The organism is Paenibacillus ehimensis NBRC 15659 (assembly GCF_004000785.1).
Lineage (GTDB): Bacteria > Bacillota > Bacilli > Paenibacillales > NBRC-103111 > Paenibacillus_G > Paenibacillus_G ehimensis.
This window is the reverse complement of the sequence record NZ_BILX01000063.1, coordinates 1-40,525: the sequence shown is the minus strand read 5'-3', so window position 1 is coordinate 40,525 and position 40,525 is coordinate 1. Positions and strand designations below refer to the sequence as shown.

Below are 40,525 nucleotides of genomic sequence, written 5' to 3'. Positions count from 1 at the left end.
AAGCCGCTCATCCTGAACGGGATGAGCGGCTTTTTCGTTATTTGCTTGTGCGCGCACGCAAAAAAACGCCCCCTCGGCAGGGGCGTCAGACTATTCCGGATGAGCTGTCGGCCCGGGAATCGGGCTGAGCGGATAGAACGTATGTCCTTTGCACTTCGTACAGGTGGACGTGTAACAATCGGCCATTTCCTCCAGCGGTTCGCCGCACGTATCGCAGCATTTGGAGGGCAAGGTTTCATAAAACTCGGTCGTTCGCATCAACAATGAGCATCACTCCCTGTGTTCATGATACTTTCACTATACAGGAAACCGATGCAAAATGTAAGCGTTTCTTCGAGGGTTCCCTACCCTTCCTTCGTCCGGTCGTTACACGGCTGCCGGGCTCAGGCCCCTCTGCCTTTGGCGATGCTCTTGGGCAAGCCTTTGCCCGTACCGCGCGTTGGGCTCAACAACGGGCTCATACCTTCCCGATACGTGCAGAACCGGTTTCTTCCCAACAATTTGGCGCGATACATGGCGGCATCCGCATCTTTCAGCATGCTGGTACAGCTGGATCCGGGAGCGGAGCCGAGGCAGATGCCGATGCTGCCTGACACATGAAGCACCTTTCCCGCCAGACGGTAAGGCGCCTTGATCGTTTCGAGGATGTCGCATGCCGTTTTTTTGGCGGACGCCTCGCTGCTCTGGAGAGCGACCAGCAGAAATTCATCCCCGCCGAGCCGGAAGATTTGCCGATGCTTGTTCCGGAACGCTTTTAAACGTTGTCCCACTTCCCAAATGAGCAAATCTCCGGTGTCGTGTCCGAGCGTATCGTTGACGGACTTGAACTCGTCCAAATCCAAAAACAAGAACGCCGTGTTCCGGTTTGCGGCGTTTTTCTCGGCATAGCGCTCCCAAGCGTTCCGGTTGAGCAAACCGGTCAGAGGATCGGTATACGCCAGCTTCTCGAGCGCTTGCCGCTGGAGGCGCATAGCCCGCCAAGCGACGACGTACACGAGACACATCGCGGCCAGAACGCCGAACAGCAAAAACAAATCTACCGGGCGCAGAACGGAATGGACGAGATAAGCTCTGTCGTCATCCGGAGCGATGGCGGCTTCGCTGCCCGTTATATACATCGTTGCCATCCCGATCATCGTGAGCAAGCCGCCGCCCGCCAGCTGAATGCGGCTTTTGTTTCCGAACAGAGCCAGATGAAAGATAAGGAACGTCGTCATGATGCCAGCAAGTAGAGAAATCAAGGTTAAGGTTGTATCATAGCGCACATTATCGTCCCAATGAAATACGAGCACGGCCAAATGCGCGGACCACACGCTCCCCGTGACGAACGACGCCGCCGCGAACCAGCGGTTTCTCATTCGTCCAAGGACGTGGGACAAATGAAACACGATGCAACAACTCCTTTTTTAATCGTTTATCCGTCCTATGGTAACAAATAAATCTGAACAAAATCTATACAAGCTGCTTGACCGGCTCCTCCCGATGCATAAAACATGGCCGATCCGGAGGACGAGATGCCATTTTCCAAGCTGACAAAGCTGCTGGCCGGCCGCTTGACGCTGTGAAGCGAGGGAAGGAAAAGGAAGCATCTTCACGCTGTATTTGTCCGTTTCAAGGTAAAAACTATACGCGTTGCAGTACAAACCGGCGTGCATAATTTTTCGTATGGTACTTTACAAAAGTAAGTTAATTGCGTTATGATACTAAATAGAGTTATACAATTAAAGGAGTGGAAATCATGAGCCAAGTAGAACAGCAACAAACCGCCGAGCAAGTCATCTTGTCCCGCCATTCCGTCCGTCAATATCAACGGGACGTCGTTATCCCGGATGCCGAGCTGAATGAAATTCTGGAGCTGGCCGTAAGCGCACCGTCGTCCTGGAACTTGCAGCACTGGCGTTTTCTGGTCATCCGCGAGCAGGCAAATAAAGACCGTCTGCTTCCGATCGCCTCCAACCAACAGCAAGTATCCGACGCATCCGCGGTTGTCGTCGTACTCGGCGACCTGCAAGCGAATTTGACGGCGCCGATCGTCTTTGAAAAGGCGACGCCGGAAGTCCGCGACACGATGCTTGGCCAAATTAACGGCGCCTACGCGAACAATCCGACGGTAGCCCGCGACGAAGCGATCCGCAACGCTTCGCTGGCCGCTATGCAGCTCATGCTGGCTGCACGGGCCAAAGGCTACGACACCGTTCCGATGGGCGGGTACAACCCGGCTGCTTTGATTCAAGAGTTCAACATTCCGGAACGCTATATCCCGGTTATGCTTCTCCCGATCGGCAAAGCGGCCAGCCCGGCACGCGCGACCGAACGTCTGCCGCTTAGCGACGTGGTCATTCACGAATCGTTCTAATCGGAAACGCCGATACCGACAAAATACCCCCGAAGCCGCTCCCTTTAAACTGGGCGAAACGGCTCCGGGGGTTTTCATGTTATGCATCGGTCAAATCACTTCTCCCCATACCAGCGGTCATACTGTTCGTACAGGTTGTCGCGGGACAAACGGCTGCGGTGCAGGGACAGGCTCGGGGCTTGGCGGTTCAGCTCCGCGATCTGCTTGTTTGCATCCTCGATCAGCGCGTCGATTTCCGGGTCGGCGGAGCTTTTGGCCATCCGATGCATCGCTTTCTCCATAAGCGAGCCGATCTCCTTCCGCAGCATGACCCAAGGATGCTCGACCTTGGCTTGCTTGAGCAAGGACGACCATGCGTCTCCGGCCGGCACCGTCAGCGGCTTTCCGAAGCCGGGCAAATGCTCCAGCCCGCCGTTTTTTACAAAATCCTCATAAGCCTCGTCGATCCAGCTTTGCCGCTCCTTCTGCGCTGCGAGCATGGCGTCCTGGTCTTCAAGCGTTTCTTTCGGCAAAGGAATGATAGGGCGGTCTGTCGGTTCTTTTCCGACACCGTACGTCTGATCCCGTTTTGGCGGCCGTTCGGACATCGTCATTCTCCTCCCGCATTTACGTTTCTTTCAGACTAGCGGAAGCGCAGGCCGGGGTCAAGAAGGGCGGTTATCAGCATTTTGCGGTTGATCGAATCGAAGGTCGTCCACAGCTCCTCAAGCTTCCTTGAACGAACAGTCTCCGATATATACGCGTCTTTTTGCTTCAGATTGCCCGCAATCTCTTGCGGCCGGACCGTATCACCGAACCGTCCCGCGTAATTGTACAGATCCAGGTAGTACAGCTTTTTTTGAAAAATATTCCCTCGCGGTCTGCTGACGTGATGCATATGCCTGTTCCAAAAGGCGCGCAGCGCACATACAATACCATGGCTTAGACGGGAGGTGATCGATTTGGTTTATGCCAACTCCAAATGGGGGAAATACTGTTATTTGAAAACCGCCGAACGTTGGAAGCCGTACCTTCCGCAGACACAAAGGGTGAGCCGGGCTAATGTCCGGGCTATGCTGAAGCGCTGGGGGGCGGTTTACCTGAAGCCGAACAACGGCACGGGCGGGCACGGGATCATGAAAATAACCCGCATAGGCGAGGGGCGTTACACGCTCCGGAGCGGCTTTGCTACCCGGACGTTTCGATCGTTCGGCAGCTTGTACTCGGCGGTCTCCGGAAAGACGGCCGGGCGAAGCTATCTCGCGCAAAAAGCGATTCCGCTGCTTCATTACAAGAAACGCCCGTTCGATCTGCGCATCATGGTCCAACGCAACCGGCAGCAAGGCTGGGACGTAACGGGAATCGTCGGCCGGCTGGCCAGACCGAGAAAAATCGTCACCAACTATCACAGCGGAGGAACCCCGATGCCCGCCGGCAAGCTCCTGTCCCCTCATATTCACGGGACACGCAGAAGCGGATTCATTCAAGAGCTGAAAAACTTGGGTAGAGGCGTCAGTGAATATATGAGCGTACAGTATCCGAAATTCCCCGCTTTCGGTGTCGATGTCGCGATCGATGCCACGCTGAAGCCTTGGATTCTCGAAGTCAATACGAAGCCGGACAAATCGATTTTTAACGCCCTTAAAAACAAAACGATGTACAAACGCATTTTGTCCTACGCCCGGATGCAGAAGAGGTCTTAAAGCCGACTTAGCCCCTGCCGCTTGCAAGGCAAGGGTTTTTTGTCGTTTTCCGGCGTATGGTTTTTAGAGGGACAAGCTGTATTGGTTTGATCGATTATATCATTTATGTATAAAATAGTTTATATCAAAAATATAAGGATGGGATGGTATGGTATGCAATCGACGGCTTTCCCCGTGATATTGGTTATTGTCATCATTGCGCTTGTGCTTTGGCGGAGAATGCGCGCGGCGGCCAAGCCGGTGAAAGGCAGCGGATATCGGCTGTTGCTGCCGCTGCTTTTTTTGGGCTTCGGCATCTTCGGTCTGCTCAATCCGGAGCTTCATTTGACCGTGAAGGAAGTAACGCTGTCCCTGCTGTTCGGACTTATTTTATCCGTGCCGATGATTATGACGACGAATTACGAGCTTCGCGAAGACGGGCAGATTTATCCGAAAAAGAGCAAGGCATTTATTTTCGCCGTGGTAGGACTTATTGTCATCAGGCTGGCGCTGCGCAGCTACTTGTCCGGGCTTGATCCGGCCGAGCTGGGGATGCTGTTCTACTTGATCGCAGTCGCTTATGTCGTTCCTTGGCGTATCGTCAGCTTCGTGAAATACCGCAAGCTCTTGGCACAGCAAGGGAATGCCTTGCCGCAGTGAAACGAATTGCGGGCAATTCCGTAACACGTTAAGTAAGCAAAAACGCGTCAAAGGAGGTGAACGGATATGGAGTGGTCTCTGGATCTGGCGCTGCTGCTGGCGATCGGGCTGGCTTCGCTGTTCGTCGTGCCATGGTTCGGATGGGCGGGGAAGCGGTTGGCCCTTGCATTCGAGCCGGCCGCCGAGCTAGCCAAGCTTCCGCTCAAACGTCATGACCGGGCCAGAAAAAGTCCGCGCACCGTCTTCGTTCGCCGAAAATGCCCGCCGCGGTCCTCGGCGTTATCTGAAGAAGCAAACGCTCCTTTCCGTTGGAATGAGATGGTCGGTTAGCCGAAAATTTCAATGGTTGACGATTGAGAGAAGAGCGAGGCTCAATCGCAAGAAGTGTTGACGATTGATCCTCGAAATGACTCGGCTCAATCGCAAGAAGTGTTGACGATTGATTCTCGATGACTCGGCTCAATCGCAACGGAAGGAGTTCCCTCATGTATACATGGTTTCAACCTATTATTGATCTGTTAGCTTATGTCCTGTCCTGGACGTTCGAATGGACCCGCGACTGGGGCGCTGCAGTCATTGTGCTCACGCTGCTTGTGAAGGGCGCGCTGTACCGCTTCAATCTGCTGGCCGCCCGGCAGCAGGTCCGTTCCGCCGCCGCCTTCCCCGAGCTTAGCAAGCTGCGGGAAACCTGCGGGAACGACCCGGCCAAGCTAGTGCAAGAAACAACCAAAGTTTACGGCAAGTACGGGATCAATCCATTAAGCTCGCCGCTGTCGGCCATTATTCAAATGCCGGTGCTTATGGCCATGTACGGCCTGTTCTTGACGCACGGCAGTACGATGACATCGATTTTGATCCCTTGGGTCGCGCATTTGGCCGAGGCCGATCCGTTCCATTTGATCCCGATCGCTACGGGTCTGCTGTCGTTCGCCGTAGGCATGATTCCGCTGGCCGATGCCGCCGCCGTCTCCATGAGCGGAAGCAAGCGGCTGTTATTCGGGACAATCCTCCTGCTGATCCCGCTCGTCATTACGTGGCGGGCGCCGGTGGCGCTGGGGCTGTACTGGCTGTCGGGCAGCGTTTTCAGCCTGCTGGAGCGGCTGTTCTACCGGACGAGCGCCGGCAAGCGGTTGCTGCGACGCGGATTGCCGGAAGCTGCCGCAACCTGATATGCATAATAGAAGCAGAGTGCCTCTAGGGGCCTCTGTTTTTTTATTTGATTTTAATAGAGGCCGTTTAGAGACGGGGACTATACTGTAAACGACAACCGGTGGTGTTGCGGAAGAGCAAATGAAACATTCGATTCAGGAAGGGGGTATCACGGTAAAATTGACGGTTGGGCAAAGAAAGTGGCTGCTGTCGGCACACATCCTATTTTCGGCGATCTGGCTCGGCAATTCGGTCGTATTCGTGGTTCACCGTGATGCATTTGCTGTCGACCTCGTCGCTGCGGGCTTCGACGATCGGTACGGTCGTGGCCGGCGTGCTGCTTTCCGCGCTTACGTCTTGGGGACTGTTTCGCTATTAATGGATTATCGCCAAAGAAGGATTGACGCTGCTGTGCATCTTGCTCGGCGCGGTCGGGATGTACGTTTGGACGCTGCGGGCGGTAACGCTGATCCCGGCAAGCGGTATGGATGTCTGGGAGCAGCCGGGCTTCATCGTCAATAACGGGCAGCTGTGGGCCGGAATCGTGCTGCAAGCCCTGTCGCTTGCCGCTATGGTCGTGCTGTCGGTTCGGAAGCCGTGGGGACGTCGAAAGCAAAAGTGACGCTGTGTTGTAGAACCATCCGCCTCCCTATATAATGAAAGCTTAGATGCTTGTTTCAAGCAGAGAAAGCTATCAGGGGAGGGTGAAGTCTGTGCAATACCATCGAATAACCTCTATCGGCGACCCGTATTTTCGCCAAATGCACGAGCTGATGCAGCGCGTGTTCCCGCCGGAAGAAGTGCTGGAATACGAGCTGTGGGCGGAGCCGCTTCAAGATCCGGGCATCCGGGTGTTCGTCGCCGTTCTGGACGGGGAAGTCGTCGGTGCGACCGAATACCGCTATTACGAAGACCTGCAGGTCGCGATGACCGATTTTACGATCATCGGACGGGACGGTCTTGGCGTCGGACCGTTTCTGGCGCGTCGCCGAATGGCCGATTTGCGTTCGGTCGTAGCGGCATGCAGCGGAGCATTCCTTGGCATGTTCGCCGAGATCTACAATCCTCAGCTGACGGGCAAGCTGGAGTTCGGAGGCGTGAATGCGATGAATTCGTTCGTCCGCCGCGAAGTGTTGGCGCATCTCGGCTACCGAAAGCTGGATACGGACTATGTGCATCCGTCCTGGCACAATGACGGAGAAGCGGTGCACGGGCTTGATCTTTGCTTCATGCCGATTGCCGACGAGGAGCAAGACGCGGTTCCGGCAGCGCTGGTCTGGAGCTTTCTGGAGCGCTACTATGCGGTCCTCCCGCAAAAACCGGACGCATGGTACCGGATGGTCGAAAACCTCAAGCAGCGAGACCACATCGCTTTGCTTTCCATTTAAAAACTAAATCCGGCGCACGGCCTGCATGGAAAAGCACACCGGTTCGGAGATTCGGCTGTCAGTTTTTTGGGAAGGCAAGCCGTGAAAAGCAGCTTGGGAAAAGAAGACACCGGCGTTAAGCAAGGCGGGGCGGTTAGCGAAACGAAGCGAGTTCATTCCGGGATCGGGGTGAACTCGCTTCGTCTAAGGCGATCAATCTTCCTGACGCGCCGCTTCCGCTTGCTCCAACTCGTCCAGTGCCTTCTCCAGGCCGTAGTTCAGCAGCAGCGTTTTGAAGCCTTTGCCGCGATTTTCGGCGAGCGCATCCAGACGCAGCTTCAAATCTTTGCGGATAAACACGCGGTCCTTATCGTGCGTCTCGTTGCGTTCCTTCTTTTTGAGACGGGCTCCCAGCCGCTGCAGCACCGGCGCCGTATTTTCCTCCGGCGTATCGGCCGCGGCTGCTTTGACCTCGGCCGTGGCGGCGGGCAAGGCATGCTCGGGTGCCGGTTCCGCTGCGGCGGCAACCGTGAGCGCCGCTTCCTCCGCCAGCGGGGCTGCTTCAGCAGCTTCCTTAGGCTGCGGGTCCGCTGTCTGAACGCCCGCATCGCCCTTGCGCTTGGAAGCGCGTGGCTTCGCCGCCGCGTCCCTGTCTGCGCCGCTCGTCTGTGCCAGCGCCCCTGCTGCGCCCTTGCGCTTGGAAGCGCGCGTCTTCGCCGCTGCGTCGCCCGTCTCCGTCGGCTGTGCGTCCGCCGTCGTCTTGGCGCTCCGCTTGCTCCGGGTGCCCGGCTGCTGCCGTTCGGCTGGGATGGTTGCGGCGGAGGCCGCTTCGGCTCCCTCCAAAAGCTTTCCGTTCACGTCGGTCTTCTCCGCTGCGTCCGAACGGACGGGCGGCTCTTGTTTTCTTGGCGGCATGGCAGGAATCCTCCTTCGTTCAGTCCGGGCTTAGCCGTCTCGGCAGTCTCATCGACGAGTTTTTTCTACCGATCGTTCCATGACTTTCCTCCATTGTACCATAGGGCTGCAGGCGGCAAAATAGGTTTCCATGCTTCCACAAGGAGTTCTTCCGGTCTGCAGCCTGCGGTCCGAACATTCGCGATCAAGCGGATCGCATCTGAAGCTCCTTGATCCACGCCCAGGGCATCGGGCTCTTCCTTTCCGGCAGTTTCCCTTTCGCCGATTTTTCGGTATAGTGTTCAGTAGAAGATACGAGAGCGAGGGGAAGGGGATGAATCGGCAGCCGCTGATATCCGTTATTATTCCAACCTATAACCGGCTGGATGTTTTGGCCGAGCTGATCGAATCGTTATGGCGGCAGACGTACCGTCACTTGCAGATTATTGTGGTCAACGATAACGGGGAACCGGTCGACGAGCTCAAGGAGCTGTATCCGGAGCTGGATCTGACCGTGGTCGATATGGATAGCAATCTCAAGCACGTACATGCGCGCAACCGCGGACTGGAGCTGGCCCGGGGCGATTATATCATGCTGTGCGACGACGACGATTTGCTGCTGCCGCCCCATGTGGAGCGGATGCTGCACGAAATCGAAGACTGCGATCTGGTCTACCCGGATGTGGAAATTTTCGATTATACCGTGGTGAATGGGGTACGCCGGGCAACGAAACGGTTTGTTTTCGCCTACGAGCACGACTTTGCGGCGATGCGGCGGTTCTCGACGTTCTTCTCGTCGGGCTGTATGTACCGGCCGGAGCTGCATGAGCGGCTCGGTCCGTTCGATCCGGAGATGTATCATTACTGGGACTGGGATTTTTACCTGCGGGCGGCGGAGCAGTTCCGGGTCAAACGGGTCCCGGCAGCGAGCGCGCTCTATGCGTTTGCGGACAGCGGGAGCAATATGTCCGGCAATTTGGAGGACATGCGTCCTTATTTGGACAAGCTCTCGGCGAAGCACGGGCTCGGGGAGCTGCCGACCAAAAACTTTTTCCTCCTGCTCGAGGAGCCGGAGGTCAAAGCGCGCCGTGCGGAGACGGAGCTGCTCTGGAACGGGGAGCCGATCGTATCGCGGCGGGCGAAACAAGCGGGAGGGGTAAGTAAGGAAGCATGAAACGACAGGATGATTGGTACGATCCGATGGACCCCGGGCCTATGGACCCGGGTCCGTCGGCTGACGATAATTGGTACGAACCGCCGGCCGATTTCGATTACCGGGACCCGCGGGAGGCGGGCTGGGGAGCCGGAGGAGACACCAGCCAAGCCGGTAAACCGGCGGCAGGAACCACGGAATTCCGCAACCGGCGGCCCGTACAGACGGACTTGTTCGAAGCGCCGGTCCGCCGGCCGCAGGCGGTTAAGCGGCAGCCGGGGCAGCCGATCGGGACGATGGCGGAAGCGCAGGAGCTGCTGCGTAAATATTACGGATACCCGGATTTTCGCGAAGGGCAGAAACAGGTGATCGAAAGTCTGCTCAGCGGGCGGGATACGCTGGGCATTATGCCGACAGGCGGGGGTAAATCGATCTGCTACCAGGTTCCGGCGCTGATGATGAGCGGGACGACGATCGTCGTTTCGCCGCTGATATCGCTGATGAAGGACCAGGTGGACGGGCTCGACAGCATCGGCGTGCCCGCGGCCTATATCAACAGCTCGCTGTCGTATGCACAGGTGGAGATGCGGATCCGCAAGGCCGAGCGGGGCGAGTACAAGCTGCTCTATGTTGCGCCGGAGCGGCTCGAATCGGAGCGCTTTCTGGAGCTGCTGTCCGGGCTCGTCGTGCCGATGGTCGCCGTGGACGAGGCACACTGCGTGTCGCAATGGGGACACGATTTCCGCCCGAGCTACATGCGGATCAGCGAGCTGGTGGCGCATCTGCCGGACCGGCCGCTGCTGGCTGCGTTTACGGCGACGGCGACCGATCAGGTGCGCGAGGATATCGTGAAGCACTTGAAGCTGAGCGAGCCGCAGGTGTTCGTGACCGGCTTCGCGCGCGAGAACCTCTCGTTTTCGGTGATCAAGGGCGAGAACAAGCGCGACGTGCTGATGGGGTACATCCGCGAGCATGCCGGGGAAGCGGGCATCGTCTATGCGGCGACGCGCAAGGAAGTCGACCAGCTGTGCGAATATTTGCTGCGCCAAGGCGTGGCCGCGGGCAAATACCACGCCGGTCTGACGGATAAGGAACGCGCGGACGCGCAGGAGCGGTTTCTGTACGACGAGGTACGCGTTATGGTGGCGAGCAACGCGTTCGGGATGGGCATTGACAAGTCGAACGTGCGGTACGTCGTCCATTTTAATATGCCGAAAAATATGGAAGCCTATTACCAGGAAGCCGGGCGGGCGGGCCGTGACGGCGAGCCGAGCGACTGCATGCTGCTGTTCAGCCCGCAGGACATTCATATTCAGAAGTTTCTGATCGAGCAATCCGTCTCGGACCCGGAGCGGCAGGCGCAGGAATACCGGCGGCTGCAGCAAATGGCCGACTACTGCCATACGCCGCAGTGTCTGCAGCGGTACATCGTCCGCTATTTCGGCGGCGAAGCGGAAGAAGACTGCGGGCAGTGCAGCAACTGCGTCAGCCCGGATATGGAGCTGACGGATATTACGCTCGAAGCGCAGCAGATTTTCTCCTGCGTAAAGCGTATGCGGGAGCGGTTCGGCATGACGCTGGTCGCTTCGGTGCTCAAAGGCTCGCGCAACAAGAAGGTGCTGGATTTCGGCTTCGATAGTCTCAGCACCTATGGGTTGATGCGGAACCGGACGGAAAAAGACATTATCGACCTCATCCAGCTCCTTGTCGCCGAAGGCTACCTGCAGCTTACGGAAGGCAAATACCCGGTCCTCCGGCTGTCGTCGAAGGCGTCCGATGTGCTCAGCGGCAAGGAGCGCGTCGTACAGCGCATCCGGCTGAAGCCGACTGCGCCGGTTGTTCAGGATGTCGAAGCGGAGCTGTTCGACGAACTGCGGAAGCTGCGCACGGAGATTGCGAAGCGGGAAGGCATTCCGCCGTATATCGTGTTTCCGGACAGCACGCTGCGCGAGATGTGCGGCGTACAGCCGACAAACCCGGCGGCGATGCTCAAGATCAAGGGCGTCGGGGAAGCGAAGTTTTTCAAGTACGGGGCCTATTTTATCGAGTTTTTCAAACAGCGTCAGGGGTAGCGGCGATTTCGGACGCCGGCCGAACCAAGGAGGAACACTGTGGCAAAATCGAAGTATTATGTCGTATGGGAAGGGCGTCAGCCCGGCATTTATAAATCGTGGGCCGAATGCCAAGCCCAGACGAACGGATTCCCGCAGGCCAAGTTCAAGGCGTACGAGAGCGAGGCGGAGGCCAAGGCAATGTTCGCCGCCGGCTGGAAGAAGGCGTTCGGAGCCGCGACGCGCGCAGGGGCCGGCACCGGCGGTACGGGCAAGAGCGGCGGACGGACCTCCAAGGCCGCAGGCGCGAAGGCTGCGGGCGAGTACGAGCCCGAGAGCTTGTCCGTCGATGTAGGGTGCAGCGGCAATCCAGGTATCGTCGAGTACAAAGGCGTGTACACGCGCACCGGCGAAATCGTATTTCAGCAGAAGCCGATTTCCAAAGGCACGAATAATATGGGCGAGTTTCTCGCGATCGTCCATGCGCTCGCTTATTTGAAGCGAAAAGGCAGCGACATGACAATCTACAGCGATTCGATGACGGCAATCAGCTGGGTGCGCAATAAAACGGTCGCTTCCACCTTGGTGCGGGACGCTTCGACCCAGGAAATCTGGGCGCTCGTGGACCGCGCGGAAGCTTGGCTGCGCAGCAACACCTACAAGAACAAAATCATCAAGTGGAACACGAAAGCATGGGGCGAGATCAAGGCGGATTACGGCCGGAAATAAATGCATCAAACCCATGCCAAAAAGCGCTTCTCCGCTACGCGGGGAGCGCTCTTTTTTTACACGATAACGCCCGGTTTATTTGTCGCCCCGGTCGATATGCAGCCGCGGTTTCGTGTTGTTTTTCGTATTCTTATGCATTTCTTCCTCTTGGCTTTCGAGCGGAAGGCTGACAAGCTCCCACTCGGTCTGTCCCATCGTTTTGTCGTACGGAAATTCGTCGCCTCGCTTGAGCGTTTCCTCCCGGCCCCATTCGTTCGCGTAAATGCCGTCCGTTTCGACTTCTTCGCCCGATGCCGGAGGCATGCTTTTGTCGTTTGCCATCTTTGCCATAACCCTCCTTAAACGTCGCTTCGCCCGTTAGTATGCCCGGATGGCACGGAAGTATGACGCACGAAAATAGGGACCCTGCTTATCCGTGATAACCAGAATCCCTATGTTGGTATAGGTTGCTTATTCAATTTTCGAAATACACACTCCAATCAAGCGGTCGTTAGAGTACGCGAACGGGTAACAGGTCTGATCGGGTTCCCGCATGCCCTCGGTACAGCCTTCATTCGGTGCGCGTACAGTACGGATTTCAGGTAAGCGCGGCGGGGCATGCTTCGCTTCCTTACTTCAATGGACTATCCCCTTTCCCTTGTTTATTTTTATATCCATTTCAATCCGGCACTACTAAATTTTTAAACCAAATCCGGATTGAAAGATATAAACGATACAAACTTCGGTGTGAATCAGGGCGATATCCGTAGGCTTAATCAGGTGAATCATTTGTCTTGCTTAATGCTAGGATAGCCTATTATTAAATTATTGTAAATATTCAGAATAATTAGTTATTTGTTGATAAGTCCATTCTTTCTCGCGAATTCGTCATTTTTCTTCTTGATTCTTAGAATTTCTACTAAGGGAAATGCTAGATTATTATTGAACTTCCTCGCTTTGCAGCCACAGCAAATGCGTATGGTTCGTAACGTGATGAGGAGAATATTTAAAGAGCAGGATTAGACCCTTCATCCGCTCCAGTTTACTTAAAAAACTTAGTCAAGCCGCGTGCGGTTACGACTAAGCTTTTTTGGCGTGCCCTGATCGGGGGGACTCCCTCTGAGTTTTGTTCACAGGTTCGACATTGAAACTGCCGTTACGTCATTTTCTATAATTCGAATTGTGCAAAAAGAATGGACTTAAAAGGAGGGTGCAGAATGCATCAGTCATCTTCTCAACCTTTACCCCATCGTGACCCGGACCGCCCGGGCGGAATCGCTACGCTTATCGTTATGATTGTTATGTTCCTAACGGGAACGAAAACCGCATTTGAAGCGGTGGGGCTGCTGCTGGAGCCGTTAGGAGCCGCGCGGGCGCTGGCGGATTATATCGGAGCGGTCGTTGTCCATATCCTCGAATTTCTAACCGTCTGGCTGTTGATAGTCCGCGGGGACCGGTTGTCTTGGACCGTCTTGGGCTTCCGTCCTTTGCAACGTCAGGATTGGCTTCGGCTGATTCCATGGAGCATCGTTACTGTGCTGTGCTCGGTCCTGTCCTTTTGGATGACTTCCTTGTTTTGGACCGGAGGGTCCAGTAAAGCGTCGGCAGTCGAATCGGCGGGCCTGCTTCTCTCGGTGCTGATGACGGCCATCGTCGCGCCGGTCGTGGAAGAGACGGCGTACCGCGGAGTCTTGTACCGCTATCTCAGGAACCGCTTGAACACAGGGGTTTCCGTTGCGGTCAGCAGCTTCGTTTTTGGATTGGCCCATGCTCCCTCTTGGGAAGTGGTTCCGAACGCCGTCGTAACGGGAGCCGTATTCGCCTTGGCTTACGAGCGGACAGGGACGCTCTGGTTTTCCATCCTGCTGCATGGAATTTTGAACGGCTCGTTTACCCTTTTATTTTTTCTCTCCAACGGTTAAGCTCACATTACCGGTAACCAAAATGACAGGCGAAAGGAATAAAAAGCATGATTCCCATCCAAGCGCTGGCACGAAAGACGAGGATCACGGTCCGAACCTTGCGGTATTACGATTCGATCGGATTGCTGAGGCCCTCCGGTAAAACACCGGGAGGACACCGGCTGTATGCCGAGGAAGACGTGGTCAGATTGTATAAAATTATGCTGTTGAAGAGCCTCGGCTTCGGGCTGAACAAGGTTAAGACCATGCTGGACGGTCAAGATTCCGGCTGGGAGCCTTTTTTTCGACAGCAGCTTCATGCGATTCGGGAGCAGCGGATTCACTTGGAAACGATGGAAAGAAAAATGAAAGAAATCGAAACCATTTTCAAGCTGGAAGGCGAATTAAAGCCGGGGCTGCTGTACGAGCTCATCGCTCTGTCTCAGCAGAACCCTTCTTTGCAGCATCAATTTGTGGAGCATACGTTTAGCCCGGACGAGCGCACCAAAATAAAAAATATCCCTTCGTTCAGCGGCTGCGACGAGGAATCCGAACAATGGATCGGGCTGTACGCCGATATTCGGAACTTGGCGGGAAAAGATCCCGCGTCGGAAGAAGCGCAGCGGATTGTGGAACGGATTATTTCGATGACGACAACTATGCTTGGCGGGGATGAACGTTTAATGCAAAAGCTGTGGGAAATCCGCAAATCGCCCGAGCAATCGCGGCAAATGCGGCTTTTCCCGTTAGAACCGGAAACGATCGATCTTTTGGACAGGGCTTTTGCGATTTATGAAGCGAACCGTCCGTCGTACAGGAAATGAAAATTCATTTCATCAAAAAATTCCCGGTGGCAAGACGCCCAGAATATGGTATGGTATTAGAGTAAAAGGCGAATGTATGTTTCCTATTAAAAGAAGTCGGACGATGCTCCCCGGCAATTTCAATTCGGAGACAGAAAGAGGTGGATTCCTTTGTCGTTTGTCGGGCGTCTTGCTTGGTTTTTTCGCGACCGCTGGGGGCGGTATGCGCTGGCTATCGTCCTGATGGCTTTGGTCAGCGTGCTGAATATTTTGCCGCCGCGGATGATCGGGAGCGTCATCGACCACATCCGTACCGGTACGCTGACCGCCGAAGGACTGCGGCAGAGCGTGCTGCTGCTCATCGGTCTGGCCGTGCTGCTGTATATCATGATCTACGTATGGATTACGACGCTGTTCGGCAATTCGCTGCTGCTCGAAAAGCTGCTGCGCAGCCGGTTAACCGCTCATTTAACGCGGATGTCGCCGTCGTTTTTCCAGCGCAACACTACCGGGGAACTGATGGCTCTGGCCACCAACGACGTGCCCGCCATCGGCCAGACGGCCGGTTACGGCGTCATGACGCTTGTGAATACGATTGTCGGCACGACGGTCGTGCTTGTGACGATGATTTCGTTCATCAGCTGGAAGCTGATGCTGGCGGCGCTGCTGCCGCTGCCGCTGCTCACGGTGCTGATCAGCGTCCTCGGCAAGCATACGCGAAAGCGGTTCATTGCCGCGCAGACGGCGTTCGGGAGGATGAACGACCAAGCGCTGGAGTCAATTTCCGGCATGCGCGTGATCCGCTCGTATGTACAGGAGGAGCACGACCTGACCGCATTTGACCGGATCACCCGCGACGTGATGGATAAGAACATCCGCGTGGCCGCCATCAATGCTTTATTCCATCCCGCCATCTCGCTGATCGTCGGCTTGAGCTACGTTATCGGCATCGGGTACGGTTCGTATCTGGTGTTCCACAACGACATTACGCTCGGACAGCTCGTATCGTTCAACATTTATCTTGGCATGCTGATCTGGCCGATGATCGCCTTCGGCGAGTTCATCAACGTGCTGCAGCGCGGAACGGCTTCCGTCGACCGCTTGACGCGCAGCTTTGAGCAGCAACCCGACGTGCAAAATCCCGCCCATCCGGTAGAGGTCGAACGTCCGGAATCGATCGAGCTGCGCGACCTTACGTTCCGTTATCCGGGAGCGGCCCAAGACAGCTTGACCGGCGTCTCCTTGCGGCTTGAGCGCGGACAGACACTTGGCATCGTAGGGCGGACCGGCAGCGGCAAAAGCACCCTGCTGAAGCAACTGCTGCGCTTCTACCCGGCACCATCCGGCAGCGTGCGCCTCTCGGACGTACCAATCGAGGAGCAGGCGATCGAACGCGTGCGCGGCTGGATCGGCTACGTATCGCAGGAGCATCTGCTGCTGTCCAAGTCCGTGCGCGACAACATTGCACTGGGCCGCCCGGACGCTTCGCCGGAGGAGATCAGCCGGGCCATCGAGATGGCTTCGTTTACGCAGGATGTGGAGCAGCTGCCCGATGGGCTGCAAACGATTGTCGGCGAGAACGGCGTCATGCTGTCCGGCGGGCAAAAGCAGCGGGTAAGCATCGCGCGCGCTTTGTTAACCGACCCGGAAATTCTCATTCTCGACGATTCGCTGTCCGCCGTGGATGCCCGTACCGAAAGCGCCATTCTCGGGCACATCCGGGCGGAGCGTGCCGAGAAGACGACGCTGATCGCAACGCACCGGCTGTCCGCCGTCATGCATGCCGACTGGATCGTCGTGTTGGAAGACGGGCGGATCGCGGAGGAAGGGACGCACGAGCAGTTGCTGCATCGCGGCGGCTGGTACAAGGAACAGTTCGAGCGTCAGCAGCTCGAAGCAAGCTTGCTGGACGCTTCATCATAGGGCCGCGATTCCAGGCCCATCGGGAAGGACGTGAGTCGTATCGCCATAGAAACAAACGAATCGTCGGGCAAACCCATTTTGCGCAGGCTGCTCGGTTACGCGCTGCTTTTTAAATTCCGTATCGCGGCGGCGCTGCTGGTGCTGTGCTGTGCGGTCGGCGCAGAGCTGGCCGGGCCGTTTATCGCCAAAACGATCATCGACCGCCACATCGGCGCCATCGGGCTACCGTGGTTTGAAGTCGCCTCGGGCCTCGATCTGCCTAAGGGTGAGGTCAAGCAGGTTCAATTGGACGGGAGATTTTACATTCGTCAGGATTGGATGGAGGAGGCGGAACGCCGCGGTGTCGTCTTTAACCGGTCCGTGATGAAAGACGCGCGGATTTTGCAGCTGGAGGACGGCTTGTACTTGGCGCGCTATTCCGCCCTTCTGAGTAGCCAAAGTTCGCCGGACAGCGGCAAAAGTACCCGCAAGCTGACTGCTGCGGAAACCGCGCAGTTTTACCGGCATGACGTCGGCCCGGTCGCTCGCTGGCTGGGGCTGTTCGTCGGTCTGCTTGCGCTTGGCAGCATTCTGCATTACGTGCAGGGCTTGACGCTGCAAACGACGGCGCTGCGCATCATCCAGCGGATGCGGATGGACCTGATGCGCCATATTCAGCGGATGCCGATCCGCTATTTCGATAATACGCCGATCGGGCAGGTCGTATCGCGGATTGCGAACGATACGGAGGCGATACGCGATCTGTTCATGAGCTTCATGGCGACATTCGTGGTAAGCACGATCAACATTGCGGGTATTTACATCGCCTTATTTCTGCTTGATGTCAAGCTGGCGCTCGTCTCGCTGCTGCTGCTTCCGTTGTTTGCCGTCGTTATGTTCATTCATTTGAAATTTTCGCAAAAGTACGTCGCCATCATGCGGGCCCGGCTGAGCGACATGAACGCAATGATCAGCGAATCGATCGCGGTCATGCCGATTCTGCAGGCGTTCCGGCAGGAGAAGAACCGCCTGCGGGAGTTCGATGCGCTCAACGAGGACCGTTACCGGAACCATATCAAGCAGAACCGCGTATTTTCGCTGTCCTCGCGCAATTTTACGGGACTCGTCGGGGCCTTCTTCACGGCCGGCGCCATCTGGTATTTTGGCGGACAATCGCTCCAGACCGCGATTTCGTTCGGCGTATTCTACGCGTTTATCGATTATACGGGGCGGCTTTTCCAGCCGATCATTGGGATCTTCGACCAAATGCTGAACGCGCAGCGGGCTGTCGTGTCGGCGGAAAAAGTGTTTCACCTGCTCGATATCGAAGGCACCGAAGTAGCTTCGTCGGACGCAGTAGCGCGGCCGGAAGGCCATGTCGTCTTCGACAACGTCACCTTCGCCTACAAAACCGGAGAGCCCGTGCTCCGCGGCATTTCGTTCGAGGCGCGAAAAGGCGAGACCATCGCGCTTGTTGGGCATACCGGTTCGGGCAAAAGCTCGATCATGAACCTGCTGCTGGGCTTCTACGAGCCGACGGAAGGGGAAATTCGCATCGACGGAACGGAAATCCGTACGCTCTCGAAGCAGGCGCTGCGCAAGCATATGGGCATCGTGCTGCAGGACCCGTTCTTGTTCGCAGGCGACATCAAGTTCAACGTGAGCTTGTACAACGAGCGCATCGGGCCGGAGCAGGTTCGCCAGGCGCTCAAGGATGTCGGCGCGGCCTCCTTCGTCGAGCAGCTGCCTGGCGGCGTAGACGAGCCGGTGGTCGAGCGGGGCAGCACGCTGTCCGCCGGGCAGCGGCAGCTCATCTCCTTCGCGCGGGCGCTCGCCTTCGACCCGGCCATCCTTATTCTCGACGAGGCAACGGCCAGCATCGACAGCGAGACGGAGGGACTGATTCAGGAGGCGCTGCGGGTCGTCAGCGAAGGCCGGACGACGTTCGTAATCGCCCACCGGCTGTCCACGATCCGCGAAGCCGATCAAATTCTCGTGCTCCATCGCGGCGAAATCGTCGAGCGGGGCAATCACGAACAGCTGATGCGGCTGCAAGGCCGGTACTACCGCATGTACCAGCTCCAATCCGGCAGTGCGGCTCAGACGACAGCTTGAGGGACAACCGCAAACAAGGGGATTCGATGACGCAACATGCGCGCTTCGAATCCCCTTGTTTTTTCGGATACATATTTAAAATTATAGTCGCAAATAACCGGAAATATGGTAAAATAGTCCTGATTTTCATTCCGAATGAAGGAGGACAACCATGAAAAAACTGATCCTGCTCCTGATGAGCGCCGTGCTCGCACTTAGCTTCGCCGGTTCTGCTTCCGCGGCGACAAAAGTAAAAAGTTATACCAAGAAAAACGGCACTCACGTTCAATCCCATCATCGATCCAGCAAAGACAAGAGCTTCAAGAACAATTGGAGCACCAAAGGCAATACCAACCCTTACACTGGAAAAAAAGGAACAAAGACACATAAGTAATGATCACACCCCCTCACTCAAGGGGGTTATTTTTATTGTTTATTAAGCAACATTAGAATGTTGTCCATAGTTTCGCGATGATTGGGCTCTGCCGATAATTGCTGAAAACCTTGCATTAGTCTTTCTTTATCAGCCAAATTTTTTTGACTGGCATAGAGATTCCTAAATTCATTGATAAGCTCTGACGTTGTGCCTGTTATATTGCTGTTCTCTTTATTATACGATGAATATTTGGATAATGCGTTTGCTTTGGAGGCATGTTCGATCGCGGTTAAATAACCGACATAATTTCCATCAGTTACAGCAGCAAGAGAATCGGAAATTCTTCCTATAGATGCTTTAAAATCTAGATCAATCTTTTGTTGCTTATTATTCGTGGTCATTTGATTCTTAATCAAGTAAACATTTAATGCTAATGAGACTATTAAACAAATGCTTAAGATGAATTTTGATATTTTCACTACCTATCACGCCCCTTAAGATTGCCGATGAAATCTAGGAATTAGGCTGCTGACATTATAATACAACCTAAGGTTACCCAAACCAGGATAGAAAAAAGTACCGAAACTGCCACCCTCCGCCTTTCTTTTCCTTCGACAAAGCACCCAATAAACAAATACATAAAAAGGAATGCAATCATTGGGCTAGCAATAATAGCCAAGAAAAGCCATAGTTTTTCCATAATGTTTCTCCTTTAAAGTGGATCCATAGAGTGGTCTGATCATTCAAATTTTAAGGAAGCAACTTTGTTACACCAGTAACGTCAAACAAATTATACCAATATTATGGGGGTTGATACAAAATGAGGAAGTATGTAATCGGATTTGTTTGTGGTGCGTTTGTTTCTATGACTACCATGGTTTATGCCTCGGATTTCATTCAAGCGTTCTTATTTCCGGTGAAGATTAGTTTTAATGACAAGAGAATGGATATGAGCGAATACAAGGTATTAAATTACGAAAATCATGCCTATGTCCCTCTTCGATTGATTGCAGAAAATGTGGGGATATCGATAAATTATAACGCCCATCTTAATGAAATTACTTTAAAAGATGCCCCGGCTGTTCCAATTCCGTTATCCGTGATATTAAAAAGCGATTTTGATAAAATCACCAAGGTTGAAATTAAGTATGGAGACACCGGAAAAGTTTTGCAGATTAACGATGAACAAACGCTCGGTGAAATTTCCAACAAATTAAAAGAAATAAAACTTCGCAAAAAGAGCGATCAATCCTCTGGTGTTGGATATTTATATTACCTTACGATTACGGATGGGGACAACGAATTAACGTATTTCAATACCCTTTCATTGGAAGACGTCGGGTACGAATCAACCCAATTAACGAATGAGCTGGACAAATATATTCTAGCATTAAGAAATAAGCTCAAGCCGGACTAACCACCTGGTAATATCAGTTGAGACATTTCCGCTGCAGCCGGGTGAAAATCCCTTTATATAGAACGGGAATAACAATGTAACCAGTGGCAACTTCCGTGCTTTCATTTAAACTGTAAGCGAAAAAATTAAATAGCAGTGAACAACCGAAAAATTCATAGATAAGAAAGGTTGAGGTCGTCTTTTTTTCAAGAATATGCAAAACCCATTTACGAAGCGGTTTATGATAACTTTTCTTCATAGCAGATCAATCTTAATAGTACTGGCTAAGATCAACTACTTATCTTGCGTGTTAGTTCAAAAAAAGAACGCTCCCGTGTTTTTGTTTACGGTGCGTCCTCTCCGATACTGCATAATCTTTACGACTCCAAAAAGAACACGCTTGGATATTCAACAACCCCTGAAACATGATCAAGCGCATTTTCACGCAGCTCTAATGCCATCAATGCTTCTTCCGGCACTTCAAAAGGTGCTTTGATCCCCCATAACGATGCTTTTTTGAAGCCAAACTTCGGATAATATTCCGGATGTCCCAATACGACAACGGAATGGTATCCGAGTTCTTTTGCTTTGTGCAAAGCTTCGGTAATTAAGAGCCTTCCGATGCCTTGCTTTTGGTAATCCGGCAAGACCGAAACAGGAGCAAGAGCAAGGGATTCTACGCTTTGTTGGTCACCGCTAATTTTTATTTTGCTTAGAAGAATATGTCCGACGATTGCTTTATTGTCTTGATTCATGGCTACTAACGATAACTCGGGAATGAATACAGCGGATTTTCTGATTCGAGCGACCAGTTCATGTTCTTTTTGATCGCTGAATTCCATATCGGCAAAAGCACGCTTTACCACTTCTTCCGTACTACGATAATCCTCGGCTAATTCTTTTCGAATCGTTATGTTTATCATTACGCATCACCTCATATTTCCATAGATCTCCTTCAAATTCCGCCCCGGTGTAAAAGAGCGCATATTCCACAGGGACATCCGTCGCAAGCACGTCATCCAGAATCGTCCGGATGCTGCTCACGACTTCCGGCGACTGCAGGATCCACTCCTTGCTTTTCCAAGCCAGCGTTCCTTCCGTGCATTCCGTCAATTCCCCTGTAAACCGATCGGCAACAAAAATGTACATGCCGCCCGTCTGATTCCAAGTGGCAATCCCTTTGAACTGAACAAACTGGAGGTCCAGTCCGGTTTCCTCCTTGACTTCACGAACGACGGCATCCCGGGACGTTTCATCCGGCATCATCTTGCCGCCGACGCAATTCCACATCTTTTTAAAGGGAGGGTTGTTCCTTCGAAGCATCAGAAATTGTTGGTCTTGAGCAATAAAACAATGCACATAGTTGATAATCATAGTAACCTCTGTTACCTTACAAGCAGGCTGATTAATTTCTCTTTGAATAACGAATTATCAATCGTTTTGCACACTTTGGCATTCGGGGTATGACCTGCAAAGCCGTCGGAAATGGCCAGCTTGCTGCCGTCATTGAGGATCACTTGACCGTAGGCGGCTTCTTCCATGGTGCAGACGTAGCAGTAGCACCATTTTTCTTCAAGGACGATCTCATTCCAGAGCACGACACCCATGGCCACGGCATCAGGCAAGTCCACAATCGGCTCATTGCATCTTTGGATATTATATTCCAGCAAGGAACGGTTGCATTTCACCGAAAATACGGCCTCCGGCTTGCCGCTCGCCAGCAAGACATCCATATCGTCCTGAGTCAAAGCCGCTTCTCCTAAACAGACATCAAATCCAATAATGGTCATAGGGATACCCGAGTTGAGCATCATACGATAAGCTTCCGCATCGACATACACATTAAATTCGGCAACCGGTGTCGTATTCCCGGGGCCAAAGCCGGAAGTGCCCATGGTGTAAATATGCTTTACCTTTTTCATCGTTTCGGGCGCTTTTAGAATCGCAAGGGCAATATTGGTCACGGGACCGATGGTGACAATTTCAATTTCTCCGGCGTTCTTTTCAACAATGTCCAGAATCGCATCCACGGCATGCCGGCTTTCCGGCACAAGCGTAGGATGAATCAAATCGCAATCTCCCATGCCATCCTCGCCATGCACATTGACGGCGGTAACCAAATCGCGCATCAGCGGCTTGGCTGCTCCGACATAAAGAGGCGGCTTTTGGCCGTTCGCCACTTCGATGGTCATCAGCGCATTTTTGGTTGCCAGTTCGAGCGGGACATTGCCGCACACGGTCGTGATCGCTTCGACCTTAACATCCGCTGATTTTAATGCCATAATGATGGCTACCGCATCATCACTGCCGGTATCCGTATCAATAATTAATTTTCTCATAAATAAGACCTCCTGTGTTGGTGTGGCCTTATTATATAAATCCAACGGTCATGAAAATAGGTCAAATGACCAAAAGGAGAGCGCATGGATTTCAAGGAGATTATAGACGCTGCGCCAGAGCAGATTCGAAAAGAATTCAGGTATAGAACGCATAAAAAAGGCAGCCTGATCCTTCGGCCGCATGAGGAAAATCATTATCTTTACATTTTAACGGCGGGTCAAGCGGAAGTGTACAGACAAAGCTACACGGGAGCGATGCTTTCCGTATATATTTACGAAGCGTACAGCTGCTTCGGAGAGATCGAGATTTTTAACGACCAAATGAAAACGCTCGGCGTGATTGCCAAACAACACTGCGAATCGATAGCTCTCTATAAAACCATGGTGTATGAATGGATGAAGCTCGATTTTGATTTTAATCTATATCTTGTGAAGCAGCTGGCCTCCAAATTAATGCTGAGCACGGATACCGCGGCGAAGCTATCGCTGCTGACCTTGAAAGACCGGATTCTATTTAGTGTGCTTCATCATTATAAAATTGGCGATTTGGACAGCCTTACCAAGCAAATGCTGTCCAGTGAGGTATGCGCGCCCATTCGAAGCTTAAACCGTTCCATCGCTCAGTGCATCCATGAGGGGTTGATCCATTATAAAAATAAAAAATTTTCCATAGCTTCTATCGAACAGATTGAAAAATATTTGGAGGACTTTCTGCTAACTTAAAAGCGAGAAATCCTGTCCGCATGCTTACTCCGGAGCCGTTTCCTCTTCATCCCGGCTCTGAATGACGAGCAGCAGGCCGTCCCGGATGCAGATGTGCCCGGCTTCGCCAAGCAGCACGTTGCTGATGCCGAGCGATTGCCCGATCGTCAGCGTCGCCTCGTGCAGCGGGTACTGGAACCCTTCGAGCGTAATTCCCGTCACCTCGATGCTCAGCGGAAGCAGCGACACGTGAGTGAACCGGCTCCGGCCGACCGTTAGCGGGGCATTGCCGTCCATCAGCATCAGCTCGTTGCAAGCGTCGGCGATCCGGCAGCGGATGCCTGCGGCCAGGGCCTTGCGCAGCAGATGGACGTTCGCGAGCGAATGGTCCCATCGGGTGCCAAGCACGCCCAGCAGCACGATCTCCTCGGCGTTTTGTTCGAGCGCCCAGGTGAAGGCCATCTCCGTGTCGGTCAAGTCTTTCCACACCGGATCGCAGGCGACGAACTCGCGGCTGGCCCGGCGTACTTCCTCAAGTTCCCCCGGGCTGACGGAGTCGAAATCCCCGAGCGCGATATCCGGCCGGTACCCGTGCCGCACCAGAAAGAGCGCCCCGCGGTCCGCCCCGACGAGCACATCGCCTGTGCGGATTTCGCGCAACGCCCAGCCCCCCAGCCGGCCCCCTGAGAAAATAAGAACCCGTTTCCGTTCCATCCGTCCGTTGCCTCCTGCCAAACTTAGTGGAACCCATTATACCATGATTAAGATCAAGAGAGCACGCAGGAGAAATTGAGATGAATGGGGGGAGTAAGGTATAGTTTGGATAAAAGAGCAGCTAAGGCTGGGAAAAAGGGAGAGGACGGCACGTGATCACTCGTCGGCGGTATGAAAATTTGGACGGCAGTCAAAACCATAAAAAGCTGGCCCATCTGCGCCAATGGCGCAAGGAGCGCAAAGCGAAAATTAAAGATTTGTCCTACCGCGTGCCGCAGGCCGAAGAGCGGCAGCTCGATTACTTGCGCAGCAACCGGACGCAGACGACGGTGACTTGGATCGGGCACTCGACGTTTTTGCTGCAGATGGGGGGCCGAAACCTGATCACCGATCCGGTATGGGCGGAACGGATGGGGCTGGAGAAGCGTCTTGCGCCGCCTGGCTTGCGCTTGGAGGAGCTTCCGCCGATCGACGCGGTGCTGCTGTCGCACAGCCATTACGACCACATGCACCTGCCGACGCTGCGGCAGCTTGCCCGGGCCAACGCCGGAATGGAGCTTTTTGTCCCGGCCGGGCTGGGGGCCAAGCTGCGCTCCTGCGGGTTCGCGCATGTGACCGAGGCCAACTGGTGGGAGGAGCTCCGGTTCGGTTCGCTGGAGCTGCATTTTGTTCCCGCGCAGCATTGGACGCGCCGCACGCTGTTCGATATGAATACGTCGCACTGGGGCGGCTGGATCGTTCGGCCGACGAACCACGGCGGGAAGCGGCACGCGATCTATTTTGCCGGGGATAGCGGCTATTTCCCGGGCTTCAAGCTGATCGGCGACCGCTTCCCGATCAAGTGGGCGCTGATGCCGATCGGCGCTTACGAGCCGGAATGGTTTATGTCCCAGCAGCACGTGAGCCCCGAACAGGCGGTTCAGGCGTTCCTCGACTGCGGGGCCGAGCTGTTCGTGCCGATGCATTACGGCGCGTTCCGCCTCGCGGACGATACGCCGCGCGAGGCGCTCGACCGTCTGCTCGCGGAATGGACTCGGCGGCAGCTTGAGCCGGAGCGGCTGCGGGTGCTGCATCACGGGGAGACGCTGCGGCAGTAGCCAGGCGGGGCGGGAGGCGTTTGAAAGCCGGGGGCGAGTCCACGCGTTCAGCGCGCAGGCGCCACCCGGGGAAGCAGCGCCCACCCCGCGTAAACCCTGAAATGAAAACGCATTCTTGACTTCGGAAGGCATTGCCCGTTATGTTGGAGGTAGAAACGCGACCGAGGTGCAGCCATGCTCAACTATTTCATGAACCCGAAAAACGCCTTTTACCGCAAAAGCCTCGTTTTCGTCCTGCTGGTCGCCAGCGTGCCGACCGCGCTTCTGGCGTTCCTGACTTATTACGTCGGTGTCCGGCAAATCGAGCAGGAAGTGAACCGGACGCACGAGGTCCGGCTGGAGCAGATGGTGCTGCGGATGAACGACCAATTGAGCCAGCTCGAAAAGATGGTGACGATGTGGAAGTACAATCCGATGCTGCAGCCTCCGCTCGGCGATATGACACTCGAATCGTTCCAGCAGGAGATTGTGTTCACACAGAAGCTGGCCCGGACGCTGCTGGTCATGAGCAACTCCAGTCCGCTAATCCGCGAAGTGCGCCTGTTTCTGCCCGATTCGTCCTTGTACGTCTCGGCGCTGAACAGTAAAGTGGCGATACCGATCGACAATCCGGAAGAAAATGAATTTTTCCGTTCGTTATTCCTGAAAGAAATGGAGCAGTACTGGACCTTCTCGCAAGGGTCGCTGGCGCTCGTGCAGACGATTCCGGACCATTCTCCCTTCGGATATCTGCTCGTCCAGTTCAATGCGGCGGAGGTTAATCGGCTGCTGCAAATGGACGGGGAGCTGCAGGGAGCGGCTTTTCTGCTGAAGTCGAACGGGGACTGGCTCGATATGAACGTAACCAAGGAACCGGACAAGCACCGGTTCGAATATTTTCTTCGCGACGAAGTGGCGAAGGAGTCGGCTCAGGCGAAGTCGGGCTCGTTTTTCCGGGAGTGGAACGGGGAGAGATACGCCGTTTCGTTCGGTTCGCTGGAGAAGCATGGCTGGCAGTACGTCTCGGCCACTCCGGTTTCCAAGCTGACGCAGCCCGTCGTCAACACCTCCCGGGCGCTACTGGCGATGGGAGGGCTCGGGATCGCCGTCGCGGCCTTGATGTCGTGGATCGCTTCGCGAAGGCTGGTCCGGCCTATTGCTCGGGTGGTCCAGCTGTTCCGGTCGGACAAGCACGGCTTGGGCGACTTGAAGGCGCAGGACGAGCTGGAGCTCATCGAACGGCAGTGGCTTCACTTGAACAGCCAGAGCAAGCAGCTTCACGAACGGGTCGAGCAGCATCTGCTTACACTTAGGGAATTATTCTTGTTCCAGCTCATGAACGACCACTTGTCCCATCTGAACGAGGAGGAGCTGCGGCACCGGATGGAGCAGTACGGGTGGGAGCCCGGCGGCAGCACGTTCGTGCTTATGAATGTCCGGCTGCTCGGCTTCTCCAAATTGCAGGGCCGGTTCGGCGAAGGCGACGAGCAGCTCGTGACGTTTGCCGCCGCTAATGTGATCGGGGAGCTGTCGGAGAAGCGGTTTGAGCAGTTCGGCGTCGTGAACGAGCAGGAGCTGTCCGTCAGTCTGCTGCTGCTCGTGCCGAAGGATGAGGACATGGGCGGCATGCGGAAGCAGCTGCATGCGTTCAGCGAAGAGCTGATTCACTCGCTGCATGCCATTCTGCATATGAATCTGTTGATCGGCTTGGCGAAGGAAACGGAGCTGCTGTCCGAGCTGCCGCGGGTCTACGAACAGGTCCTTCGCTCGTTCGGCTACCGGAATTTGAACGAAATGAATCAGATTCTGGATTTGGAAAGCTTGGTGGTCCATGACGCCCCGATTCTGTACCCCTTCTCCGCGGAGAAGGAGATGATCCGCATATGCGCTCTGGCGACCGGGAAGCGGTCACGGGCGCGCTGGAGACGTTTATGAAGGAGCTGACGGAGCATGGTCAGACCGAGATGCAGGTCCGGCAGGGCATGAATCAGCTGCTCGGAACGCTGCTGCACCATATGCTGCTGTCGGGCTTCAGTCCGCAGCTCCTGTACCCGAATGTCGACTTGTACGAGCAATTGAACCGTCTGCGCGAGCCCGACGAGATGGCTTCCTGGTTTCATGCGAAGCTAAGCGCTTACATGAGCGCAATGGCGAACACGCTGAACGATACCCAAGACCGGCTCATGCAGGAAACGGTAGAAAAAGTGAAGCAGTCTCTGACGGAAGAATACGCGCTTGATATTTCGCTGGAGACGTACTCTGACCGGTACGGCATCAGCTTGTCCAAGCTCAGCGCCGGGTTCAAGGAAACGACAGGCGTCAATTTTATCGATTATTTGACCAAGCTGCGTCTGGATAAGTCCAAGGAGCTGCTGCTTTATTCGAACGAAAAAGTGAATGACATCGCCTATCGCGTCGGCTACCAGCCATCGTATTACTACCGCGTGTTCAAAAAGCACGAAGGAGTGACGCCGACCCGGTACCGCGAAATGTTCCGGAGCGATACCCGCGAAGCTTAGCCGCTTTGCGGTTTTTTTGCGTTGATCCGACAGGATGTGCACTATTTTGCAGCTGACTGCACTTTTTTTTCGGGCGAAAAAGTCCACCTGCCGTAAAAGTTTACTGTTGCTACGGCTTTCGGAGAGCGGCTATAGTCGAGCTACAACATCAGACATGTGAAGGAGGTTCGGATATGGAGCATGCGGTGCCGGACAAGCGGCTGTCCGTCAGGAAAGCGTCTTTATTCAGAAAGCAGGCGTTTCGAAAGCACCTCTGGTTTTATATGCTGGCGGCCCCGGGCATGGCGTACTTTATCATTTTTCATTATGTGCCGATGTGGGGCGTGCTGCTGGCGTTTCAGGATTACAGCCCGTACCGGGGCGTGCTGGGCAGCGAGTGGGTAGGCTTCGAGCATTTCCGGCAATTTTTCTCGGAGCCGACGTTCTTTCAATTATTAAAAAACACGCTGCTGCTCAGCTTCTACAACCTGATTTTTTTCTTCCCCTTTACGATCGTATTGTCTCTTCTGCTTAACGAGGTTCGCTTCAGCTTGTACAAGCGGCTCGTTCAAACGGTCGTGTATCTTCCGCACTTTGTATCCTGGGTCATCATCGTGGGCATTACGTTCATCTTTTTCGGGCCGTCGGGCGTGATCAACCATTATTTGGGGCAATGGCTTGATCAGAACGTTCCGTTCCTGATGAGCAGCGAATGGTTCCGTCCCTTGGTCGTCCTGCAGCAAATCTGGAAGGATGCCGGGTGGGGCACGATCATTTTTATGGCAGCGCTTGCAGGAATTAACCCCGAGCAGTACGAAGCGGCGACGGTCGACGGCGCGAACCGCTGGCACCGGATCTGGCATATTACGCTTCCCGGGATTCGAAGCACGATCATTGTGCTGTTGATTCTACGGCTCGGCTCGATCCTGGACTCGAACTTTATGCAGGTGTTCCTCATGTGGAACAATTTCAACGACGAGGTATCGAACGTATTCGATCTGTATGTGTACAAGGTGGGGCTGCAGCGGTTCGAATTCAGCTTCAGCATCGCCGTCGGCCTGTTCAATTCGGTTGTCGGACTCATTCTGATGCTGACGGCGAACTTCATATCCAAGCTGTTTAAAGAAGAAGGCCTATTCTAGGAGGGAGGGGAACCATGGGAATGAGGCTGCGGCGTATTTCCGTCTTTGATGCCGTCAATATGTTGTTTCTGCTTGTGCTGTGCTTGGCTGTCGTCATCCCGTTCTGGTACATGCTGACCGTCTCGCTCAGTCCGGTCAGCGAATCGCTTGGCGGCCGGTTTTATTTGATCCCGGAGCAGCTGAATTTCGAGGCGTACCGGTACTTGTTCTCGACCGACCGTTTCGTGCGGAGCATCGGCAATACGGTCTACATTACGGTGGTCGGGACGGCCGTTAACCTGCTCGTATCGATTACGCTGGCCTACGCGCTGTCCAAAAAAACGCTGCCCGGCCGCAAGCTGCTGCTGCTGCTGATGCTTTTTACGATGGTGTTCAGCGGCGGACTCATTCCGAAATATTTGCTGATCAAATCGCTTGGCCTGCTGGACAGCTATTGGGCCTTGATTTTGCCGGGCGCGACGAATGCTTTTACCGTGCTGGTCATGAAGACGTTTTTTCAAAGCCTGCCGGAGAGTTTGGACGAAGCCGCCCGCATTGACGGGGCGGGAGAACCGCGCATTCTGCTCTCCGTGGTCATCCCGCTTTCGATGCCGATCATCGCAACCTTTTCGCTGTTCTTTATGGTCGCGCACTGGAACGAATTTTTCGGGGCGATCATTTATTTGAGCGACAACGCCAAATGGCCGATTCAAGTGCTGCTGCGCCTGATGGTCGTTGCGGGTGAAGCCAACATCGCTTCCGAGAACAATCTGGATTTTGAGCTGGCCAGCAAGGTCGGCGACAATGTGAAGATGGCGGCCATTATCGTAGCGATGATTCCGATCGTCGTTGTCTATCCTTTCCTGCAAAAGCATTTTGCCAAAGGCGCCATGCTCGGTTCGATCAAAGAGTAATTTTACCAAGACGATGAGAGGGGTTTTCTACGATGAAAACGAAACAATGGCTCGCAGGGACATGCGTCACCATTCTGACTCTGGGCAGCCTCGTGGGCTGTGCGACTGGCGCCGGAACGAAAGAAGCCGGCAAGCCTGCAGCGGGTTCGAACGAACCGACGACGATCAAGGCGCTCGCGGTGCTGTCCGCCGGGGAGCCGCCCGTGCTTGAGAACAGCCAGGCGCTCAAGGAGATCGAAAAGAAAGCCAACGTTAAGCTGAATCTCGAATTCGTGCCGGGCGACGTGTATCCGGATAAAGTGAACATTGCCATCGCCTCGGGAAGCCAGTACGACCTCATTTTGCTGACGGACGGCAAGGACGAGAAATACACGAAGCTCGTCAAGCAGGGAGCGTTCCACAACTTGACGGCGCTGGTGAAGGATATGCCGAATCTGCAAAAGATCCCTCAGTATACGTGGGACAACACGACGGTAAAAAATGAGATTTTCGGCATTCCGAGACCGCGCAGCACGCACGGCGGGGGCAATGCGAACTTTTTCCTCCGCAAGGATTGGCTGGACAAATACAATTTGCCGGTGCCCAAAACCGTTGACGAGCTGACGAACGTGCTCAAGGTGTTCAAGGAGAAAGACCCGGCCGGGGGCGGCAAAACGGTCCCGATGATCGCAGGTCCGTTCACGACGCCTTGGTTCGGTTCGGCGAATCCGGTCGCTTTTGCCTTCGGCCTTCCGTACTCGTACAAAATCGAAGGCGACAAGCCGGTGGCTTATTTCCAAACGCCGGAATACAAGGCTTATCTCGATTGGCTTCGCATGGCATACACCTCCGGGCTGATCGATAAGGACGCCCCGGTGCTCAAGACCGGGCAGGTGAAGGACAAGTTCAAGTCCGGCGTCGCCGGCGCGATGGTCGACAACGTCAGCATGATGAACGAGAACAACCTGGCGGTGATGCGAAAGACCGATCCGAAAGCGGAGCTGGTTGGGGTGCCGTATCTGGAGGGACCGGGCGGCAAGAAGGGCGTGCAGATGATCGAAGGCTATTACGGCATCTGGGTCGTTCCGACGAGCGTCGCAAAGGATAAAGTGAAGAAAATCGTCGAGTTTCTCAATTGGACCGCTTCCGATGAAGGTACGGAGATGGCGAAGGCGGGCATACCGGGCGTGCACTACACCAAGTACGACAAAGAGTCGGGCGCCGTGGAACGCACCGAGGAACAGAAGAAGCTTTACGATAAGGAAAAACCATTGCTGCTTGTGCTGCAAAACGCATACGACAAATACATTTATGCGGATTCCCAGGTTCCGGAGATCAAGAAGGCGCAAAAAGAAGTACTGGACGGCTTCGATCAGGTCGGCGTGCCGAACCCGTTCATCGCCTTCGTCTCCGAAACGGCCAGTAAAAATCCGGATCATCAGAAAAAGCTCTCGGCCGCCGCGGTCAACTATGTGATGGGGACCGGCAATTGGGAAGCCGTGCAGGCGGAAGTCGAGGCTTGGAGCAAAGGCTTGGGCGCGCAGATCATGAAAGAGTACATGGACCAGTACAACGAAAGCAAGAAGAAATAAGCAAGCCCGCCGTCTGCTGCGGTATGGGCGTCAGGCAAGCCGGGGACGGATGCTCGCCGATCTCCGGTTTGCCGCTTTAAAAGCGCGTTCGAGGAGGGAAACCGATGGATGGAATAGGGACGCCGGCATGGACGCAGCGCCTTCGAACCCGGATGCGGGATTGCGATTGGGTGAAGCGGGGCGTGGAGCAGTGGAAGGCGCGGTTAAGCGCTCAAGTGAACCGGCCTCTGGACATTCCGCTGCTGGGCGGGGGCTGGAGCCATCGTTATATCTGCCCCGACGACGGCGCTGCGCTTGTGCGCGTGGACCGGCATCATCACGAATGCCCCTGCTGCCACAGCATCTGGAGCGGGTCCCCGTGGGATGAAGCGGCGGTGGCCGAGGAGCATAACCGCTTCGCGCAGGACGCCCGGCTGGCCGCAGTGGTGTATGCGGCGTCTGGCGAAGCCGCCTACGCGCAGTGGGCCAAAAGCGTGCTGATGTTTTACGCCCGGCATTACGACCGTTTCCCGCTCCACGATATTTTCGGCAAGGTTGGCGGGGAGGCCGGCAGGTACGGGGCTAAAGTCCAAAACCAGACGCTATCCGAAGCCAGCTGGATTTATCCGTTAGCCCAAGCGTGCACGATCCTGCGCCATGCTTCTATGCTGAGCGCAGGGGAGCTAGACGAAGTGGAGGAACATTTGTTCCGTCCGGTAATCCGGGTCATCAACCGGAATCCGCGGGACCGCTCCAACTGGCAGACGTATCACAATGCGGCGCTGGCGGCGATTGCCGAAGCTTTAGTTGATCCCGGTTTATTAAAGCGGGCACTGGATGACGAAGCGAACGGATTCCATTTCCAGATGGAGAGCGGCGTCGGCGAAGACGGGTTCTGGTTCGAAGGCGCATGGAGCTACCACTTCTACACGCTTGAAGCGCAGGCGGCGATCGCTTGGGCCGCCATGGGGTTCGGCGAGAAGCTGTACGAGCATCCGAAGCTGCAGGCGATGTTTGATATTCCTCTGAAGGCGATGCTGCCGGACGGTACGTTTCCTGCCCTTCACGATTCCAAGGTCGTCGAAATTCGTTCTTACGCGCATTTATACGAATGGGCATATTCGTTTTACGGCATCGGAGAAGCGATTGTTCGCAGCAGCGACCGCGGTTCCTTGTACGGCGTGTTGCTCGGTGCGCCGCTGGAGTCGTTGCCGGAGGAGGTAAGGCATCCGGTGAAAGGGTGCGCGGGGGTGTCAGGCGCAGCAAGCGAGGCTGCTGCGATTACGGTATTGAGCAAGCCCGGGATGGTCAGCGTGAGGTGCGGCGAAGGCGAAGAGGCACAGGCGCTTCTCGTCGATTACGGGGAGCATGGCGATTGGCACGGTCATTATGACAAGCTGAATCTGCTGTATTACGCGAGGGGCCGCAGTTGGCTGGCCGACGCAGGGATGGTTCCGTACGGACACGAGCTGCACAAGGCTTGGTACGTGCACACCATAGCGCACAACACGGTGACGGTTAACGGCCGCTCCCAGCAGGAGGCGTGCGGCCGGCTGCGCAAGGCCGTAAGCGAGAACGGCATCATCCGGGTCGAAGCCGAAGCGGAGGACGCTTACGATGGTGTCCGGCTGGACCGGCGGCTGACGCTGGCCGGGGGGCTCCTGGTGGACGTATACCGGGTGACGGCGAGTAAGCCTTCGACCGTGGACTGGGTGATGCATACGCAGGGGAATCCGGTCGAAGCGCCGCCCGTTCGGTATACTGCTGTTACGGCGGAGGCGCTGTCGGATGCGGACGGGTACCCGCATTTGCGGCAGGTGAGGCGGCTGGATGGGCTGCCGGACGATTGGAGGCTCGAATGGAGCTGGAACGGGGAAGGCGGGGAAGACGAGCGGCTGCAGGTTTACGGCTTGGCCGAGCCGCAGGGCTCCTGCGTCTATTTGGCCGAATCGCCGTTCATGCCCCCGGTTCAAGTCCGCAGCGCCTGCATTCGCAGGGTGATGTCGTGCACCCGGGCGGCGTTTGTTACCGTCTTCCGGGCTTGCCGGAAAGGGGATGCCCCGCTCTCGCTCAGGCTGATCGGCGATCCGTCGGACAGCGAGGGCCTATTGCTCGAAGTAAGGGATGGAGAGCAGGACGGGGCAATGCTCTGGACCGTATGAGCCGGTTTAAGTTGGAAACGCAAGAAGAATGAGGAGGCCGTCATGAAACAAGTTGTCGACGAAGGGCTTAAAGCCCGGCATCGCTACGCGGAACCGCCCGCCGCGCGGCGGGATGATTGGGAGCGAGCGGTACAATACGTGCTGTCGCAAATCGACCGCAATCTGGGGACGTTCGCGCTGCATTTTCCGTCGCCCGCAAGCGAAGGGAATGTGTATAAGCCAATCGGTAATACCGAGTGGACGTCCTCCTTTTGGACGGGGATGCTGTGGCTGGCCTACGAGATGACCGGTCACGACCGTTACCGCCGGGCCGCGGAAGCGCAGCTCGACAGCTACCGGGAGCGGGTCGAACGAAAAATCGCAACGGAGACGCACGACCTCGGCTTTTTGTACTCGCTGTCCTGCGTGGCGGCCTACAAACTGACCGGCAATGAACAGGCCAAGGAAACGGCGCTTCAAGCCGCCGATTTGCTGATCGGGCGTTATTTTGAGAAAGCGGGCATTATTCAGGCATGGGGCAACTTAAACCAACCGAACCAACGCGGGCGGATGATTATCGATTGCCTTATGAATTTGCCCTTGCTGTACTGGGCAACGGAGACGACGGGCCATCCGGAATACCGCCGGATTGCCATCAATCACGCCACACAAGCGGCGGCACATATCATCCGCGAGGATGCTTCAAGCTATCATACGTTCTACATGGACGTGGATACGGGTCAGCCGAAATACGGCAAGACGTCGCAGGGCTTCTCCGACGATTCGTGCTGGTCGCGCGGGCAGGCATGGGCCATTTACGGTTTTCCGCTCAGCTACGGCTATACGCGGGACGACTCGTATCTCGCTATCGCGCAAAAGACGGCCAACTACTATTTGAACCGTCTTCCCGACGATTTGGTGTGTTACTGGGACCTGATCTTTACGGACGGGCCGGAGGAGCGGGACAGCTCGGCGGCGGCGATCGCCGCTTGCGGCTTGCTCGAACTGGCGAAGCATCTGCCATTGTCTAACGGCTGCAAGCGGCCATACGAGAATGCCGCTCTGAGGATGCTGGACTCGCTGGCACAGCGGTATACGACGGCGGGAGTTCCGCATTCGAACGGCATTCTGCTTCATGCGGTTTATGGCAAGCCTTTGGGCAACGGGATCGACGAATGCTGCATCTGGGGCGACTATTACTATTTTGAAGGACTCGTCCGGGTGCTGAAAGATTGGAATCTATATTGGTAGAAGCGAGAGGTAGGTGCGCGATGACGGTGACAAGCGGTGAGGACAAAATCAAATGGTGGAAGGACGCCAAATTCGGCATGTTTATCCACTGGGGTTTGTATGCGGCTCTGGGTCGGGGCGAGTGGGTCATGTACGAATTGAACATTCCGGTTCGCGATTACGAGCGGCTCGCGGAGACGTTTCATCCCGTTCGCTTCGACGCCAAGTCATGGGTAGGGCTGGCCAAAGCGGCAGGCATGAAATATATCGTCATCACAGCGAAGCATCATGACGGGTTCGCCATGTTCCGTTCGCAGGCGGAGCCGTTCAACATTGCGGACGCTACGCCGTTCGGGCGCGACCCGATGCGGGAGCTGGCCGAGGAATGCCGCGAGCAGGGCATTGTGCTGTGCTTCTATTATTCCCACGTCATTGACTGGCATCATCCTCACGCCGTACACAACAAATATAACAATGTGTGGGATTATGATACGGACTCGAAGCATTTTCCGACGTATTGGAACGGGCTGGTCAAGCCTCAAATCCGGGAGCTGCTCACCCAATACGGGCCTGTCGGGCTGCTCTGGTTCGATACGGCGGGCGGACTGTCGAAGGAGGATAGCGAGGAGCTCGTGGGGCTTGTTCGAGGCCTCCAGCCGGACTGCCTGATCAACAGCCGGGTCAGCCATTATCCGGACATGGGTGACTACCAGTCGAAGGGCGACAATGAAATTCCGATGTACGGCGAAGACTCCCGCGCTTGGGAGACACCGATGACGTTGAACCAATCGTGGGGCTTCAGCACGAAGGATCAGGTCTGGAAACAGCCGGAGGCGATCATCCGGAAGCTGGTTCATATTGTGAGCAAGGGCGGCAACCTCCTGCTCAATGTCGGTCCGGACGCCGAAGGACATATCCCGGATTTGTCCGCCGAAAGGCTGCGCGAGGTAGGCGCTTGGCTGAACGTTCATGGGGAGGCGGTGTACGGCGCGGCGGCCAGTCCTTTTCCGTACGAGATGGAATGGGGCGCCGTTACCGTAAAGCCCGGCCGCGTCTACCTGCATCTGACAAGCGACGCCTGGCCGCAGGGGGAACTGCTCTTGTACGGGCTCCAAAACAAAATCAAACAAGCTTACGTGCTAAGCGATCCAGGCCGAACGCCGCTTGAGACAACCCAACGCTATGATGCCGGGATGGATCATCACACGCTGACGGTCGGACTGCCGGACAAGCCGGCAAATGACTGCATGACCGTAATCGCCATAGACATCGAAGGCGAGCTTTCCGTCGATACGCGTTTGAGCCAGCAGCCGTCCGGCCATGTGAAGCTCGAATGGGCAAACGGCCGTATTGATGCGGACGCGAAAACGATAGAGTGGAGCTTGCAAATCGTCGCTCCGGGCACCTTTGATCTTGAGCTTGTTTGTTTTCAGAAGGAAGGCGCTTCATGGGACGAGGCGTTTCGTGAAGGCATCGAAGCGGCTTCCAGGAGCCGTCGGTTCACGGCGCAGCCGAAGCCGGATCGGGTGATCAAAAATTCCACGGCCTGCCAACACCCGTACACTGAGGTTCATTCGCATCTGGGAACGATCGTTTTCGACCGGCCGGGCACGTGCACGCTTTCGCTTCGTTCTGCGTTGATCCGTCCCAAGTCCGGCTTCACGGAGATATGGCAGGCCGATCCGGTGAAGCTGCGGGCCGTGAAGCTGGTCAAGCGGCAGTAGCTTGTCCGCGATGAAAAAGGTGTTTTTATTGCAGGAAATGCAATTGGAGGCATAGAGATGAAACCACTTACTGCGATATTGATCGGCGCAGGCGCGAGAGGGGCGCACAGCTACGCGCCCTACGCGCTGGATTATCCGCATGAGCTGAAGTTTGTGGCGGTGGCCGAATCGAATCCGCTGCGAAGAGAAAAGTTTGCGCAAGCGCACGGACTTCCCCCTGAGCGATGTTATGCTTCATGGGAACAACTGCTGGAGGTGCCGCGGCTGGCGGATATTGCGATCATCTGCACGCAGGACCGGATGCATTACGAACCGACGGTGCAGGCTTTGGCGGCCAAGTACCACGTGCTTTTGGAAAAGCCGATGTCGCCGAGTCCCAGGGAATGCGTCGAAATGGAGCAGGCGGCACGGGAGAACGACCGGCTGCTGACGATCTGCCATGTGCTGAGGTATACGCCGTTCTGGTCGGCGATGAAGCGGCTGATCCGCGAAGGCCGTATTGGCGAAGTAGCTTCCGTCCAATTGAACGAAAATGTCGGCTACTGGCATATGGCCCATAGCTTCGTGCGGGGCAATTGGCGCAATCGCGAGGCGTCCAGCCCGATGATTTTGGCCAAGTCGTGTCACGACATGGATATTTTGTCCTGGCTCGTCGACAAGCCTTGCGTGCGCGTAAGCTCGTACGGCTCGCTGATGCATTTTCATGCCGCTCATGCTCCCGAAGGGGCAACCGATTATTGCATCGACGGCTGTCCGGCAGAGCCGACTTGCCCTTACTCGGCGCCGAGATTTTATTTGGGCGAAGGCAAAAGCTGGGCCAGGCATTTCGCGGAGGAGCTGACGCGGGAAAATATTGTGCGCGGGCTAAAGGAGACGAACTACGGCCGGTGCGTGTACAAATGCGACAACGATGTCGTCGATCATCAGGTGGTCAATATGGAATTCGAGGGCGGAGCCACCGCGATCTTCAGTATGAGCGGCTTCACGCGGCATCAGGAGCGGATCGTGCAGATCATGGGGACGAGAGGAGAGCTCCGCGGAAGCGAAGGCCGGATCACGCTGCTGGATTTCTTGACGCATGAGGAAACGGTGATCGCCATTCCGGAACAAACGAGCGGTCACGGAGGCGGCGACAGCGGAATTATGCGCAGCTTCCTCCACGAAGTGCGCCATTACGGCGGGGGAGAAAGCCTGACGTCGGCCTCTGCATCCGTCAGAAGCCATCTCATGGCGTTCGCGGCGGAGGAGTCGAGGCTCCGTCATGGCCAATCGATTGAGCTTGACGCCTACTACAAGCAATGGATTCGATCGTAAGTATTATTCAAGTAGATGGCAAAAGGCCAAGCCTCTGGCGGTTATCCATTGGCTTGGCCTTTTGTCGTTCATGCATTCTCGTTGCGCCTAGCCATCTGCTGCCAGACCGATCCGACGGCCGCTTGGCCGCCTTCGATACGCTCCAGCGCCATGCGCACCTGCATCCGGACTTCAAACTCAGGGTCGTCCTGGGCTGCCCGCAGGGCTTCTAGCGCTCCTTCGTCGCCGACCTCATAGAGGAAGCGGGCGGCCCGCCAGCGTACGAGCTTGTTGGAATCCTGCAAAGCTCCGATCATCGCATCCTGCGCTGCCGGATCGCCGATATCCGACAAGGTATCCCCTGCGGTCCGTCGGACGGAGGAGGAAGAATCGCGCAAAGCGCGGTACAGGTAGGGAAGAACATGCGGCTCTTTCAAATCTCCCAAATAGACGGTGGCCAAGCGGCGAACCGTCGAACGTTCGTCTTCCAGACCTTTGAGCAGCAGCGGCAGCGTCTCCTCGGAAGGCTTGATCTGCTCCAAAGCGGCATATCGCTGCTTCCAATCGGGGTCCTGCAGCTTTCGCTCGGTTTCTTCATAGCTCAGCGACGTACGGCCGGAAGCCGCCAGCTCCTTGACGTCGCCTTGAGCCGGGCCCTGCTCGGCTTGGGCGATCAGCCGTTCGAGCTGTTCGTCGCTGTAGGCGGCGTCCAGCTCTTGAACCACCTCGTCCAAGACGTCCTGAAGCTCGCCGTAGCGCGTATCCCAATCGTCCAAGGAACGCTCTTTGATCAGGTTCGGCGCGGCTGCCGCCCCGCGGATGGCGGCGTCGCTAAACCGTTGGGGCAGGGCGGCCCGCCGTTCTTCCACGCCATTCGTTACCCGAACCTGCAGCGGAATGCCGCGAAAATGCTGCAGAAGCACCTTGACTTCGCCGAATGTCGCGTTGGTAGCTTCCGTCGGACCGTCCGGGGTAGCGGGCTTTTGCGAGGCGGCTTCCGTCTGATTTTGCGCTGCGCCGGACGGAGCGACGCCCAGGATGTCCCGGACTTCGGCGAGAATGTGCTGCCAGTCGCCCTTGGCTGTCCGATCCAGAGCGATAAAATCCGCCGCGCGGTACAAGCTTTTGACACCATCAATAGAGAGCAGCTGCCGAAGCTGAGGATCTGCGAGTTCGCTGGCTTGCTCACGGTTGAACGTTTCGCGAACGTCTTTGGGCAAGGAAGCATCCAAATTGATTTTCATGGTATTCGGGCTGGGTGTCGGTTCGATCGAGAGAATAGGCATTGGTCGTACCTCCTGTCTGCCTGGTTGTTTGGATTGATGGTGTTTTACCGTACGGTTTGATTTATGGCTGCGCCGCGAGATACCGTTCTTGGATGACTCGAACGTGATGAAGCTCGTGCCCTGCGATAATATAGGCCAGCCCCCGCACGGATGTGTTGCAGCCGGCGGCCGTCCCTTGCCGCAGCCAGGCTTCCGGACGCAAGCCCGCCAGCAAGGACAGCGTCGCCTGCCGGACGGCGGTGAATTCTTCCAACAGAAAAGAAAGCGGCAGGTCGTCAAAATTTGCGCTCGCAACGTATTGATGCTCGTCCATGGACGGGAACGGGGTTTGATCGCCGCGTGCGATGCACAGTAAACGGTAGCTCATTACCCGCTCCGTATCCGCAACGTGGCCGACGACTTCTTTCAGGCTCCATTTGCCTTCGGCATAACGAAACAAAGCTTGTTCCTCGGTTAACGAGTCAAGCAGCCCGATCGTCGTTTTCAGTTGGGTCCGCAGTAGTTCCCGAATATCCCCGTCGGGAACCTTGGCAATATATTCTTGATAGTGTGCTCCATATTCTGTCGTTTCCGGTCTGCTCATCGTTTGGCTTCTCTCCTCCGGTTTGAATAAAAAGGACCGACGCTCTCGAAAGAGCAGGCCGGTCTCTTGTCAGTACAAGCTTGGGTGTAACGCTTAATCGAGATCAAGCAAATTGCGGTGCAGGTAGTTCTCGTCCAACGCTTTGGTCAGATCAAAGACGGTGTGAGCCAGATCCAAATTTTCGAACGTGTGCTCACAGGAGTCTTTATAGGCCATTTCTTCCTCGTAGTGCGACATATAGCGGTCGATCAGCTCGGGAGAATCCCCGCGCTCCACCTCGCGGCGCTTGACCGTTTCCCGATCGGCGTAGATGAAGATGCGCACGGCTCGATCGCCGTATAAGGACTTCAGGGTTTCCGCGCCTTGACGGTTTAAGATCAAGTAGACGGCCCCGTGCTTTTGGACCATGTCGGCTACGTCGGCTTCTTTGACCCCGTACCGGTTCCCGTCCAATTCGATCACTTCGATGAACTCTTGGTTTGCTTCGGCTTCCTCAAATTGCTTCCGAGTGACGAAATGGTAGTCCTGCCCGTCTACCTCTGAAGAGCGGGGAGGGCGGGTCGTGTACGAAATTACCTGTTTGATGCCGAGCGTGCTGCCGGACATCTGAGCTACGGTCCGGCGACCGGCTCCATTCGGACCCGTGAAAACAAAAATGAGTTCCTTGTCTTTCAGTTCGTACATAGAAACCCTCCTTTATTTGGGAAGTGCAGTTCCTTGCCGAGTGTCTACCCTTTATTTTACATGGTTTCTCAGACGAGGTAAAGATGCTTGTGAAAGCGTTTCAGCGCTTCCGCTGTCTGCCGCCGCCGTCCCGGCGTCCTCGCGCTGCGCCCGTATCAGCGCCATTGCGCCGCCCTCGCGCCGCGCCCGCCGCCGCGTC

Annotated in this window: 42 protein-coding genes; 27 read left to right on the top strand and 15 right to left on the bottom strand. The window is 55.5% G+C overall.

All coding sequences use genetic code 11. From position 1 onward, the window contains the following. Positions 1 to 90 precede the first annotated feature (90 nt). Together yhfH and PEH01S_RS26340 are read right to left on the bottom strand one after the other, a co-directional pair. Entirely contained in the window at positions 91 to 258 is a 168-nt protein-coding gene (gene yhfH / locus PEH01S_RS26345) for a protein YhfH (RefSeq protein ID WP_246063070.1), read from the bottom strand. Positions 259 to 383: 125 nt separating this feature from the next. Then, entirely contained in the window at positions 384 to 1,388 is a 1,005-nt protein-coding gene (locus tag PEH01S_RS26340) for a diguanylate cyclase domain-containing protein (protein ID WP_127489034.1), read from the bottom strand. 350 nt (positions 1,389 to 1,738) lie between these two features. Between PEH01S_RS26340 and PEH01S_RS26335 the strand changes: the two genes are divergently transcribed. Then, positions 1,739 to 2,356, top strand: coding sequence for a nitroreductase family protein (locus PEH01S_RS26335; RefSeq protein ID WP_127489032.1), 618 nt, complete (start codon positions 1,739 to 1,741; stop codon positions 2,354 to 2,356). Positions 2,357 to 2,451: 95 nt separating this feature from the next. Here PEH01S_RS26335 and PEH01S_RS26330 read toward each other — a convergent pair whose 3' ends face one another. Further along, positions 2,452 to 2,943 (bottom strand): DnaJ family domain-containing protein, encoded by a 492-nt coding sequence (locus PEH01S_RS26330; protein WP_127489030.1) that lies wholly within the window; start codon positions 2,941 to 2,943, stop codon positions 2,452 to 2,454. A gap of 35 nt (positions 2,944 to 2,978) precedes the next feature. Beyond that, on the bottom strand, positions 2,979 to 3,233 hold the full coding sequence (locus PEH01S_RS26325; protein ID WP_025844917.1) for a hypothetical protein: 255 nt from the start codon (positions 3,231 to 3,233) through the stop codon (positions 2,979 to 2,981). Between the two features lie 64 nt (positions 3,234 to 3,297). Between PEH01S_RS26325 and PEH01S_RS26320 the strand changes: the two genes are divergently transcribed. The 6 genes from PEH01S_RS26320 to PEH01S_RS26295 all read left to right on the top strand — a co-directional run bounded on the left by PEH01S_RS26320 (position 3,298) and on the right by PEH01S_RS26295 (position 7,214). After that, positions 3,298 to 4,038: a YheC/YheD family protein gene (locus PEH01S_RS26320; protein ID WP_025844914.1), complete on the top strand. Its 741-nt coding sequence runs from the start codon at positions 3,298 to 3,300 to the stop codon at positions 4,036 to 4,038. 153 nt (positions 4,039 to 4,191) lie between these two features. Further along, positions 4,192 to 4,677 carry a cytochrome c biogenesis protein CcdC gene (locus tag PEH01S_RS26315; RefSeq protein WP_025844913.1) on the top strand — a complete coding sequence of 162 codons (486 nt, stop codon included), beginning with the start codon at positions 4,192 to 4,194 and terminating at the stop codon, positions 4,675 to 4,677. A 66-nt stretch (positions 4,678 to 4,743) separates the two neighbouring features. Further along, a complete protein-coding gene (locus tag PEH01S_RS26310; RefSeq protein ID WP_127489028.1) occupies positions 4,744 to 5,007 on the top strand; it encodes a hypothetical protein in 264 nt (87 codons plus the stop codon). 155 nt (positions 5,008 to 5,162) lie between these two features. Next, positions 5,163 to 5,846 (top strand): YidC/Oxa1 family membrane protein insertase, encoded by a 684-nt coding sequence (locus PEH01S_RS26305; RefSeq protein ID WP_127489026.1) that lies wholly within the window; start codon positions 5,163 to 5,165, stop codon positions 5,844 to 5,846. A 380-nt stretch (positions 5,847 to 6,226) separates the two neighbouring features. Next, positions 6,227 to 6,448, top strand: coding sequence for a hypothetical protein (locus tag PEH01S_RS35580; RefSeq protein ID WP_246063068.1), 222 nt, complete (start codon positions 6,227 to 6,229; stop codon positions 6,446 to 6,448). Positions 6,449 to 6,539: 91 nt separating this feature from the next. Further along, positions 6,540 to 7,214: a GNAT family N-acetyltransferase gene (locus PEH01S_RS26295; RefSeq protein WP_127489024.1), complete on the top strand. Its 675-nt coding sequence runs from the start codon at positions 6,540 to 6,542 to the stop codon at positions 7,212 to 7,214. A 192-nt stretch (positions 7,215 to 7,406) separates the two neighbouring features. Here the strand turns inward: PEH01S_RS26295 and PEH01S_RS26290 are convergent, their stop codons facing one another. Continuing rightward, entirely contained in the window at positions 7,407 to 8,108 is a 702-nt protein-coding gene (locus PEH01S_RS26290; RefSeq protein WP_127489022.1) for a hypothetical protein, read from the bottom strand. A gap of 313 nt (positions 8,109 to 8,421) precedes the next feature. On the opposite strand from PEH01S_RS26290, the gene PEH01S_RS26285 reads away from it, so the two are divergent. The 3 genes from PEH01S_RS26285 (at position 8,422) to rnhA (ending at position 12,020) form a co-directional block, all read left to right on the top strand. Beyond that, positions 8,422 to 9,261, top strand: coding sequence for a glycosyltransferase family 2 protein (locus PEH01S_RS26285; RefSeq protein WP_127489020.1), 840 nt, complete (start codon positions 8,422 to 8,424; stop codon positions 9,259 to 9,261). A 275-nt stretch (positions 9,262 to 9,536) separates the two neighbouring features. Beyond that, on the top strand, positions 9,537 to 11,312 hold the full coding sequence (gene recQ, locus PEH01S_RS26280; protein WP_127489038.1) for a DNA helicase RecQ: 1,776 nt from the start codon (positions 9,537 to 9,539) through the stop codon (positions 11,310 to 11,312). 39 nt (positions 11,313 to 11,351) lie between these two features. Then, on the top strand, positions 11,352 to 12,020 hold the full coding sequence (gene rnhA, locus PEH01S_RS26275; RefSeq protein ID WP_127489018.1) for a ribonuclease H: 669 nt from the start codon (positions 11,352 to 11,354) through the stop codon (positions 12,018 to 12,020). A 75-nt stretch (positions 12,021 to 12,095) separates the two neighbouring features. On the opposite strand, the gene PEH01S_RS26270 is transcribed toward rnhA, so the two are convergent. After that, a complete protein-coding gene (locus tag PEH01S_RS26270; RefSeq protein ID WP_025844901.1) occupies positions 12,096 to 12,341 on the bottom strand; it encodes a hypothetical protein in 246 nt (81 codons plus the stop codon). Positions 12,342 to 13,216: 875 nt separating this feature from the next. Here PEH01S_RS26270 and PEH01S_RS26265 point away from each other — a divergent pair. The 5 genes from PEH01S_RS26265 to PEH01S_RS26245 all read left to right on the top strand — a co-directional run bounded on the left by PEH01S_RS26265 (position 13,217) and on the right by PEH01S_RS26245 (position 19,093). After that, positions 13,217 to 13,921, top strand: coding sequence for a CPBP family intramembrane glutamic endopeptidase (locus PEH01S_RS26265; RefSeq protein ID WP_164828046.1), 705 nt, complete (start codon positions 13,217 to 13,219; stop codon positions 13,919 to 13,921). A gap of 47 nt (positions 13,922 to 13,968) precedes the next feature. Continuing rightward, positions 13,969 to 14,724, top strand: a complete 756-nt coding sequence (locus PEH01S_RS26260; RefSeq protein WP_127489014.1) for a MerR family transcriptional regulator — start codon at positions 13,969 to 13,971, stop codon at positions 14,722 to 14,724. Between the two features lie 150 nt (positions 14,725 to 14,874). Next, a complete protein-coding gene (locus tag PEH01S_RS26255) occupies positions 14,875 to 16,626 on the top strand; it encodes an ABC transporter ATP-binding protein (RefSeq protein ID WP_127489012.1) in 1,752 nt (583 codons plus the stop codon). Between the two features lie 30 nt (positions 16,627 to 16,656). Continuing rightward, positions 16,657 to 18,720, top strand: coding sequence for an ABC transporter ATP-binding protein (locus PEH01S_RS26250; RefSeq protein ID WP_407669482.1), 2,064 nt, complete (start codon positions 16,657 to 16,659; stop codon positions 18,718 to 18,720). Positions 18,721 to 18,871: 151 nt separating this feature from the next. Next, positions 18,872 to 19,093 carry a hypothetical protein gene (locus tag PEH01S_RS26245; RefSeq protein WP_025844893.1) on the top strand — a complete coding sequence of 74 codons (222 nt, stop codon included), beginning with the start codon at positions 18,872 to 18,874 and terminating at the stop codon, positions 19,091 to 19,093. Between the two features lie 32 nt (positions 19,094 to 19,125). Here the strand turns inward: PEH01S_RS26245 and PEH01S_RS26240 are convergent, their stop codons facing one another. Together PEH01S_RS26240 and PEH01S_RS26235 are read right to left on the bottom strand one after the other, a co-directional pair. Further along, positions 19,126 to 19,554, bottom strand: coding sequence for a hypothetical protein (locus tag PEH01S_RS26240; RefSeq protein WP_127489010.1), 429 nt, complete (start codon positions 19,552 to 19,554; stop codon positions 19,126 to 19,128). A gap of 41 nt (positions 19,555 to 19,595) precedes the next feature. After that, positions 19,596 to 19,775: a hypothetical protein gene (locus PEH01S_RS26235; RefSeq protein ID WP_127489008.1), complete on the bottom strand. Its 180-nt coding sequence runs from the start codon at positions 19,773 to 19,775 to the stop codon at positions 19,596 to 19,598. A gap of 120 nt (positions 19,776 to 19,895) precedes the next feature. On the opposite strand from PEH01S_RS26235, the gene PEH01S_RS26230 reads away from it, so the two are divergent. Then, positions 19,896 to 20,492 (top strand): hypothetical protein, encoded by a 597-nt coding sequence (locus PEH01S_RS26230; RefSeq protein ID WP_127489006.1) that lies wholly within the window; start codon positions 19,896 to 19,898, stop codon positions 20,490 to 20,492. Between the two features lie 356 nt (positions 20,493 to 20,848). On the opposite strand, the gene PEH01S_RS26225 is transcribed toward PEH01S_RS26230, so the two are convergent. Genes PEH01S_RS26225 through PEH01S_RS26215 form a run of 3 tightly spaced genes read right to left on the bottom strand, consistent with a single transcriptional unit; the run spans position 20,849 to position 22,810 of the window. Beyond that, a complete protein-coding gene (locus tag PEH01S_RS26225; RefSeq protein WP_127489004.1) occupies positions 20,849 to 21,394 on the bottom strand; it encodes a GNAT family N-acetyltransferase in 546 nt (181 codons plus the stop codon). Continuing rightward, entirely contained in the window at positions 21,348 to 21,845 is a 498-nt protein-coding gene (locus PEH01S_RS26220) for an NUDIX hydrolase (protein WP_051570132.1), read from the bottom strand. Before PEH01S_RS26220 ends, PEH01S_RS26225 begins: the two co-directional genes overlap by 47 nt. 11 nt (positions 21,846 to 21,856) lie before the next feature. Further along, a complete protein-coding gene (locus PEH01S_RS26215; protein ID WP_025844881.1) occupies positions 21,857 to 22,810 on the bottom strand; it encodes a nucleoside hydrolase in 954 nt (317 codons plus the stop codon). Between the two features lie 84 nt (positions 22,811 to 22,894). On the opposite strand from PEH01S_RS26215, the gene PEH01S_RS26210 reads away from it, so the two are divergent. Continuing rightward, positions 22,895 to 23,533 carry a Crp/Fnr family transcriptional regulator gene (locus PEH01S_RS26210; protein WP_127489002.1) on the top strand — a complete coding sequence of 213 codons (639 nt, stop codon included), beginning with the start codon at positions 22,895 to 22,897 and terminating at the stop codon, positions 23,531 to 23,533. A 24-nt stretch (positions 23,534 to 23,557) separates the two neighbouring features. Here the strand turns inward: PEH01S_RS26210 and PEH01S_RS26205 are convergent, their stop codons facing one another. Next, positions 23,558 to 24,226: a thiamine diphosphokinase gene (locus PEH01S_RS26205; protein WP_127489000.1), complete on the bottom strand. Its 669-nt coding sequence runs from the start codon at positions 24,224 to 24,226 to the stop codon at positions 23,558 to 23,560. A gap of 152 nt (positions 24,227 to 24,378) precedes the next feature. Here PEH01S_RS26205 and PEH01S_RS26200 point away from each other — a divergent pair, with 152 nt between their 5' ends. From PEH01S_RS26200 to PEH01S_RS26155, 10 genes are all read left to right on the top strand, one after another. Further along, positions 24,379 to 25,323, top strand: a complete 945-nt coding sequence (locus PEH01S_RS26200; protein WP_084159387.1) for an MBL fold metallo-hydrolase — start codon at positions 24,379 to 24,381, stop codon at positions 25,321 to 25,323. A gap of 174 nt (positions 25,324 to 25,497) precedes the next feature. Continuing rightward, complete coding sequence (locus PEH01S_RS26195) at positions 25,498 to 27,237, top strand: HAMP domain-containing protein (RefSeq protein WP_127488998.1); 1,740 nt, start codon at positions 25,498 to 25,500, stop codon at positions 27,235 to 27,237. Beyond that, positions 27,186 to 27,821, top strand: coding sequence for a helix-turn-helix domain-containing protein (locus tag PEH01S_RS26190; RefSeq protein ID WP_127488996.1), 636 nt, complete (start codon positions 27,186 to 27,188; stop codon positions 27,819 to 27,821). Before PEH01S_RS26195 ends, PEH01S_RS26190 begins: the two co-directional genes overlap by 52 nt. A gap of 173 nt (positions 27,822 to 27,994) precedes the next feature. After that, complete coding sequence (locus tag PEH01S_RS26185; protein WP_127488994.1) at positions 27,995 to 28,942, top strand: ABC transporter permease; 948 nt, start codon at positions 27,995 to 27,997, stop codon at positions 28,940 to 28,942. 14 nt (positions 28,943 to 28,956) lie between these two features. Beyond that, positions 28,957 to 29,835 carry a carbohydrate ABC transporter permease gene (locus PEH01S_RS26180; RefSeq protein ID WP_127488992.1) on the top strand — a complete coding sequence of 293 codons (879 nt, stop codon included), beginning with the start codon at positions 28,957 to 28,959 and terminating at the stop codon, positions 29,833 to 29,835. Positions 29,836 to 29,867: 32 nt separating this feature from the next. Beyond that, positions 29,868 to 31,406 carry an extracellular solute-binding protein gene (locus tag PEH01S_RS26175; protein WP_127488990.1) on the top strand — a complete coding sequence of 513 codons (1,539 nt, stop codon included), beginning with the start codon at positions 29,868 to 29,870 and terminating at the stop codon, positions 31,404 to 31,406. A 104-nt stretch (positions 31,407 to 31,510) separates the two neighbouring features. Continuing rightward, a complete protein-coding gene (locus PEH01S_RS26170; RefSeq protein WP_127488988.1) occupies positions 31,511 to 33,547 on the top strand; it encodes a heparinase II/III domain-containing protein in 2,037 nt (678 codons plus the stop codon). A 42-nt stretch (positions 33,548 to 33,589) separates the two neighbouring features. Continuing rightward, entirely contained in the window at positions 33,590 to 34,777 is a 1,188-nt protein-coding gene (locus PEH01S_RS26165; protein WP_025844867.1) for a glycoside hydrolase family 88 protein, read from the top strand. 20 nt (positions 34,778 to 34,797) lie between these two features. Then, positions 34,798 to 36,480, top strand: a complete 1,683-nt coding sequence (locus PEH01S_RS26160) for an alpha-L-fucosidase (protein WP_127488986.1) — start codon at positions 34,798 to 34,800, stop codon at positions 36,478 to 36,480. A gap of 57 nt (positions 36,481 to 36,537) precedes the next feature. Next, positions 36,538 to 37,794, top strand: coding sequence for a Gfo/Idh/MocA family protein (locus PEH01S_RS26155; protein WP_127488984.1), 1,257 nt, complete (start codon positions 36,538 to 36,540; stop codon positions 37,792 to 37,794). A gap of 68 nt (positions 37,795 to 37,862) precedes the next feature. On the opposite strand, the gene PEH01S_RS26150 is transcribed toward PEH01S_RS26155, so the two are convergent. The 3 genes from PEH01S_RS26150 to PEH01S_RS26140 form a co-directional block, all read right to left on the bottom strand. Next, positions 37,863 to 39,059, bottom strand: coding sequence for a virulence factor (locus tag PEH01S_RS26150; RefSeq protein WP_127488982.1), 1,197 nt, complete (start codon positions 39,057 to 39,059; stop codon positions 37,863 to 37,865). Positions 39,060 to 39,120: 61 nt separating this feature from the next. Next, on the bottom strand, positions 39,121 to 39,642 hold the full coding sequence (locus PEH01S_RS26145; protein WP_025844860.1) for a DinB family protein: 522 nt from the start codon (positions 39,640 to 39,642) through the stop codon (positions 39,121 to 39,123). 93 nt (positions 39,643 to 39,735) lie between these two features. Further along, a complete protein-coding gene (locus PEH01S_RS26140; RefSeq protein ID WP_025844859.1) occupies positions 39,736 to 40,326 on the bottom strand; it encodes a guanylate kinase in 591 nt (196 codons plus the stop codon). Positions 40,327 to 40,525: the final 199 nt, after the last annotated feature.

Bases quoted from the DNA above. Each gene is read 5' to 3' on its own strand.
- PEH01S_RS26195 (WP_127488998.1), top strand. From the start codon at position 25,498: ATGCTCAACTATTTCATGAACCCGAAAAACGCCTTTTACCGCAAAAGC.
- PEH01S_RS26190 (WP_127488996.1), top strand. From the start codon at position 27,186: ATGCGCTCTGGCGACCGGGAAGCGGTCACGGGCGCGCTGGAGACGTTT.
- recQ (WP_127489038.1), top strand. From the start codon at position 9,537: ATGGCGGAAGCGCAGGAGCTGCTGCGTAAATATTACGGATACCCGGAT.
- PEH01S_RS26160 (WP_127488986.1), top strand. From the start codon at position 34,798: ATGACGGTGACAAGCGGTGAGGACAAAATCAAATGGTGGAAGGACGCC.
- PEH01S_RS26245 (WP_025844893.1), top strand. From the start codon at position 18,872: ATGAAAAAACTGATCCTGCTCCTGATGAGCGCCGTGCTCGCACTTAGC.
- PEH01S_RS26150 (WP_127488982.1), bottom strand. From the start codon at position 39,059: ATGCCTATTCTCTCGATCGAACCGACACCCAGCCCGAATACCATGAAA.
- PEH01S_RS26215 (WP_025844881.1), bottom strand. From the start codon at position 22,810: ATGAGAAAATTAATTATTGATACGGATACCGGCAGTGATGATGCGGTA.
- PEH01S_RS26260 (WP_127489014.1), top strand. From the start codon at position 13,969: ATGATTCCCATCCAAGCGCTGGCACGAAAGACGAGGATCACGGTCCGA.
- PEH01S_RS26205 (WP_127489000.1), bottom strand. From the start codon at position 24,226: ATGGAACGGAAACGGGTTCTTATTTTCTCAGGGGGCCGGCTGGGGGGC.
- PEH01S_RS26285 (WP_127489020.1), top strand. From the start codon at position 8,422: ATGAATCGGCAGCCGCTGATATCCGTTATTATTCCAACCTATAACCGG.
- PEH01S_RS26225 (WP_127489004.1), bottom strand. From the start codon at position 21,394: ATGATAAACATAACGATTCGAAAAGAATTAGCCGAGGATTATCGTAGT.
- PEH01S_RS26330 (WP_127489030.1), bottom strand. From the start codon at position 2,943: ATGTCCGAACGGCCGCCAAAACGGGATCAGACGTACGGTGTCGGAAAA.
- PEH01S_RS26305 (WP_127489026.1), top strand. From the start codon at position 5,163: ATGTATACATGGTTTCAACCTATTATTGATCTGTTAGCTTATGTCCTG.
- PEH01S_RS26335 (WP_127489032.1), top strand. From the start codon at position 1,739: ATGAGCCAAGTAGAACAGCAACAAACCGCCGAGCAAGTCATCTTGTCC.
- PEH01S_RS26270 (WP_025844901.1), bottom strand. From the start codon at position 12,341: ATGGCAAACGACAAAAGCATGCCTCCGGCATCGGGCGAAGAAGTCGAA.
- PEH01S_RS26265 (WP_164828046.1), top strand. From the start codon at position 13,217: ATGCATCAGTCATCTTCTCAACCTTTACCCCATCGTGACCCGGACCGC.
- PEH01S_RS26140 (WP_025844859.1), bottom strand. From the start codon at position 40,326: ATGTACGAACTGAAAGACAAGGAACTCATTTTTGTTTTCACGGGTCCG.
- PEH01S_RS26325 (WP_025844917.1), bottom strand. From the start codon at position 3,233: ATGCATCACGTCAGCAGACCGCGAGGGAATATTTTTCAAAAAAAGCTG.
- PEH01S_RS26170 (WP_127488988.1), top strand. From the start codon at position 31,511: ATGGATGGAATAGGGACGCCGGCATGGACGCAGCGCCTTCGAACCCGG.
- PEH01S_RS26290 (WP_127489022.1), bottom strand. From the start codon at position 8,108: ATGCCGCCAAGAAAACAAGAGCCGCCCGTCCGTTCGGACGCAGCGGAG.
- PEH01S_RS26310 (WP_127489028.1), top strand. From the start codon at position 4,744: ATGGAGTGGTCTCTGGATCTGGCGCTGCTGCTGGCGATCGGGCTGGCT.
- yhfH (WP_246063070.1), bottom strand. From the start codon at position 258: ATGCGAACGACCGAGTTTTATGAAACCTTGCCCTCCAAATGCTGCGAT.
- PEH01S_RS26210 (WP_127489002.1), top strand. From the start codon at position 22,895: ATGGATTTCAAGGAGATTATAGACGCTGCGCCAGAGCAGATTCGAAAA.
- PEH01S_RS26235 (WP_127489008.1), bottom strand. From the start codon at position 19,775: ATGGAAAAACTATGGCTTTTCTTGGCTATTATTGCTAGCCCAATGATT.
- PEH01S_RS26230 (WP_127489006.1), top strand. From the start codon at position 19,896: ATGAGGAAGTATGTAATCGGATTTGTTTGTGGTGCGTTTGTTTCTATG.
- PEH01S_RS26180 (WP_127488992.1), top strand. From the start codon at position 28,957: ATGGGAATGAGGCTGCGGCGTATTTCCGTCTTTGATGCCGTCAATATG.
- PEH01S_RS26315 (WP_025844913.1), top strand. From the start codon at position 4,192: ATGCAATCGACGGCTTTCCCCGTGATATTGGTTATTGTCATCATTGCG.
- PEH01S_RS26220 (WP_051570132.1), bottom strand. From the start codon at position 21,845: ATGATTATCAACTATGTGCATTGTTTTATTGCTCAAGACCAACAATTT.
- PEH01S_RS26145 (WP_025844860.1), bottom strand. From the start codon at position 39,642: ATGAGCAGACCGGAAACGACAGAATATGGAGCACACTATCAAGAATAT.
- PEH01S_RS26165 (WP_025844867.1), top strand. From the start codon at position 33,590: ATGAAACAAGTTGTCGACGAAGGGCTTAAAGCCCGGCATCGCTACGCG.
- PEH01S_RS26185 (WP_127488994.1), top strand. From the start codon at position 27,995: ATGGAGCATGCGGTGCCGGACAAGCGGCTGTCCGTCAGGAAAGCGTCT.
- PEH01S_RS26155 (WP_127488984.1), top strand. From the start codon at position 36,538: ATGAAACCACTTACTGCGATATTGATCGGCGCAGGCGCGAGAGGGGCG.
- PEH01S_RS26175 (WP_127488990.1), top strand. From the start codon at position 29,868: ATGAAAACGAAACAATGGCTCGCAGGGACATGCGTCACCATTCTGACT.